We start from the raw sequence: 56,100 nt of genomic DNA, 5'->3' as shown, positions 1-56,100 counted from the left end.
GATGTCCGAGCCCACCCCGCCGGGCGCCAGTGCGGCATCGGCCTGGGCGGCCGTCGGCCGGGCGGCAGGGTCCTTGGCCAGGCAGCTCTCCAGGAAGGCGCGCAACGGAGCGTCGGTGATGCCCTGGAGATCCGGAGCGTCGTGGACGGCGCGGTAGAGCAGGGCGCCACTGTCGCCCAGGCCGAACGGCGGCCGTCCGGTGGCGGCGTACGCGAGGACGCAGCCGAGGGAGAAGACGTCGCTCGCGGGCGTGACCAGCTGTCCGCGGGCCTGCTCGGGCGACAGGAAACCCGGGGAGCCGACCACCAGCCCGGTCGCCGTCAGCGCGGTCGGCTCGCCTACGGCCCGCGCGATACCGAAGTCGATCAGACGTGGTCCGTCCAGGGCGAGCAGGACGTTGCCGGGCTTGACGTCACGGTGGACCAGCCCCGCGCCGTGCACCGCGTGCAGCGCCCGCGCCAGTACGGCGCCCAGGATCCGCACCGCGCCGGGCGGCAGCGCGCCGCAGGTGGCCACCGCTTCGGCGAGCGAGGGCCCGGGGACGAAGGCCGATGCCAGCCAGGGCGCCGGGGCGTCCGGGTCGGCGGCCAGGACACGGGCCACCCAAGGGCCCTGCACCCCTCGCGCGGCGGCCACCTCGCGCGCGAACCGAACCCTGAACTCCGGCTGTTCGGCGTACTCCGGCTGGATCACCTTGAGCGCGGCCAGCTCTCCCGCCGGAGTGCGGGCCAGGTACACCACACCCATCCCGCCCGCTCCGAGCCGCCCGAGCAGCCGGTTTCCGCCCAGGTGCGAGGGGTCGGAGGGCAGCAGTCGCTCCATCACATGCCCTCCGCAATGCCGACGGCGGGGGTGCGCGCGGCGAATCCCGGTACGGTGTGCGCGGCCGATCCCGGAACGGTGTGCGCGGCCGGATCGGCCTTGGAGCCCGTCCCGTCGACAGGCCGCCCGATCTTCGCCTCCGCCCGCAACAGCATCCGCGGCACGGGGCCGTTGACCTCCTCCAGGAGCCCTCGTGCGTCCCAGCCCTCCCCCGCGCAGGCCGACATCGACACCACGACGGGACCGAACGTGGCCTGCTGGTACTGGTACGGGAAAGGCCCGCCGTCGCCAGGGCTCGAGCAACTGCCCATCTCGAACAGGGAGTCCTCCGCGTAGTTGTTGCCGGCCTCGCCCCACACGGAGGCGTTGGAGAACAGATTGGACAGCTTCCTGCCCTCGCTCAGGGTCTGTTCGGAGCAGCTCAGCGCCTCCTCCAGCATTCCGGCCTGCTCCCACGCCGCGTCGGCGGTCTCCGGATGCACGGTGACGGTCACCGACATCCGTACCGCGCCCTTGCCTTGGGCGGCTGGGAGGACGAAGTGCCGGGTGAGGGTGGCCAGTACGCGCTCGGGCAGCGGTTCACGCTGCCACACGCAGCTGTCGTCGAGCACCGACCAGGTCTTCGGATCGCTCTCGTAGGGCGAGTCGCGTCTCGTCTCGACGCCGAACAGTTCGGGACCGGCGATCACCTCGCGGATCAGCTTCCTGGCCGCCTCCTGCGTCCGCGGCATCCTGGCGGGGTCGGCCTCCACGGTCGGCGCGGGAGCGGGCGCCGGGTCGTCCTCGGCACCGCTCGCCCGTGTGGCGGCGGGCTTGCCCGACGCCCTGTCGCCCGAGTCCTTGCCGGTCTGCTCCCTCGTACAACCAGATGTCAGCACGACAGCCGACACCGCAATCCCCACAGCGCACCGAAGTCTCACCGACGCGTGCTTCATCCGTTCCGCCCCCCGCGGTTCGTTCCCCCCTTGCATGGCCGGCCTGGCCGCCGACAGCATGCAACACCGCCCCCAGCATGCACTGTGCTGTTGCACCGTCGTCGCCGGGTCGGAGAAATCCTGGTGCACAGCGCCCCCACGGACACCCGTGCGCGTGACGCGGTCGGCACGGGTGTCCGGGGCGAGAACGGCGGGTACTCCCGCCCCCTCGGCTGTCAGCCCTGGAGCCCCGTCGGCTGTCAGCCCTGGAGCCACCACGGGCTGCTGTAGGCCACGCCCCAGTCGTTGCAGGGGTGGCCGGCGGGGCCCGGCGAGGCGTTGGCCTGGGTGGGGTCGGAGACGCGCAGAACCACCCAGTTGCCGTCAGCGGAGTTCATCGGGACCGTGAACTCGGTGACCCGGCCGGCGGTGGTGGGGATGACGTCGACGACGGTGGGGGCGCTGCTGCCCGGGCGCAGCACCTGGATGTTGAGGGTCTTGCCGATCCACTCGGCGCCCCGGTCCAGGTCGACGGCGAACTTGACGTCCCCGGCGGTCACGGGCACGTCGCCGCCCATCCGTATGCCGTTGGCGGTGGCGTCCAGGCGCAGCCCGGAGACACGGGTGGCGAAGAACCGCCGGGCGCGCATGGCGGCCAGGACGCCGGCCCGGGTGTTCTCGGTGACCCACAGTCCGCTACGGCCCTTGCCCTCGGGGAAGCCCCAGTCGGTGCCGTGCTCGTCGGTGACGCCGGTCAGGCCGGTGCGCCAGTCGGCGTTCAGACAGGCGACGAGCGGGGAGGACGCGCCGGAGGACCAGCCCTCGAAGAGGTAGTCGTCACCGCGGTTGAACATCTCCAGGCTGACCATGCGGTCACGTACGGCGGAGTTGTAGGCGAAGTTGTTGAAGCGACCGCTCTCCCGGCCCGGGTGGTTGAAGCCGGCGATGGCGTCCTTGTCGTCGAGCCAGTTGAAGTACGCGCTCATGCTGGGCGCGAGTGACATGTCGACGTAACTGTCGGAGAACCACACGTTGGAGTGGCCGAGGATCGCGTGGGTCCATTCGAAGCCGCGGATGGCGGTGTAGACCCCGGGGACGTTGGCGGCGTTGGCCAGGTCCGCGGTGCGCTTCCATTCGGAGGAGCTGAGACCGCCGATGGTGAACACGCCGCTGTGGTCGGTGAGTGCGGCGACGTCGAGGCCGGCGCTGCGCATCGAGGCGAAGGCGAGGGCGGGGTCGCCGTCGCCGTCCGACATGGTGGTGTGGTTGTGCAGGTCGGCGTGGACCAGGGTGGTCCCCGAGGTGATCAGCGAGGTGCGTGATGCTCCTCCGGCCGCGAGGGCGGCGACACCGTTCGCCGCGGCGGTGTTGGTGGTGGCGGCCTGCGCGGTGCCGGGTGCGGCGGCCATGAACAGCATGCTGCCCGCCGTCACGCCGAGCACCGAACGCCGACTGGGGCCACCCTCGCCGACCGCGTAGCCCTTGCCCTGAGGGCGGTCGTGGTGATGTCCGTGGTGAGGATCGTGACTGTGGTGGTGTCTGTCGTCTCCCATACGCCCATCCCACCGCTTTGGCAGGAACATGGCCACAATGAGCACGCTCCGAGGCGTGAACGTTTGATGACCTCGCCACGCGTACAGGTCGTTGAGCCCTTCTCTGGCAGCGGCGTCCTGCGCAGGAAAGCGCCCGCCTCGGATTGTCAGTGCCTGTTCATAGGACCCGGCGGGCCGCAGTAGGCGGTGAGGAATGGGACGATCGAGTCTGCAGCATGCATCATCACAGGGAGTCGCGTGCCACCCTTCGTCTATCGGATCACCAAGTACGATCCGGCCGATCGCGACGAGCACGGCCACTACATCGGCGGTGAAGAGCCGACCAGCGACCACGGGGCAGTGGAGTCCGCCTACTTGCAGGCTGTCGCTGCCTTCGCCGCGGCTTCCGACGTCGACCGGCTCGCCATTCGCGAGCCACAGATCGCCAGTTACGTGCATTTCGGCCTGGAGCCGGCCGTCGAAGGCCACGGACTGGCCGGACTCTTCCCATCCGATCTCAGCGGCTTCCACGACGGCGCGGAGGTCTCCCTCAGCGTCGCACTGGAGCTGGTGCGGGCCATGCTCCGCGACAACGGCGCCTGGTGCCGCCTGGAATCCGGAGACGCGTTCGCGGTGCACGTCGGGTGGGACCAGTACGTCTACGTCCGCAGCGACAAGCCCTGCGAAAGTGCCGTCGCACGGACACTGGCACTTGGGCTGTTCCCGGAACGATTGCGGGCCTCAGCCTACGAACCGGACCTGGACGAGCCCGGCGAACAGCGCCCCGCCGACGGGGACTTCTGGGACCGCTTGCGCTGGTCGATCGCGACTCGGGAGGCGGCCCTGTTGGAGGAGGAGTACGTCGACAACGCCTCCCGCTGGCACCGCCTCACCGAGGACACCCTCGACGCCGTGCGCGCCGGGCTCACCCCGCGCGCCAAGCTGGTTGTCTGGCCGGACCTGTTCACCGACGTCCCGACCGTTCTCGCCGCGCTTCCCGAGGAGGGCGTGGTGGAAGTCGTATGGGAGAACGAGAACGGGGCGATCACCAGCACCATCGTCGACGAAACGGAATACCCCGCGCTGACCGCCCACCTCGTGGGCGCCCGGGCCGCTGCCGCCCTGCCCCTGGACGTTGACTCGCGGCACCCGTTGTTCACGGCTGTGCTGCCCGACAGTGACGGCGTTCTGCGGGCGAGGTGGCGGACCGAGCCGACCCCCGGCGACCGGAACTGGGCCTTTCTCAAGACTCTTCACCTCGGTCAGATCGCGACCGGCACGGTCACGGAGGTCGCCCACTTCGGCGTCACCTTCGTGGACATCGGGGGCTTCACCGCAATGATCAACGTTCCGGAGTTGTCCTGGCGGCCAGTCGATCACCCGACCGACGTCGTCACCGTCGGCCAGGAAATCTCGGCCGAGGTCCTCGACGTCGACATGATGAGAGAGCGGGTGTCACTGTCGCTGAAGGCATTGCAGACGGATCCCTTGGCAGAGCTCGTAGAGCAGGTCGGCAGAGTCGTGAGTGGTCTCGTGACCATGCTCGTGCCGTTCGGCGCGTTCGTCCGTATCGAGGACCGGCGCGACGGCTTCCAAGGGCTCGTACCCACCACCGAGTTGCGCGAAGAGCCCTTGGCCCTCCCGGACGACATGGTCCAAGTCGGCGACTCCCTGCTCGTGAAGATCCTCGACGTCGACCTCAACCGCCGACGCATCGCCCTCTCCCATGTGCAGGCCCTCACACAGGAAGGGACAGCATGACCACCGTCAAAGACATCGACGTACGTGGCGCACAGCATTGTGAGACGACCGCTCTCGGCGTGCTGCTGCGGCATCAAGGGCTCGATCTGTCCGAGCCGATGCTCTTCGGCCTCGGCTCGGGCCTGTCCTTCGTCTACTGGGACAGCAAGAGCATGCCCTTCCCCTTCCTTGGTGGACGGGTCAAGCCCTTCGATCTCACCACCAACCTGACCACCAGGCTCGGGCTGGATCTCCTGGTCCAGGAGACCACCTCCCCACGCAAGGCCTGGGCGAATGTGACGGCCCTCATCGACGCGGGCCACCCCGTCGGCCTGCAACTCGACAGCTACTACCTGGACTACTTCGGATCGAAGGTCCATTTCGGCGGCCACGTCGTCGCCATGTACGGCTACGACGACCACCGTGCCTACCTGATGGACACCGACCAGCAAGGCGGAGCCGTCTCCACCAGCCTGACCAGCCTCGCCGAGGCCAGGGCAGCGCGCGGTCCGATGACCGCCAAGCACCGGTCCTTCTCCATCACCGTGCCGGAGAACCTGCCCTCCCCGCAGGACCAGGTCATCCCCGCCATCACCGCCTGCGCCGACGCCTTCCTCAACCCGCCCATCGCCAACCTCGGTTACCGCGGCATCGAGAAGGCAGGCAAGCTCGTACGCACATGGCTCCGGCGGACCGACGACCCGCAGCGCGACCTGCCGCAGGCGGCGCTCCTGATGGAGAGGGCAGGCACCGGCGGGGCCCTGTTCCGCAACCTCTACCGCGACTTCCTCGCCGAGTGCGCCCAACTCCTCGGCAGCAGCCACCTCCACACCGGCCACAGGCTGTACGCCGAGGCAGCCGCCATGTGGACGGAGACGGCGGCACTGATCACAAAGGCCGGCGAGACAGGCGATGAGCAGTACCTCGCACAGGCAGGCACCGCCCTCGCCGATGTGTCACGGATCGAGCGCGAGGCCATGCAGCGGCTCAGCCTCATGGGGCGCGAGTCATGCTGATCCGCTGAGACAGCTCTTCGAAGAACTGTTGGAGGCTGCCCGCCGCGAGGTCGAACTGGCCGGACCGAGAGGCCGTGGTGGACCGCCAGACCCGTCCGGAGCCTGCCAGCGCGAACAGGTGGCCGCCGCCGTCGCTGGCGAAGACCAGGGCGGACTCTTCCCCGTCGATCCGGATCAGCCCGTACTCACGGACGTGGCTGGCGGTTGTCGAGGCAGGATGGACCAAGTGGCCGAAGTGGACGTCTGGCAGGCTGATTTCTTCGACCACCCAGTACAGCGTGGTCAGGTCCGACGGGATCGGCGTCAGTTCCACCAGCGCGTCCGTGGCCCCGTGGCTCTCGTCCGTCGCGAGCGTGACCGCGTTGATCCCTGGCGGGTAGCCGTGCCGTTCTTCGAACGACCCCCTGAGTCCCGACAGTTCAGAGTGCGTGCGCTCGCACCACCCGCGGAGCCATCCGATGTCCAGCCGCCCGTCCGTCACTCCCGGCCCCTTCCGCGCGTACGGACGAACGTACCGGAGCGTTCGCGCACGCGCGGTCGGGGTTGGCACGGGGCCGGGGAGCACGTCAGGAAGCGTAGGTCTCGAACTCGGCTACCTTCGGGGTACCGGTGGCACCGGTGATCTCGAAGGTGATCTTGCTGAGTGAGGTCTGCGGGAAGGTGATGACGCCCGCGCCGCTGCCGGAGGTCAGGACGGCTCCGGTGTCCGCGTTGAGGACGCGCCAGGAGCCGATGACTCCGCTGGCTCCGGATGGCTCACGGATGTTGATTTTGGACACCGTGGTGGCGGAACCCCACTTGATGGAGACGGAACCGGTCGAGCCGCTCGGCGACCAGTACGTGCTCATGCTGCCGTCGCGGACGTTGCCGTAGCTGGTGCCGTCGGCCTTGCTGGAGCCGTCGGAGCCGGCACCGATGCTGAGGTTCGTCCCAGAGGGCTGGGTCGGAGTCGGCGTGGGCGTGGGAGTCGGCGTGGGCGTGGGAGTCGTGGTCGGAGTCGGCGCGGGGGTCTGCGGTGTGCAGTTGCCGTCCGAGACCTGCAGACCGGTACCGGCGCCCGCCGTGCGGCTCACCACGTCGGGTACGCACGAGGCGGCGTCCAGCGCGTACGAGTAGGGGATGCTGACCGTGGTGTTGGACTGCGGGTTCGGGCCTGCGGGGTAGTTGTCCGTCCCGGTGGCGGACCAGGTGACGTTGTCGAAGACGTTGCCGCTGACCTGCCAGTAGCCGCGTTGATCGGTGTAGAAGGTACCGAGGACGTCCTTTGAGTCCTCGAAGTAGTTGTTGTCCACCTTGGCCTTGGCACCGGCGCGGGAGTTGATGCCGGACTCGTTCAGGCTCACGTAGTGGTTGTTGTACATGTGGGCGGTGCCGCCGCGCAGCAGGGGTGCGCGGGAGTCGATGTTCTCGTACCGGTTGTGGTGGAAGGTGACGTAACCGTTGGAGAGATCGCTCTCGCTGGATCCGATCAGGCCGCCGCGGCCGGAGTTGCGCAGGATGCTGTACGAGAGCGTCACGTACTGCGTGTTGTCCTTCATGTCGAAGAGGCCGTCGTAGCCCTCGGACTCCCCGCCCGAGGCCTCCAGGGTCGCGTGGTCGACCCACACGTTGCGGACGTCGCTCTCCATGCCGATCGCGTCGCCGCCGTTGGACGTGGGCGAGCCCGACTTCTTCACGTTCCGGACGGTCACGTTCTGGATGATGATGTTGCTGGACTCCCTTATGTGGATGCCCAGTTGATCGAATACGGCGCCGCTGCCGACGCCGACCAGCGTGACGTTGCTGATCTGCTTGAGTTCGATCACACCGTCGGCCGTGTTGCAGCTCGTGCCCGACACCTTGGCGGTGTTGCCGTGGTTGATGGTGCCCTCGACCTGGATGATGATCGGCGTGCTGCTACTGGCCCGGGCGCACAGGGCCGCGTGGATCTGGGTGCCCGTGGTGGCGCGGACGGTCTGTCCGCCGGCCCCGCCGGTGGTGCCGCCGTTCTGGGTCGCGTAGCCGGTGACCCCGCCGGTCGCCGCCGACGCCTCGGGCATCGACAGGGCCACACCGCCCGCGACCGCCAGGGCCGTCACGACCGACGCGGCGGAGAGCCGCAGTGCGACTGGTCTTCTCATTGCCGTCTCCTGAGTTCGCCGTGGTTCGTGTAAGTGATTCCTTTGGTGCGTGTTTGCTGTGGTGCGTGATGCGGCCATCCCCGGAGGGAAAGCGCTTTCTGGCCGCAGACGATAGGGGCCGCCTAAGGGACTGACAAGACTGGTGACAGAATCTGGTTCACATTCCCGAACAGGCGCCCCGGCGAGGCGCGCGCGGAGGTGGAGGCCCATCGGGCGGAATCCATCACCATTCAGCGGGTCAACCCAGGCCAGGGAGCCAGCGGCTAGAGGTTCGGCACAGCGACTCGATCAGCAAGGTCGTACATGAACATGAACGTGAGCTTGAGCATGAACGCCTCGCCGTGACTGTCAGCGGCCCCTGGGACCCTGCTGCCCGCCCGCACCCCGTCGTGCGTTGTTGTACAGGCGCAGCAAGTGCTTGGCGACCGCGCACGGCACGGTGTCGGCGTAGCACTGTCGGCAGGTGCGCAGGTGGTGCTCGTAGTCGGCGTGGGCTTGCTGGAGGGCATCGCCTTGAGACGGCATCGGGATCCTCGGAATTGCTGACAGAAGGAGAAGAGAAAAGAGGGCGGATGCCGAGGTGATCGCGAGGGACGCTCGCGGGAAGTGCACCCGCGAGAGAAGTGGATCATGTTACTTGTGGTACAGGGAAGTCGAGCTCTGACAGCGGTCCGCCTTGCAATCCGGGCATAGGCTGTTGCTCATGACGCAAGACGATGGGGAGCTGGAGAGTCTCGTCCGCAAGCGCGTCCGCGCCCTGCGGGTGGCCCAGGGCTGGTCACTGGGGGAACTCGCCACCCGCGCGAACATGAGCCAGTCGACACTGAGCCGCATCGAGAACGGCCAGCGGCGCCTCGCCCTGGACCAGCTGGTCGGACTCGCCCGTGCCCTCGACACCACCCTGGACCAGCTCGTGGAGACCGCCTCCGACGATGTCGTCTCCAGCCCGATGATCGACAGCGCGCACGGCCTGATGCGCTGGGCCATGAAGGCCGAACCCGGCATGGCCGTCATGCGTCAGCGCATGACCGCACCGCCGCCGGACAACCCCGCGCGCATGCGGGCCCATCCCGGCCGTGAATGGCTGGTCGTCCTGTCCGGCACCGCGGTCCTCATGCTGGGTCACCGGCGCTTCCGCGTGGAGACCAACCAGGCCGCCGAGTTCCCGACGATGCTGCCCCACGCCATCGGCGCGGAAGGCGGGCCCTGCGAGATCCTGGGCATCTTCGACCGTGACGCCCGCCGCGGCCACCAGCGCGCCGGCCAGGTCGGCCGGGACAGCGAACCGGAGGGCATCTGATCGAGCCCGGTACGGGGGCGGGTTTGCGCGCCGAGCACCTGCAGCGGCCACCTTCTTGCCAAAACTGGGAAGCAGTGTGCCGTAGAAGCATGGCCGCCCTAGCGTGAACCGCATGAACCACGCGCACCCGCACTCCCACACCGCCCACCACACCGGTCACGCCCACCACGCCCGCCCCGGGGCACAGGCCGGGCACCATGCCGATGCCGACGGCCTGGCGGAGATCCTCGACCTGGACGCGCACGTCCTCGCCGACCACACCGCCGCCATCATCCAGTGGCTGCCCCTCGCGTCACCTCCCAGCACGATCGTGGACCTGGGCTGCGGGACAGGGGCGGGCACCTTCGCCCTCCTCGACCGCTTCCCCCAGGCACACGTCACCGCCGTCGACGCCTCGGCCACGCACCTCCAGCGCCTGCGGGACAAGGCGGTCGCCCGCGGTGCGGAAGCACGGGTACGGACCGTGCAGGCGGACCTCGACGCGGACGACTGGCCCGACCTGGGGGCCCCGGACCTGGTGTGGGCGTCGGCCGCGATGCACCACATGGCCCGCCCGGACAGCGCCCTGCGCGCCGTCCACCGTCTCCTCTCCCCCGGCGGGCTCTTCGCCGTGGTGGAACTGTCCGGCCAACCCCGCTTCCTGCCGGCGGCAGCTCCCGAGGAACGCCCGGGCTTGGAGGAGCGCTGCCACGAGGCGGCGGAGCACCTCCACGCCGAACACCTACCGCACCGCGGCGCCGACTGGGGCCCGAAGCTGACCGAGGCCGGGTTCACCGTCGAAGGCGAGCGCACGATCACCGTGAACATCGACGGCTCCGAGCAGCCGGACATCGGCGCCTACGCCCTCGGCGTCCTGCAGCGCGTGCGCCACAGCGTGGCCAACTCCCTCGCACCGCAAGACCTTGCCGCGCTCGACCGGCTGCTCGACATCGACGGTCCCGGGAGCATCCTGCGCCGCGACGATCTCGCCGTACGCACCGAGCGCACCGTCTGGGCCGCGCGCCGCACCGGCTGAGCCTCGCGCCCTGTTCCGGCCCTCAACTCTTCAGGCAACGGTCACCGTTTCGCAGTGGAAGCCCCGACGACGCGATTCCTAAGATCACCGCGTGCGACGGCGACGAGTACTCGTACTTGGCTTGGCCGGCCTGCTGGTGGCGGGCGCGGCCATTGGGATCTACTCCTACGGTTCCTACTTCGGCTGGTGGGCCCGCCCGACCGTCCACGACGCGCCGGAGGCGAAACCGGCGTCCGTGGAGCCGGTCGCGAGGGGGCTGCGGCTTCCCTTCGACCTGGCGTGCCTGCCCGACGGGTCGGCGCTGGTGACCGAGCGGGAGAGCGGCCGCCTGCGGCAGGTCACCCCGGACGGCAAGCTCACCGATGTCCGGACGATCGAGGACATCGCGGAGCCGGTTCGCCAGGCCGGACTGCAGGGGGTGGCGGTCTCTCCCACCTACGAACAGGACCGCTGGGTCTACGTCTACTACACCACCGCCAAGGACAGCCGGGTGAGCCGGCTGCGGCTGGACTCGTCGGCTCCGCCCGAGCCGATCCTGACCGGCATCCCCAGCGGTGAGATCCACAACGGCGGGCGGATCAGGTTCGGCCCGGACGGCATGCTCTACGTGACCACCGGGGAAGCCGACGTCCGTTCCAAGGCCCAGGACCGCGACGACCTCGGCGGCAAGATCCTGCGCGTCACGTCGGAGGGCGAGCCCGCACCGGGCAACCCGATCAAGGGCTCACCGGTGTACAGCTGGGGATGGCGCGACCCGCAGGGGCTCGCCTGGGACGACAAGGGCCGGCTCTACGCCTCCGAGTTCGGCCACCACAACCTCGACGAGCTGAACCAGGTGAAACCCGGCGCCAACTACGGCTGGCCCGAGCTGGAAGGCACCGGCGGGGAGCCCGACTTCACGGACCCGATAGCGACCTGGAAGCCCGAGGACGCCTCACCCAGTGGGATGACGTTCCATGACGGCCGGATCTGGGTCGCCTGCCTGCGCGGGGAGCGGCTGTACCGGATCGCCACCGACGGTTCGAAGCCCGAGCAGTTGCTGACCGGCCAGTACGGCCGGCTGCGGCTCGTCACGGAGGCCCCGGACGGCTCGCTGTGGGTACTGACCAACGGCCGCACCGGCCCCGACTACGACCTGATCCTCCGCGTGATCCCGTGACCTCGCTCCTCCAGCGGGACCCAAACACGTCTCCCGGACATGCCTCCCGGTCAGAAGATCTTCCGGCCGGTGACGCGGAGCCGTAGCGCCTGGCCGCCGCTCTTGAGGAGCATCTTGCGGACCGTCGGGTCGCCGTGCCGGGTGAGCCAGAGCGCGGTCTTGGCGATGACCGGGGGCTTGGGGCTCATGAAGTGCACCGAGCGCTTCTGGAAGCCGAACGGCTTGGGCATGAAGTTGGCGCTCTCGAGGACGTCCCACAGGGTCTCGGCCGCCTCATGGGCGGTGATCTTGCCCGCCTGATGCGCGTCGACCTGCGCGACCATCGTGTCGAACAGGTGCTTGTAGCCCTCGTGGTCAGGCCAGTCGTAACCGAGGTACTGGCCCTTTTCCAGGTCCTTGAAGTGCTGGTCGTCGCCGTCCTTCTGGAACTTCGTCAGGCCGGACCGGGCGCGGAAGGTGCCGAAGTTGTTGCCCCACACCCAGACCCGGAAGACGGCCTTCCAGAACTCGAAGTGGTCGAACGCGGTGTACCCGCTGTTGACGATCTCGTCGTTGAAGTGGAAGCGGGCGCGCTGCCACTCGTCGTAGTCGCTGAAGCGCTCGGCGGAGAAGTCGCCGTCCTGGCACGCCCTGATCAGGCGCCAGGCGAGCCGGTTCACCGCGTCGCCGGTGTTGGCGAGGCCGTAGGAGAACAGCGGGTCGATGAAGCCGGCGGCGTGGCCCAGCAGCGCCCAGCGGTCGCCCACGGTGCGCTTGGTGGAGTACTGCAGCCGGTCGGCGCTGACCCACTCGCGGACCGGGGTGATGCCGGCGTACTGCCGTTCGATGTCCGGGAAGCGGGAGGTGATGGAGGCGAAGTCCTCCTCGATGGAGTGGTGGGGGTTCCTCGGGTAGACCCGCGGGTCGACGGTGAGCCCGATGGAGCACAGCGGGTTCCGGGACAGAGGGGTGTTGTCGAAGCCGATCACCCAGGCCCACCCGCGGCGGAACGTGTGGTGAACGGTGCCCTCGTACCAGGGCACCGGAGGGCGGTGCTCCGGCTTGCGGTCCCACAGGTCGTCGGTGTGGGTGATGCCGTGGACGTGAGTGAACATCGACCGCGACTGGTGCTTGAACACCGGGTCTCGTCGCGCAGTGCGAACTTCTCCGCGATCGGCGAGCGGTGGCCGCTCGCGTCGACGACGTAACGGGCGCGGAATTCCTCGCCCCGCTCGCCGTGCAGGGTGACGCCGGAGTCCTCGAAGTCGATGTCGGCGACCCGGAAGTCCTGCAGCGGGGTGCAGCCGCACTGGACCGCCAGGTGGAAGACGAAGGCGTCGACGTCCTGGCGGTACAGGTGGTGCGCCTCGTGCAGCAGCCCGGGGGTGTGGAACTCGTTGGTCTCGCGCGGGTCTTGTGGCTTGCCCTCCTCGTGGCGCAGGAAGCCGAAGTGCGTCTTCGTGCCGAACGTCGGGCCGATCGTCCTGGCGCAGTCCTTCAGGGTGCACAGCGTCGTCAGTTCGGGCACGTCGTAGCGGGCGGCGATGATCCTCTGGGACACATTGGTGTACGGGATCGTGGCCTCGCCCACGGCGAAGCGCGGGTGTACGCCCGCGTCGATCAGCAGCACCTTGATGCCGTTGCGGGCCAGCGCCGCGCCCAGCATGGAGCCGCCCATGCCGGCGCCGATGACGGCAACGTCGAACCGTGTGGTCTGCGGGCTCATCGGGTGTGTGCTCCTCGGAGTGAGAGGGCCAGGAGGACGGCGGCGCGTGAGGCGGCCGACGGGACCGTGGCGCGCGAGGCGGCCGACGAGAGCGCGACGGGGGTGACGGTCATCAGTGCCTCGGCGCCAGCGGCGAGCGCAGGCCGCGGCCCACGACCGGCCAGGTCGCGACGGTGTGCTTGAGCTTCTCGCCGCGGCCCGACTCGTCGGGGGACACGCGGTTCTTGCCGAGGAAGGAGAGGCCCTCGGCCACGAGCCGGCCGACCGGCTCGGGTGCGTCGTCGCGCGCCCACCGCTTGGTGCCGGCGGTTTTGCGCGGGCCGGCGTCGAACCAGCGGTTCGACGTGTCCGTGAGGCGGAAGGCCGGCGGTACGAAGTCCGCCCTGTGCAGGGCGGCGAGGATGTTGCCCGCCGCGATGTCGCCGGTCTGTCGGCCCTCCCTGACGGACCGCAGCTGATCGCTCACGTAACCGAACAGCTGCCGCACCGGCGGGTGGTCGGGGACCGCTCCGACGGGCGCCCGCCCCTCCAGACGGGCCGGGTCGGCGAGATCGTGCGCGTCCCTCAGGTGCGCGTACGCGCCGCTGATCTCGAACGTGGCGAGGATCTGGCCGAGCGACCAGACCCGCAGCCAGGTGTCCCACAGCCGGAAGTCGGAGAACGACGTGTAGGCGTCGGCGGCCAGATCGTCGTTGCTCCCGAGCAGCCCCAGCTCCAGCTTCTCGACGTCGTGGAAGCGCTCGACCGAGAAGTCGTCGTCCTTCAGCGCCGCCAGCAGCCGCCCCGCCAGCACGTTGATGATCTCGAACGAGTTGCCGAGGTCGCGGGTGAACAGCGGGTCCACGAAGCCCGCGGCGTGCGAGGTGAGGCACCAGCGCTCGCCGACGGTCCTGGACGAGGCGTACTGCTGCCGTCCCGTGCGCGTCCAGGGGCGTACGGCGACGGCGTCCGTGAACTGGCTGCGGATGTCGGGGAAGCGGCTGATGAAGGAGCGGAACTCCTCCTCCGGCGTGCCGTCGAAGTCGGGGTGGACGCGCGGATCGAGGTTGAGCCCCACGCTGACCAGCGGGTTGGTGGTGCGGGCGTGGTTGTTGAACGGGATCACCCACATCCAGCCGCCTTCGAAGACGTGGTGCAGGGTGCCCTCGCTCCACGGTGTGGGGTGGCCGTGGGCGATCCGAGGCAGCAGGTCGTCGTACGCCGTCACGTTCAGCATGTGCGTGGACAGTGAACGCGAGTGGTGCCGCAGGACCGGCGCCTCCTCACGCAGCCCGAGCCGGGACGCCAGCGGGGAGCGCGCGTCGCTCGCGTCCACGACGTAACGGGCCCGGTACGTCGCGCCGCGCTCGTCGGTGAGCGTCGTGCCGTGCGGATCGAAGGCGACGTCCACGATCCTGGTCCGCTGGCGGATCCTCGCGCCGTACTTCACCGCCACGTTGAGCATCCAGGCGTCGATGTCCTGACGGAAGAAGTGGCTGCCCGCGTGGCCGGTCCACGGCCCGGTGAACTGGTGGCATTCCTCGAGACGCTGCCGCTCGCCCTCGCGGTGGTACAGGAACCCGAAGTTCTTCCCCACGCCCGAGGTCGTGGCGATCTTTCCGTGGACGTTCTCGAACGTGGTGAGGTACTTGATCTCCGGCACGTCGTAGCGCTCGCTCACGAGCCGCATCAGCATCGCGGTGTACGGGGTCGTCGACTCCCCGCATGCGAAGCGCGGGTGGCTGCCGGCGTCGACGACGAGGACGCTCGCGCCGCCGCGTGCCAGGACTGCCGCCAGCGCGGTCCCGGAAAGCCCTGAACCCAGGATCGCCACGTCGATGTCGGGCTGCTCGGCCGGCCTTGCGGACTGGGCCACTTCGGCCATGAATGCCTCCGGATCTCGGAACAGCTCTGCCGGACCCGACCGTCCGCAACCGGGCTCGCAAGGACCTCGAAGGTGAGGGGACACGTGCTCCGTCAAGTGACCTTCAGGCTCACGGCGGTCTGTCTCATTCGGTCGGTCCGGCTGCGGGCGCCCGTTGATCGTGAGCGTTCGGGATCTCGTCGTACGGGCCCGCGGGCATGACCCGTTCGCGTGAAAAGGCGGGCCGGCCTCCCAGGACCCGGCATGACGCACACCGCCGCGGGGATCACCCCGTCAGCGGGTGCGCAGCGATCGGCAAGAGGGAGCCTGGGCGTGAGTGATGTCGTGTTCGTCGCGGATTTCGCTTCTGAACTGCAGTGGGTCGCCGGGCGCTCCTGGGCGTACCCGGACGGGGGCCCCACCAACCCGGGCGACGACAAGCTCGACCATCTCACCCAGGATCCCGCCTACAGCCGCGACGGCGCCTTCCGCGCCACCCGCCGGCCCGACGGACTGTGGGACGCCGGTCTGCTCACGACCGAGGAGAGCGAGGAGGGCTTCATGGTCCGCACCGGCGACCGGCTGGAGACCAGAGTGCGGTTGCCGGTCGAGGAGGGTGCCTGGCCGGCGATCTGGACCTGGCGGGACGGCGGCAACGAGGTCGACGTCTTCGAGTACCACCCCGACAACCCGGACCTGCTGGAGTTCACCAACCACGTCCGCCGCAGCAGCAGTTACGTCCGCGACAGCGCCGTCTCCCCCGGAGGCGTGATCACTCTGAGCGTGACGTTCGGCAGGAGGAGTGTCATCTGGCTGCTCAACGGCAATGAGGTCTTCGCCGACGGCCGCGGCGTCGGGCCCGACTGGCACGCCTCCCTCATCGTCAACCTGTCCGTCTGCGCGGGCCGTTACCATCCGAGGCCGGACGACTCCGTGGACGAGTTGTCGTACGGGGTGGAGAGCCTGGTGGTGCGTCGTCGGGCCTGACGACAAGCGCGGCGCAGTGCGCACGCGTGGCGGATCGCGCCCCTACGGCCAGCACCATGAGGACCGCTGTGCAGCCTCCCAGAAGCATGACCGTGGACGGGGAGGTGCGGTCCAGGGCGACTCCCCCGGCGAGTGCGCCGAGCGAGATCGTCGCCTGGAAGGAAGCGGTGAACAGCACCGATGCCGCTTCCGGGGCGTGCGGGGCGGCCTTGGCGAACCAGGTCTGCGACGCGACGGGTACGGCGCCGTACGCGATGCCCCACACGATCAGCAGGATCACCGCGCCGGACTCCCAGCGGCCCGCGAGGGGAAGCAGGAGAGTCGCTACGGCGATCAGGGCGCCCGCGGCTCCGAAGACGGACCGCGGAGACCGGGCCACCCAGGCCCCGCCCAGGAAGTTGCCGAGGATGCCGGCGGCGCCGTAGAGCAGCAGGAAGGTGGTGATCAGACCACCGCCGGCGTGGGTGACCTGTTCCAGGAACGGGGTCACGTAGGTGTAGGTGCCGAAGTGAGCCAGCACGACGAGGAACGTCAGCAGCAGGGCGAAGCGCGTGTTTCCGCTGCGCAGCACGTCGTGGAGCATGCCCAGCCGGGTGGCCTGAACCGGAGGAAGCGGCGGCACGAACCAGAGCAGCATGACCAGGACACCGACCGTCAGAACTCCCATGGCCGTGAATGCCGTTCGCCATCCGGCGAGATCCCCGACGAGGGTGCCCACAGGCACGCCGAGGACGGAACCGAGCGGTACGGCGGAGAAGATCACCGCGGTCGCCCGGCCGACAGCGGGCGGCGGGACCAGCCGTTCGGCCAGCCCGGCTCCGATGGACCAGAAGCCGCCGATCGTGATCCCGACCAGGATCCGGGAGACGAGTACGAGCCAGTAGTGAGGTGCCGCGGCGGCAAGGAAGTTCGCCAGCGCCAGCAGGAGCGTCAGGCCGCACAGCATCAGGCGGCGGTCGAAGCCGGCGGTGGCAGCGGTGACCACTGGAGCGGCGATCGCGGCGAGGAAGCCGGGCATGGTCATCATCAGTCCCGCCATCCCGTCGGAGACGGTGAAGTCGGCTCCGACCGAGGTCAGCAGACCGATCGGCAGGATCTCGGTGGTGACGATGGCGAAGATGCCCAGCATCACGGAGATCACGGCCAACCAGCCCCTCACCGGCGAGCCCACGGGTAAGAGCTGTTCGTTGACTGACGTGGTGGTCGGCATGGGTTCCGTCCTGGGAAGGCAGCACGTTGCGCGATCAGTGCAGCAGGCACCTTCGGACGGTGGCTGGCAGATCCGCGACGTCACCCCCGCGCCTGAGGGGTGACGTCGTTTTCCGGCGCACAGGCGCTGGTCGAAATGCCGGGGGACGAAGACTCCTCGCCGTATCGCGACTCTTGGAACCGCGGCCGGCGGTCACCGACAGCAGATCGCCCACCGGCCGCGGTGATCGCGGACGGTGGGCGAGGGCGCCGTGGGAGTCCCGGCGGCGGTGGGTCAGCGGGTGCTCAGCATGCCTTCGCGCAGGCGCTTCAGCAGGCGGGTGAGGAGTCGCGACACGTGCATCTGGGAGATGCCCAGGCGCTCGGCGATCTGAGCCTGGGTCAGTTCGTCCACGAAGCGCCAGTGGAGGATCTTGCGGTCGCGTTCGTCGAGTTCGGCGATCATCGGTGCGAGAGCGTGCAGGTCCTCGACGAGGCCGAGGGCGGTGTCCTCGGTGCCGATGAAGTCCTGCAGCGCGGTCTCGCCGTCCTCGCTGTTGCCGATCGTGGCGTCCAGGGAGGCGGAGGTGTAGGCGTTGGACGCCAGCCGGGCCTCGACGATCTCGTCCTCGGGCAGGCTCATGAGCTCCGACAGCTCCCGGGTCGTGGGGGTACGGCCCAAGCGGCTGCGCAGTTCGTCGGTCGCGCGGGCCAGTTCCACCCGCGCCTCCTGCAGCCGCCGCGGCACGTGCACGGCCCACGAGGTGTCACGGAAGAACCGCTTGATCTCACCCACGATGTAGGGCACCGCGAAGGAGGTGAACTCGACCTCGCGGGAGATCTCGAACCGGTCGATCGCCTTGATCAGGCCGATCATGCCGACCTGGACGATGTCCTCCATCTCCTGCGGCCCACGACTGCGGAACCGGCCCGCCGCGTAGCGGACCAGGGACATGTTCATCTCGATCAGCGTGTTCCGGGCGTGCTGGAACTCTTCCGTTCCCTCCTCCAGCACCGCCAGTCGGTCGAAGAACAGCCTCGACAGCTCCCGCGCGTCCCGCGGTGCCACCTGTGACGCCTCCACACCCTCCAAGACGTCCGTGGTCCGCTCACCAGCCTGCACGGTCGTCGAAACCATCACACACCCCTCCCATTCGGCACTCCCGGACTGCCGGCCCACGGACCGGCAGTTTCGCGCGTACCCCGGATCGGCTGCCCCACACCATCTTCGCCACCGAATTCACGAATTTCAGTTCTGGCGTTGGCGTCACCACGTGACCAGTCAACCGCGACCGGAGGTGGGGGCGAGTACCGGCTCGGGGTTGGGCGGGGCGCCGGGGGTCTCCACGCTGACGCGGGGCAGCCGGCGGTCGAGCCAGCCGGGCAGCCACCAGGTGGCGTTGGCCATGATCGCCATGACCGCCGGGACGAGCACCATCCGGACGATCGTCGCGTCGAGCACGATCGCCGTCGCCAGCCCGAGGCCCATCATCTTGACCAGGGGTGAGGGGTTGGCGACGAAGCTGAGGAACACCACCGTCATGATGAGCGCGGCGGAGGTGATCACACGGCCCGTGGCCGCGATCCCCCGCGCCACCGACTCGGTGTTGTCTCCCGTGGCGTCGTACTCCTCGCGCACCAGCGACAGCAGGAACACCTCGTAGTCCATGGAGAGTCCGAACAGGACCGCGAAGAAGATCGTCGGCAGGGGTGAGGCGACCAGGAAGGTGCCGTCGAGGTTGAACAGGGCTCCGAGCCAGCCCCACTGGAACACCGCGACCACGACGCCGTACGCGCCGCCGATGGACAGCAGGTTCACCACGGCGGCCTTCAGCGGTATCACGACGGAGCGGAACACCAGCATCAGCAGCAGGAACGACGACAACAGGATCGCGCCGACGAACACCGGCAGGGTGTCGGTGAGTTGCCGGGTGAGGTCGTCGGTCATGGCGGTCGTGCCGGACACGGCGACGTTGTCCGGGACGAGGTCGCGGACGCGCTCCAGCGTCGCGGAGGTCTCGGCGTCCGCGGGTGCGGTGGTGGGGAGGGTCGGCAGCACCACGGTGTCGCCTCCCGTGGACGTCCGGGGCTCGCCGACGCTCGCGATACCGGGGTCGGCGGCGATGCGCTTCGCCAGCGCGGGGATGTCCTCGGCGTCCGCGCCGGGGGTGCGCAGGTCGGCGACGACCAGGAGTGGGGAGTTGACGCCTGGACCGAATCCCTCGGTCAGCAGGTCGTAGGCGCGGCGATGGGTGGTGGTGGTCGCGTCGTTGCCCGCGTCGGGAAAGCCCGTCTCCATCCGCAGCGCGGGCGCCGCCAGTGCCAGGAGCGCTGCCGAGGCGACGATCAGGTACGGCCAGGGCCTGCCGGACACGCGGTGGGCGAAACGCCACCATGCGGTGTCCTCGGCCCTCGCGGCGCGCTTACGGCCGAGGCGTCGCCGCTTGTGAATACGGTCCCCCAGCAAGGACAGCAGGGCCGGCAGGAGGGTGAGCGCGGTCCCGACGGCGAACAGGACGACCAGTGAGGCGCTCAGGCCGATCGAGGTCAGGAAGCCCAGGCCGGTCAGGGCGAGGGCGGCCATCGCCACGATGACGGTGCCACCGGCGAAGAGCACGGCCGCGCCCGCGGATCCCATGGCGGTCGACAGGGCTGTGGGGTTGTCCTGCCCCGCTTCGTGGTTCTCGCGGTAGCGGGCCACGATGAACAAGGCGTAGTCGATACCGACGCCCAGGCCGATCATGGCGCCGATGGTGGGGGCGGCGGTGGAGATCTCCATGGCGTTGGCCAGCAGGCTGATGCTGCCCAGGCCCGCGGCGACGGCCACCAGCGCGAGCACGATCGGGACCAGCGCGGCGACGAGCGTGCCGAACACCACCACCAGGATGATCAGCGCGGCCAGCAGACCGGCCGCCTCCGCACCGGAGGTGGGTGTCTCGGCGTTGATGAAGACGGCGTCGCCGCCGAGCTCGGCGACGACGCCGTCGCGCCGCAACGGTTCGACCGCTTCGGTCAGCGCTTCGATCCGGGCGGGAACGACGTCCATCACGGGCACGTCGAAGGTGACCTCGGCGAAGCCGATCCGCCCGTCGGACGAAATCGTGCCGGCCTGGAAGGGATCGGTCACCGTGGCGACCTGCTCCACCTTGGCCATCTGTGCGACCGCCGAGTCGATGTCAGGGCGGTGGCGTTCGAGTCGCTGCCCCTCCGGTGCGGCGAACACGGCCATGGCGCTCCCCCTGGATGCCTCCGGGAAGCGCTCTTCGAGCAGCTCCATCGCCTCCTCGCTCTGGCTGCCGGGCGCGACCAGGTCGTCGACGAACGAACCGCCGGCCGTCGCGGCGACGGGCAGCAACAGGAGCAGGGCGACCCCCCAGGCGGCGATGGTGGCCCACGGCCGGCGGACACTCGCCCCGCCGATGCGTCGGGTGATTCGGTTCATGGCTGCGTGGGCTCCTGTCAGAGGGCCGCCGCCGAGGTCCGTTGCGCGTCGGCGGCACGAGTCGTGAGCTCATCCATCGTCGGCGCCGGGGCGGCCGCTGTCCCCGGCCGCCGGAGGGGTTCCGCGCTCCCGCCCGAGGCGGGGAAATCGACGTAGCACCTCCCCCTGGAGACGGAGAGGCGGATCCGCCCACCGACGGGTGACGACGTCTTCGGCCCGCACTTACGATGGCGACGCGTGGCCCCTGCTGATCGAGGTCAGCGCACCAACAGCCCTGTGATGGAGCGATGATGAACCGCACGGCACAGCCTGCCGGGACGCCGGTCCGCAGCGTGCCGTCCAAGTTCCACGGCCCCTTCGTCCGTTGGCCGCGAGCCGCGGACGCCACCCTCGCCCTCGTCCTGTTCCTGGCCGTGACGTTCCTGGAGGAAGGTCCGGGAGACAGTCTGGTCTTCCGCCCGCTCCCCGACCTCCCCCCGCCGGTCCTCCTGCTGTTCTCGGCGGCCGGCGCGGCCCTCTACTGGCGCCGGCGCAGACCGACCGCGGTCATGGGCGTGGCCCTCGCGTCCTGGGCCCCCACGCTGGGCAGCAGCTACGCCATGCTCGGCGGCTTCGTGCTCGTCTCGCTCTACAGCGTCGGACGGCATACCGACGACAAGCGGTGGGGCCCCCTCGGCATCGTGGCGGCGGTCGCCGCGAGCACGATCGACGGGCTGCTCCAGTCCCTCCCCTGGGGGGAGATCGGCTTCTGCTACCTGTTCATGGGCGGGGCCTGGTACTTCGGGCGACGCCTGCGGCTGCGTGCCGAGCGCGCCGTCCAGCGCAGTCAGGAACAGGCCGCCGAGGCACAGCGCATCGTCGTCGAGGAGCGCACCCACATCGCCCGCGAACTGCACGACGTGGTCGCTCACCGGGTGAGCATGATGACCGTGCAGGCCGGTGCCGCCCGGATGGTGGCCGCCGAGGATCCGCAGGGTGCCCTGGAGGCGATGACCGCGGTCGAGGAGGCCGGACGCCAGGCCCTGGACGAGCTGCGGCACCTGTTGGGAGTGCTGCGCCCGAAGACCGAGCGGGACGGGCTCGGCCCCCAGCCCGGTCTGCCCGATCTGCCCCGGCTCATCACGCAGGTCCGCGAGGCCGGACTCGACGTCTCGCTCACCGACGGCCTCCACGCTCCCCTCCCGGCCCGCGTCGAGCTCTCGGTGTACCGCATCGTCCAGGAGGCCCTGACCAACGTGCTCAAGCACAGCGGACCGCACACGCACACCGAGGTACGCCTCCGGCACGACCGGACCTGCCCCGGCATCACCGTCGAAGTCCTCGACGACGGCGGGGGCGCAGCCCTCCAGTCCGTCTCCGCTGCCGGCCACGCGGGCACGGGCGGCCACGGGATCGTCGGGATGCGGGAGCGGGCCCTCCTGCTCGGCGGCACCCTCGACGCGGGGCCGCGCCCCGGCGGCGGGTTCCGGCTCACCGCCCATCTGCCCGTCCAGGGCGAGGCCACGTGACCATCCGCGTCGTCGTCGCCGACGACCAGGCGCTGGTCCGCCGCGGCTTCACCATGATCCTCCGGATGAGCGACGCCATCGAGGTCGTCGCCGAGGCGGGCACCGGACTCGAGGCGATCGAGGCGGCCCGCCGAGAGCGCCCGGACGTGGTCCTCATGGACATCCGCATGCCCGAGATGGACGGCCTCGAAGCGACCTCCGTCATCCTGCGGGAGGCCGACTGGCCGGTGCGCGTACTGATCCTGACCACGTTCGACCCGGACGAATACGTCTACGAAGCCCTGCGCGCCGGAGCCAGCGCCTTCGTCCTCAAGGACATTCCGCCGGAACAACTCGCCGTCGCGGTGAGCACTGTGGCCGAGGGAGGCGCCCTGCTCGCCCCGTCGATCACTCGGCGGCTCATCGACCAGTTCGCCGAGCGCCGCGTCGTCAGCTCCGCCGCTTCGGGCCGCGTGGCACGACTGACCGAACGCGAACGCGAGGTCGTCGTCGCCGTGGCCCGGGGCGCGAGCAACTCGGAGATCGCCGAGCAGTTGTTCATCGGTGCCGCGACCGTCAAATCACATGTGTCGAGCGTTCTCGCCAAGCTCGGCCTGCGGGACCGGATCCAGATCGTGATCTTCGCCTACGAGAGCGGCCTCGTCGAAGCCGGCGACCACGACGTCGGTCATTGAAGGGGTCCTTGAGTCCGGGGCTACCCTCCCTACCGAAACGATCAACGGATCGGGCCGGAGGGCGGGGCATGAGCATGGACACGGTGACGGTTTCCCACGCCGAGGGCTGGGACGCCGAAGCCCGTCGCGCGTACCGGCCGTTGACGCGAGCGCAAGCGGTGGAACGGGACACAGCCGGGGACCCCTATGTGGTGTTGCACCAGTTCCCGGTCAGTGGGCCTACGACGAATGCGGGCGACGAACCAACGATGTGGACCTGCGGCTGACAGTGGAAATCCTCCCCGGGGGCACCGGCTCGTTCAACACCCTGGCCGATGTGCCGGCGGAACGGCGCTGGCACCACCGGTCCGCGTTCGGAGTCGGGGCGGCCCCTCTTCCAGCCGGGCAATCCCTTCCCCATGGAGCCCTGGGAGGAGACACGGACAGCCGAACCTCGGCACATCGCCCTGATGCGGATTCCGACAGGGCGCTTGGCCGTGTCGGATCCGCATGACAGCCGCCCCCGTGAACTGGCGGCCGTGGTCGTCGGCGAGGGTGAGTACGGTGGGGACCGGTTTCTACAACGTCAGGCGCTTCTACAAGGCGCGGGATCGCGGCGCGTGCGAATCCCTCGGCGACGGCTACCTTCCGTACCGGGGGCGACGCCACGTGGCCGGTGTGGCTCGGCCGCTCCGCCACCGGCGCACTCGTCTCGGTCGTGGTGGTCACGTCCTACGAGTAGAACCCTTCCCGGAGTACGGCACATCGGACGCAGTACTCCGGGAAAGTGAGTCGATGGCTCAGGGCATCATCTCGTACGACCCCGACAGGGACTCGACGCGCTGCCAGACGCGCTCCGATCGTGCCGCATCGACGACCGGGCGGCGGACCGCGCCGAGTGCCCAGGACTGCTGCTGCTCGGTCGCGGAGTCCTTTCCGTGCAGTTCGATGGCGTGGGCGGAGAAGTCCCGGACGAGGACGGCGAAGAGTTCGTCCAGGACGTCCTCGTCGAGGTCCGTGAGGGCTGCCTGTTCCAGGACCAGCTGACCGTGGACGACGAGCGCGAAGAGCTGCCCGACGGCGAGGAGCAGGTCGAGGTCCCGGCTCTGCTCCTCGTCGGGGGCGGCCGTGCGGACGAACTCGCAGAGCGCGTCGGCCTGTTCGCGGAAGCGGGCGACGTTGGACAGGCGGGCGTAGGCGTCGAAGGCCGGCCGCCAGTCGTGGAAGCGCACCGAGCCGAGGCCGCGGGCCGGACCCTGGCGGAAGAGGAAGTCGTCGTCGGCCGCGTCGAGGCGGGTCGGGACGGGCTCGTAGGCGGCCGGGTCCAGGAGGTGGTTGCGCATGAACTTGAGGATCAGCGCCAGGTTGACGTGGACGGTGCCCTCCAGCTTCGGCAGGCCGCGGATCTCGACGGCGGCCTGGGCGAAGTAGTTGTCCTTCTCGAAGCCCTTGGCGGCGATGACGTCCCACATCAGGTCGATCACCTTCTCGCCCTCGGTGGTCACCTTCATCTTCGTCATCGGGTTGAAGAGGAGGTAGCGGCGGTCGTCGGGGCCCGCGGTGCGGAAGTAGTCGACGGCGCGGTCGCTGAACAGCTTCATGCCGACGAGCCGGACGTAGGCGTCGGTCAGCTCGCGCCGCACGTGCGGGAAGGCGGTGACGGGGCGGCCGTAGAGGATGCGGTTCTGCGCGTGGGTGACGGCCTCGTACATCGCGTGCTCGCAGATGCCGATCGAGGCGGTGCACAGGTTGAACTTGCCGACGTTGACGGTGTTGAGGGCGGCGTCGAAGGCGGCGCGGCCGGTGTGCAGGACGTCCGCCGGGGCCACGGGGTAGTCCTCAAGGCGGAACTCGCTGACGTACTTCGACGAGTCGACGACGTTCTTGACGAGGTGGTAGTTCGGGTGGCGGCTGTCGGCGGCGAAGAAGACGTAGCCGTCGGGGCCTTCGACGTCCGTGCGGCGGCCGAAGACGGAGACGAGGCCGGCCGCGTTGCCGTTGCCGATGTAGTACTTGGAGCCGGTGGCGCGGAAGCCGCCATCACCGTCGGGCTCCAGGAGCATGTCGGTGGAGTAGATGTCGGCGCCGTGGGTCTTCTCGGACAGGCCGAAGGCGAACACCTCGCCCTGGGAGAGCAGTTCGGCGGCGCGGGCGCGGGCGTCGGGGTTGTCGCTCTGCCAGACGGGGCCGAGGCCGAGGATGGTGACCTGCCAGGCGTACCAGTAGTCGAGGCCGTAGAAGCCGAGGATCTCGTTGAGGGCGGCTATGCGGGCGGTGTCCCAGCGCTTGTCGGCCTCGCCGTCCGCGGCGGCGGAGGCGGGGGTGAGGAAGGTCGCGAAGAGCCCTTCCTTGGCGGCGAAGGCGAGGAAGTCGCCGAGCCAGGCGCGGGTGCGGTAGTCCTCGATCAGCCGGCGCTTGCCCCGCTCCTCGAACCAGTCGACGGTGGCGCGCAGCAGCCTGCGGGTCTCCGGGTCGAAGTGCGCGGGGTCGTAGGTCCGCGGGTTGAAGAGCAGCGCGTCGGCCATGGGTGCCGCCTTTCGGCTGGTAGGGGGTGAGGGTGGGTCGGGGCGCGGGTGGGCCCGGGTGCGGGGCACGCGGGGCCGCTCGGCCCGTCAGCGACCGGCGTCGAAGCCGGCGAGTGTGGTGAGGACGTCGTCGAGCCAGGCGAGCATCATCCGCTCGTACGCGATGCCGCCGCGCAGCACCGCGTGCTGGAGTTCGCGTTCGGCGTCGAGCGGACCGCCGTCCGCCGGGGGGTCGCCGAAGTCGCGGGCCTCGCCGGCGAGGTAGTGGGCGAGCCGGTCGGCATGTGCCTGGCGGTGCCGCTCGACCTCGCTGATCAGGGCGGCCGGGTCGTCGAAGGCGGCGCCCCGGACCTTCACCGCGAGGTCGTGCCGGACGCTCTCGGGCTCGGTCGGTTCGTGGAGCCACGCGGAGAGCGCGTCCCGGCCGGGCGGGGCGACGGAGTACTCCTTCTTGTCGGGGCGCCCGTACTGCGGGACGTCCCTCACATCGACCCAGCCGTCGCTCTCCATGCGCTTGAGCACGCGGTAGATCTGCTGGTGGGTGGCGGTCCAGAAGTACCCGATGGACCGCTCGAACCGCCGGGCCAGCTCATAACCGGAGCCCGGCTTCTCCAGCAGGGAAACGAGGATCGCGTGCTCGAGCGCCATGAGGCGATCCTCCTATGCACCTCGTTGCATAGCAACGGCGGCATGGTGAGACACGGCTCACCCGGTGCGGGTCGCGTGGATCACTGCCGATGGCGAAGGGCCACGGGGACGGCTAAGAGGTACGGGCCCGCGAGCAGGAGCCGGGGAACGCCCACCGCTAACGGCATCAGACCCCACACCCAGCGCATCTGGCGCCGAGGGGGCCGGGAGAAGGCGAACGCCAAGATCGCCGCGCCCGCTGTCAGGGCCGCGTAGCCCACGTACCAGCCACGCTCGATGGCGTCGCGCCCCCACAGGCTGACGCCCGCGCTCTGCAGCTCCTCGCCGATCGCCGCCCCAATGTACTGATCGCCCCACGCGGCCGTGACGGACGCCGCCTGGCAGGCCACCAGGAACAGCAGGGAGACGAGCAGGACGGTGGGCAGGCGCTCCTCCACCTCATGCCGAACGCGCCACAGCAGGTACATCAGGAAGACCCCACCGCCGCGCCGACGAGCCACCCCTTCACCCAGACGGTGAAACGGCCGAGATCTCCGCTCGATCATCGGTCGCTGAGATTGTCCGCGGCAGCGCTGCTGTGTGTGTCGTGGAGCAGCACGAGGAGAGCTATGTCGTCGGTGCGCTGACCGCTGGTGTCGGCCTTGGTGAGCAGGGTGTCGATGAGGGCGTCCAGTGCGCGGTCGTCGGTGGCGGCGAGGTGGCGGGCGAGCCGGGTGATGGCGTCCTCGATGTCGGTGCCGGGTGTTTCGACGAGGCCGTCGGTGTAGAGGGCGAGCAGCGCTCCCTCGGGCAGGGGAACCTCCGTCACGGGGAACTCGGCGTCCGGGTCGATGCCCAGGAGCGGTCCGGGCTCCAGGGGGACGGGTCGGCTGTCGCCGTCGGGAAGGCGCAGCAGGGGCGGCGGGTGGCCGGCACTGGCGAGGGTCGCCTGCCCGCGCGCGAAGTCGAGACGGGCGTAGAGGCAGCTGGTGAACAGATCCGGGGCAAGGTCGGTGAGCAGCCGGTTGGTGCGGTGCAGGACCTGGTCAGGAGGGGTACCGAGGGTCGCGTGGGCGTGGACGGCGGTGCGCACCTGGCCCATCAGTGCCGCCGCGGCGGCGTTATGGCCCTGGACGTCGCCGATGACGGCGCCCGCCGCGGTGTCACCGAGGCGGAGCACATCGTAGAAGTCCCCGCCGATCTCCAGGCCACGGGTGGCGGGAAGGTAGCGGGCGGCGACCCGCAGCCCGGTGATGTCCGGCAGGCTGCGCGGGAGCAGGGCCTGCTGGAGGCTGTGGGCGAGGTCGTGCTTGGTGTCGTACAGGCGGGCGCGGTCGAAGGCCTGGGCGATGAGTCCGGCGAGCGAGGTCATGACGGCGCGTTCCTCGGCCGAGAACTCGTGCGGTCCGTCGTAGGACAGGATGCACACGCCGACGGGCCTGCCGGAGATGATCAGGGGCAGGAAAGCCCAGGCCTGTTTTCCGCTGATCAGCGGCGCCTCGGGGTAGTTGCGGCGCATTTCCTCCACGTCCGCGAAGAAGGCGGGGACGCCGCTGGCGAGGACCTGGCCCGCCGGCGTGAAGGAGGTGTCGAGGGCGAGGCCGTCCAGTCGCCCGATGGTGTCGGCGGAGTATCCGCGGTGACCGGTGATGTGCAGCCGGCCGGCGCTCGCGGTGGACAGCACCAGGCCCCGGGCCCCGAACGCGGGCATGATCTGGTCGGCGACCAGATCCACGACGTCCTGGACCCCGACGACCTCGGTCAGCGCGGCGGCCAGGTGTGTCAGCTGGTACAGCTGACCGGCGCGGGCGGGCGTCGCGGTGCGCGCGGACCTGCGCGGCGCCGGTTGGGGCGGCGGATGACCACCTCTGGGGATGACCCGGGCGCTGATCCCGCTGGCGTCCGGATACAGGTGGAATTCCAGCCAGTGGTCGGGCGGGCGGCACGCGGTGAACGACACGGGCTCGCGGCTGATCACCGCGGCTCGGTAGCTGTCCTCGACGGAAGGGTCGTCGAGCCAGCGCAGGGACTCCCAGGGGCGGGTGCCGAGCAGCCGCCCCGCGTCGCAGCCCAGCAGTTCGCAGGCACCGGAGCTGACGTACGTGAACCGCCCGTCCAGGTCCACGGCGCAGCTGCCGCCGGGCAGACGCTCGACGAAGTCGACGGCGGCCGTGGCCTGGTTCACGGAACGGTCGGCGGCACCGGTGGTGACGACGCGCGGCTGTTTCCGGGGGCCCGGCGTACCGCCCCGCTCGGCGACCTCCTCCAGCAGCCGTGCCAGTCGCCGGCAACCGGCGGTGATGTTGCCCCGCTCCCGTTGCGTCATGTACGGCGGTCGCGTGGCCGGCCACATCAGCAGCAGGGAGCCCCACGGGCGCACTCCGGCGACCGGCGCGGCGGCCAGGGCCAGCGGGTAGGGCAGCACGATCGCGGTGCGCGGGTAGGTGCGGGCCATCTCCTCCTGGCCACTCACCCACACCATGCGGTTCTCGCGGACGGCGTCGGCGACGGGCGCCGGAGCGGCGAGCGGAACCCTCGACCACGGTGCGGCGAACTCCAGCGGCGCCCCGCACAGCACGTCCAGGCACAGCAGCTGTCCGTCCGGTGCGAGCAGGTACAGAGCGGCGATGGACGCACCGGTCGAGCGCACTGTCTGCGCGAACACGGCGTCCAGCGCGTCGGCGTCCGGGGCCGCGTCAGCCGTACCGGTCATGCCCTTCACTCCCGTCGGGCCACGGTCCGGGAATGCCACGCATACCCGGGCCCGGCCATATCTGGACGCTACGCCCCTGAGGAACGGTCGGCACATGGTGCCGCCCTGGCCCGCGGACCGACTGATCCCGGTCGGGCTTGCGGCGGGCCTGTCGGGGCACGGGCGATCGGGCAGGAGGCAGCCCTGCCATGGCGGCGGGCACGGTCACTCCGGTGTTCGCGGCAGCGTTACGGGGAAGCTCGCCCCGCCCGCCGGCGCGCTGAAGCTGTTCCGCCGAGCCGGGGCAGCCGCAGCCGCGTGGCTATGGCCGGCGTCAGCCCGGTGCCCACGCCGCACTCTCGACGACGGCGTCGGCGATGACGATGGCGATGGCGATGGCGGCGCTAGGTTGCTGTGGCGTGCTGAGTGCGCGCCTCGACCTTGCCCGGATCCGGGCGGCACGCCAGGTGATCGATCCGCTGTCTCGCGGCACTCCGCTGTGCCGGTGCGAGGCCCTGGAACCGGACCTCGGGTGCGCGGTCAGCGTCAAGCTCGAGACGGCGAACCCGGTCCGAGGTTTCAAGGCCAGCGGCACCGAGGTCGTGGCGAGCCTGCTCGCCGAGCGAGGCCCCCGGGCAGTGGTGTGCGCCAGCGCGGGCAACCTCGGCCAAGCCCTCGCCTGGTCCGCACGGCACCGAGGACTCGACGTGACCGTCATGGCCTCCCGCCATGCCACGGCGGCCGAACTCGACCGCATCCGCGCACTGGGCGTCCGGCTGGAACTGGCGGACACCACCCCGCCGTTCGACGCCGTCCTGATCGCCCTCGGCGGCGGAGCCCTCGCCACCGGCACCGACTCTGCCCACACCATCGCCGACGGGACGGCGGCTCCCTTCCACGCGTCGTGACCAGGTGAATCTGACACCTGGTCGGACAACTCTCGGCATGCGATTCCGCCACTGTGTCATTACCGCTAACTTGCCATAAATCACCATATATTGGACGTGAGATGTCCAGGTGAACTCACAAGATGAAGGGCCGTCCATGGCGTTGAAGCCACGCGCACGTCTGAGAACCAACCTCACCGTAGGCGTCATGGCGACCGCGGCCATCCTCCCGGGCCCGGCACAAGCCCAACCCGTCGAGGCGGCGCCGCTGTTCGAACAGCAGGTTATCTTCAGAGCGCCCGAGGATCCGGGCTACGCGTGTTTCCGGATCCCGGCGATCGTGCGGACGACCCAGGGCACGCTGCTCGCGTTCGCCGAGGGCCGCGTCGACACCTGCGGTGACGCGGGCGACATCGACATCGTGCTGAAGCGCTCGACCGACGGCGGCCGCACCTGGGGACCGCTCCAGGTCGTCAGCGAGGGCCGCGGTGACACGCACGGCAACCCGGCTCCGATCGTCGACCGCAGGACCGGTCGCATCCTCCTCCCCCAGGCCCACAACCCGCCGTCCACGACCGGCGACAGCTGCGACGCCCCCTGCGACCGCAAGCCTCATCTGCAGTACAGCGACGACGACGGCCGCACCTGGTCAGAGCCGCGCGACCTGAGCGCGCAGATCATGCCCCCGCACTGGAACTCCTGGTACGCCACCGGCCCCGTCCACGGCATCCAGCTCAGCCGCGGCAGCCACGCCGGACGGCTGGTCTTCACCGTCAACGCCGAGACATGGAACGGCAGCCGGGTCACGGCCAATCACGCGGCCCTCATGGTCAGCGACGACGGCGGCGACACCTGGCGGCGAGGCGCCACCGACTCCTGGCCCGTCGCCGCCGACGGCACCTTCCGCCAGAAGCCGTCCGAACTCACCCTCACCGAACGCACCGACGGCGCCATTCTGGTCAGCGGCCGCGAGCAGGACGGCACCGACCTCGGCCACCGCACCCAGGCCGTCAGCCAGGACGGCGGCGACAGCTTCACCGGCCGGTTCCAAAGCCTCCCGGACCTGTACACCCCGCAGGTCCAGGGCTCGACGCTGGTGCTGGGCAACCGCATCCTGCTGTCCTGCCCCGGCGATCCGGACCGCCGCCGGACCATGATGATCCGCTCCTCCTACGACGGCGGCGCCACCTGGGAGAGCGTGGACCGCGGCACCGTGGTGAGCCGGGACTGGGCGGGCTACTCCGACCTTGTGCACATCGGTGGCAGCGTGGTGGGGCTGATGTACGAGGCCGGCACCGTCGACGCCCGGGACGAGATCCGCTTCGCCCGCCTCAACGACGAGCGGCTCACAGCGCGCCGCGGCCCCGACCCCACCACTCCCGACGGCGCCGCGTCCGCCCAGCCGGCGAGCGTCCTCGGCGGCGCCTCCACCACGGACGGCGTCTTCGGCGGAGCCCTTGTCTTCGACGGCGCCAACGACGCCGTGCGCCTGCCCTACCGCACCCAACTCCCCCTCGGCACGCAGGACTTCACGGCCTCTCTGTGGTTCCGTTACACCAGGACCACGGGCGAGCAGCCCTTGCTGTGGGTGGGCGGCATCGGTGCCACGCAGCCCCAGTTCTGGCTGCGCGGCGAACCGGCGAACAACCGGCTGCGCGGCCTGATGACGGTGCGCAGCGGCCCGATGTCCCGCTGGTCGACGTCCATCAGCACCACCACCGCCTACAACGACGGGCAATGGCACCACGTCGCGCTGCGCCGCGGTGGCGGACAGCTCACCCTGTTCGTCGACGGCCAACCGATCAGTTGGGCGGACGTGCCCGGATCCGTCAGCGACACCTCGCCGTTCGGCGTCCACATCGGTCAGCGGATGGACGGCCGGGCCTTCTTCTCCGGCAGCATCGACGAGGTCCGCGTCTGGAACCGGGCCCTGACCGCCGACGAACTCACCCGCGTACGCAGGACGAACACCGGCCCGACCTCAGGCACCGTCCTGTGGCTGCCCCTGGACCAGGTGGCTGCCGGCCGCTGACATCCCTGGTGCGTAGTGGCGCAAGTAGTCACGCGCCTGGGGCTCGAGTGCGGAGAGTTCCTTGCCATGGAGGGCATGCCAGAGACGGTTCTCGGTCCAGAACCGACAGGCGAACTCCTCGAACGACGGTGCGCACCAAAGGATCGCGGCCCTTTGCTCCTCCGCATCGTCGAGATCGGCCCCCGTCTCCTCGCCCTCGTGCCGTGCCTCGTACTCGTATGCGTAGTCGAGACAGGAGTGCACCACGGACACCTCACCCGAAGGACGGAGGTAGAGGTACCAGATGACGCAGTCCTGCTGGTCCCGCAGGAAGCGCACGAGGAAGGCACCAGGCTCGACCGGACTGGGCAAGGGCTCCGAGATGTCGGTCCAGCAGCAGGTCACGGAGACCTCGTCCAGCGAGCGGTGCAGCTTCGAGTCGGCGTGGAAGATGACGAAGTCCCGAGGCAGCGTCAAGCCCTTGGCCGCGAGGCTCTCGGCCAGGCGATCGAGCACCGCGACCCGTTCGGGAACAGGTTCACCGGTACCACCGAGCCATTGGAAGGCGCCCGTGAACTCGGTGGAGTCGAGCGGCGGCAGGCTTTCATAGGAGTAGTACTCGTACGTGGAGCGGCAGGGCCGGTACTCACCCAGGTCGGTGGCACACCAAGCAGAGTCGAAACCCAGCGAGGACACGTCAGCCCCTGATGGTTCAGCCATGGGCTCCCCATTGATCACCGTGTGCGGAGTTGTCGGCGTCAGCATCGCACCACCCACTGACACAGCATCGAAGGGAGGCGTCGAGGTGATCGAGCCGGCGGTGCCGTAACGCGTCCGCCGGCGCGGCTCTGACGCAGGTCACGATCCATGGCTTCCTCCCCGCCCACCCTGACCGACAGGCCTGCGCCGGGACCGCGTCACGACATCGTCGGCCTCGGCACCTGAGCACAAGGGCCGGGAACCCGCGGCGCGGGGATCCACGGAGCGGGGCAGCCGCCTCCGGGTCCGTACAATTTGAGGCCGAACGACCGTACGGCGGCCCGCTGCCGTGCGGTCCCGCACCGACCTCGGAGGAGCCGCCGTGCCCGGCCAGCGATCGATCACCGAAGCCGAGAAGCTCGCCTCGGCGAAGCTCGGCGGCGTCCCGATCCGCCGGGAGCAGATGGCGGCCGTGGCGAACATCTACCGGGCCGCCTCCGCGGTGCGCCAGCATCTGGAGAACTCCGTGCTGCGCGGCTCGGACCTGACCTGGACGGCGTTCGTGGTGCTGTGGGTCGTGTGGGTGTGGGGCGAGTCGGAGACCCGGCACGTGGCCGAGGAGGCCGGGATCTCCAAGGGCACGCTGACGGGCGTGGCACGGACGCTGGAGTCACGCGGGCTGCTGCGCCGCGCCGACCACCCCACCGACGGCCGCCTGGTCCTGCTGAGCCTGACGGACAAGGGCGAGGACCTCATGCAGCGGCTCTTCCCCGAGTTCAACGAGGAGGAGGCGTTCGTGACCGCCCGGCTCAGCGACTCCGAGTGCCGGGGGCTCGCGGAGTCGCTGCGCAGCGTGGTGCTCCAGGTCGAGGAGCAGGGCGAGGAGCGCCGTAAGGCCCTGATGGGTGACGCCCGGCCCGCCCCGCGGCGCAGCGGGAGGCGGGCGCGGGGCTGACCGGCCGTCGCCGGGGAGGCACACACCCCTCAAGCACGTCGGCGCGCGGCCTCCACCAGTGCGTCGAACAGCCGCTGTTGTACGGGGTCCTTGTCGGCGGTGTCCTCCGGGTGCCACTGGACGGCGGTGAACCAGCCGCGGGTGCCCGGGAGTTCGAGGGCTTCGACGGTTCCGTCGGCGGCTGTCGCGGTGGGGGTGAGGCCGGTGCCGAGGGTGGCAACCCGCTGGTGGTGGTAGCAGGAGGCGTCGAGCTTCTCCGCGCCGAGGGTCTGTTCCAGGAGGCTGCCCCGGGCGACGCGGACCGGGTGGACGCGGTGGCGGTGATCCAGGTCGGGGCCGCCCATGTCCTGTTCCAGGGTGCCGCTCAGGGCGACGTTGACGACTTGCAGGCCCCGGCAGATCGCGAGCAGCGGCAGGCCCGACTCCAGGGCGGCGCGGGCGACTTGCAGGTCGAAGGTGTCCTGGAGGTCGTCCACGTCGTAGACGCTGCTGTGCGTGTCGGCGGCACCGTAGCGGTGCGGGGCGAGGTCGCCGCCGCCGGGGAGGAGGACGCCGTCGAAGCGGGCGAGGCGGGCGGCGGTACCGGTGTCGGCGGGGTGGATGCTCGCCGGTTCGCCGCCCGCCCGCCACACGGCCTCGATCAGCATGCGGGCGTTGACCTCGGCCGCGAAGCGCAGGGCCGAGGTGGTGGCGGAGAAGCGGGCCGGTACGGCGATCAGGGGGCGGGTCACAGCTGGATCCAGGTCGTCTTGAGTTCGGTGTACTTCTCCAGGGCGTGCGCGGACTTGTCCCGGCCGTTGCCGGACTGCTTCATGCCGCCGAAGGGCACGGTCAGGTCGCCCTCCTCGTAGCAGTTGACCCAGACCGTCCCGGCCTTCAGTGCGCGGGAGACCCGGTGGGCGGTGGAGAGGTCGGCGGTCCACAGGCCGGCGGCGAGGCCGTACTCGGTGGCGTTGGCCAGCCGTACCGCCTCGTCGATGTCGTCGAAGGTGAGCACGGACAGGACCGGTCCGAAGATCTCCTCGCGGGCCAGGCGCATGCCGGGGTCGACGCGGTCGAAGACGGTGGGGCGCAGGTAGGTGCCGCCGGTGTCCGCCAGGGTGGGTTCGCCGCCGGTGCGCAGGCGGGCGCCCTCCTCGCGGCCGGTGGCGATGTGATCGCGTACGCGGTCCAGGTGGGCCTGGCCGACGAGCGCGCCCATCTCGGTCGACGGGTCGAGCGGGTCGCCGACGCGGAGTTCCTCGGCGCGGCGCACGATGGCGTCCGTGACGCGTTCGGCGATCGAGGAGTGGACCAGGAGCCGCGAGGGGGCGGTGCACATCTCGCCCTGGTTGAAGAAGATGCCCCAGGCGGCGGTGGCCGCGGCCCGGTCCAGGTCGGGGGCGTCGGGCAGGATGATGTTGGGCGACTTGCCGCCCAGCTCCAGCCAGACCCGCTTGAGGTTGGAGTCGGCCGCGTAGTGCAGGAAGTGGCGGCCGACGGCGGTGGAGCCGGTGAAGGCGAGGACGTCCACGTCGGGGTGCAGGCCCAGCGCCCGCCCGGCCACCGGACCGTTGCCGTTGATCACGTTGAGGACGCCGGGCGGCAGCCCGGCCTCGGTCGCGATCCGGCCCAGCGTCAGGGCGGACAGGGGCGAGTTCTCCGACGGCTTCAGTACGACCGTGCAGCCGGCGGCCAGCGCCGGGGCGACCTTCCAACTGGCCAGCGTCAGGGGGAAGTTCCAGGGGACGACCGCGCCGACCACTCCGGCCGGTTCACGGGTGACCAGGGCGAGGGCGTCGGGGGCGGTGTGCGGGGCGTCGTCGGTGAGTTTGTCGGCGAGTTGGCCGTACCAGCGGAAGGTGTTGATCGCGGCGCGCAGTTCGATGTCGTGGGCGTCGGTGATCGGTTTGCCCATCTCCAGGGTGACGGTGAGGGCGAGCTTCTCCCGCTGTTCTTCGAGGAGTTCGGCGATGCGCAGCAGGACGCGGCCGCGGTCGGCGGGGGCCAGGCGGGGCCAGGGGCCGGTGTCGAAGGCGCGGCGGGCGGCGGCGACGGCGTGGTCGACCTCGGCCTGCCGCGCGTCGGCGACGTGGGTGAGGATCTGTCCGTCGCGGGGTGAGACGACCTCGAAGGCGGTGCCTGCCCCGGGTTCGTCGATTCCGTCGATGTGGTGCTGGGTGGGCAGGTCGAGTGCCTTGGCCCGGCGCAGCAGGTCGTCGTGGGTGACGTCCAGCATGGGGTTCCTTGTCTGGGGTGGGCGGGGCCCGGGTGCGGCCGGGCCCCGCGGGCGATGCGTCAGGCGGTCCGCGCGTGGACCAGGCGGGCGGCTGCCGCGCCCAGCAGCAGGACCGTCGGGACGGCCGCGACGAGCCAGGTCGCCGTCGTGGCGTCGCCGCCGATGAGCGTGGTGAAGTTCGCCAGCACGAGCCAGATCACCGCGGCGATGCCCAGGGCGCCCAGGGCGGGGGCGATCAGCGTGTTCCACGGCCGGGTGTCGAGGCGTTCGCGCCGGAAGAAGACGATCACGGAGACCGAGGTCAGGAAGTACAGCAGCATGCAGGCCAGGACGCCGACGCCGCTGAACCAGGAGAACAGGGTCAGGACCGGGTCCTTGCCCAGCAGGGCGAACGGCATGACAAGGAGGACGGCGATCGCGGTCTGCACGAGGCCCGCCGTCCAGGGCGCGGAGCGCCGGTTCAGGGTGCGCAGCCGGCCCGGCAGGAGGCCCTCGCGGCTGAGGGAGAACAGGTAGCGGTTGGCGGAGTTGTGGAAGGCGAGGACACCGGCGAACAGGGAGGTGGCCAGCAGGATGGGCAGGACGTCGTTGACCCAGCCGCCGAACTGGTCGGCGATGGGTGCGAAGACGAACAGCGTGGAGTCCCCAGACCCCAGGGCCTCGCCCGCGGCCGCGGTGGCCTTGGAGGCGCCGTAGGAGGAGATCAGCATCCAGGAGACGAAGGCGAAGAAGCCGGTGACGACGGCCACCGAGAGGTAGGTGGCGCGGGGCACGGTCTTGTGGGGTTCGCGGGCCTCCTCGCCGTAGATGGCGGTGGCCTCGAAGCCGAACATCGACGCCACGGCGAACATCAGGGCCACGCCGGGAGCGCCCTGGAGGACGGCGTCCGGCGAGAAGGTGTCGGCGGCGCCGAGGCCTTCGGGGCCGCCGCCGGTGACCAGGGTGACCAGGGCGAAGGCGAGCAGGATGCTGAACTCGGCGAGCACGAACACGGCGAGTACCTTGGCGCCGATCTCGATGCCGGCGGCGCCGAGGACCTGGACGACGGCCATGGTGACCAGGGCCCAGACCCACCAGGCGATGTGGACGTCGGCGTAGTGCTCGACCAGGCCGCTGACGGTGAAGCCGTACAGGCCGTACATCGCGGCCTGGACCGTGCAGTAGGCGAACAGGGCGACCGCGGCGCTGCCGCTGCCGGTGGTCCGGCCGAGACCCTTGCCGATGTAGGTGTAGAAGGCACCGGCGTTCACGACGTGCCGGCCCATCGCCACGAAGCCCACCGAGAACAGCAGGATCACGATGCCGGCGACGGCGTAGGCGGCCGGGGCGCCGGGGCCGTTGCCCACGGCTACGGCGATCGGGACGGCACCGGCGATGCCGGTGAGCGGCGCCTGCGCGGACAGGACGAAGAAGAGGATGCCCAGGACACCCAGGGCGTTGCGTTTGAGGGTGGCCGTGGGGCGGGGGCCCTCTCCGGTCTGCGGGGAGGCGTCGACCGTCTGACTGTCCACTCGGATCACCTGCTGAGGGGAAGGGAGGAGGTTTCGTTTTGAGCCAAACGAGTTGCCTCATGGTGGGCCGGAACTATCCATCTGGCAAGGGGTTGGGTACGGGAATTTACGACCCGGAAACCGCCCCCTCCGGGCATGCGAAGGCCCCCGCCGCGGACGCGACGGGGGCCCGGGCAGGCACCGTCAGTCGCGGCTGCCCAGCGTGCGCAGGAGCGAGCGCAGCTCGGCCAGGGCGGCCTCCGTGTCGGCGCGGTCGCCGATGCCGGTGAGCTGGTGCAGGACCAGGCCGTCCAGCGCGGCGAAGACCAGCCGGTTGAAGGCCGGGCTGGCGTCGTCGGGCAGCATGCGCTCCAGCTCACGCCGGGAGGCGGCGAAGTACTCGTCGTACAGCTCCCGCACCTGCCCCAGCAGCTCGGGGCGGCGGCGGGCCTCCAGGAGCAGCTCGTACTGGTACGCCTGGAGGTCCGCGTCGCTGTCCACCATGTCCGTCAGCCCGGCGACGAAGTCCTCGGGCCGGCCGGTGCCCGGCTCCAGCAGGCTGCTGCTGAGGCTGGAGCGCACGGCGTAGGCGAGGGACTCCTCGATCAGCGCGTCCCGGGACCCGAAGTGGTGCACAACCAGGCCGTGGGTGACGCCGGCCTCCTCGGCGACCGCCCGGTAGGTGAGGTGGCGCAGCCCGCGCCGCCCCACGACCCGGACAGCGGCCTTGAGCAGCGCCTCGCGCCCCTCCCCGTAGCCCAGCCGCTTGCGGGAGCGGGAGCCGGATTCCGGCGCTTCCTCGGCGGTTCCCGGCGCGGTCTCGGCGGATTCGGTCATGGCCGTGACCCTACCGGCCGGGCCGCGCGGCAGGTCACCGCAGCTGTCGGCGGCCATGGGGCTCCCCGTCGCCGGCGGACGCGTCGTGCACCACCTCCCCGTCCAGCACGGTGAGCACCACCGGCAGCTCGGGGAGGTCCTGCGGATCGGCGATGGTCCCTTCGGTGGGCACCGAGCCGTTGACGAGGACCAGGTCGGCGAAGTCGGGCATGGGTCCTCCGGTTGCTGGTGTCCGTCAGTCGCGGCGGGGCGCCCTGATGCCGCGGAACTCCCAGTCGCCGCCGAGCGCGGTGGACAGCACTTCCTCGGACTCGGTGGGCTGCGCGCCGACGTCGGCGCGGATCGGGGCCGGGCCGGTCACGATGCGGTTGGTGAGCCGGCCGAGCCCTTCGACCTCCACCTCGACGACGTCACCGGGCTGGACCGGGCGGGAGTTGGCCGGGGTGCCGGAGAGCAGCACATCGCCGGGGTGGAGCGTGATCGTGCGGGCGATGTCGGCGACGAGGTAGTGCATGTCCCACTTCATCTCGTCGGTCGAACCGTCCTGCACGACCTCGCCGTTGACGTAGGTGCGCAGCCGCTTGCCGTGGAAGTCCCAGTCGGTGACCAGGCCGGGACCGAGCGGGCAGAGGGTGTCCGAGCCCTTGACGCGGAGCATGGAGCCGGCGTCGGTGTCCCGGAAGTCGTGCAGGCCGTAGTCGTTGGCGACGGTGTAGCCCGCGATGTACTCCCCCGCCTCCCGCGGCGAGATGTTCCGCGCGGTGCGGCCTATGACGATGGCGACCTCGCCCTCGTAGTTGAGCCACTTGCAGCCCTCGGGGCGGACGATCGCGCCCTGGTGGGAGTTGAGGGAGGAGGTCGGCTTGTGGAAGTAGGTCGGGGTGTCGGGGAGTCCGATCCCGAACTCGTCCACGCGGCTTCGGTGGTTGAGGTGGACGGCGATCACCTTCGACGGCACGACCGGCGGAAGATGCTGTGCCTCGTCGGTCTTGACGCGGCGGCCGTCACCGGCGACGAGTTCGTCTCCGTCGACGGTGACCTGGACGGCGGCGCCGTCCAGGAGGATGCGGCGGTACTCGGGCATGGGGGCTCCTAGACGCGGGAGTGGGGATTGTGCGGGACGGGCAAGCCGGTGCCGGTCCAGCCGTCGGACGGGCGGTCGAACCACAGGTGGACCTGGCCGGTGCCGATGGAGTTCTCGTACTCGCCGTACTGGCGGGCCTTGGCCACGCAGGCCTGCTCGCCGAGGGCGCCGGCCATCATCAGGTAGTGGAAGAACTTCGCCTCGGGCTTGAACTTCCAGAAGGCGTCCATGGTGTCGAGGACCTTGTCGTGGCGGCCCTCCTTGAACCAGGCGATGCGCTCGTGATCGGCCTCGCGCGCCTGCGGGGTGAAGATGTGCTCCGGGTCGCTGGACTCGTGGTCGCGCAGCTCGCGCAGCGGCCAGAACGTGTGCGAGAGGGCGCCGGAGGCGATCAGCAGCACCCGCCGGCCGGGCGTGGCGGCGATGCCGTCGGCGAGCGCGCGGCCGAGGCGCAGGTGGTCCTCCATGTCGCCGGTCTGGCAGACGCCGATGGTCACCCAGCGCTTGTCCGGCAGACCCGCGCCGAGGAACTTCCAGAGGTTGATGGTGGCGTAGTAGATCGGCAGGTAGTCGTCCTCGATCGCGGTGATCCAGGTGCCGTGCCGGTCGGCGAACCGCTCGATGTTCCGGGCGAGTTCGGGGTCGCCGGGGAAGTCGTACGGCATCCGGCACATCCCGCGCGGCAGTTCCTCGGAGGTGAACAGCCCGGCGCGGCGCGTCTGCGCGGTGACGACGAACTCGACCGTGGTGGCCCAGTGCGAGTCCAGGACGACGACGGTGTCGTAGTCGTCGCGCTCGAAGACGTCCCGGCGCAGCTGCTCCAGGCCGGTGACGAGGGTGATCTCCTTGCCCTCGTTCAGCTCCAGCCGTACGGCCTCCGGGAGCACGATGGTGGGGACGTGGGCGAGCAGGCCCGCCCCGACGATCTCACCCATGGTCGTTCCATCCGTTCGGGGCGGTGACGGTGTTCTTCAGGTCGCAGTAGAAGTCGAAGCTCCAGGTGCCGCCCTCGCGGCCGACGCCGGAGAGCCGGGAGCCGCCGAAGGGGGCCTGGAGGTCGCGTACGAAGAAGCAGTTGACCCAGACGGTTCCGGCCACCAGCTGTGCCGTGACGCGTTCGGCGCGCTCGGGGTCGCCGGTGGCGAGGGTGGCGGCCAGTCCGAAGCGGGTGTCGTTGGCCAGGCGGACCGCTTCTTCCTCGCCCTGGAAGGTCTGCAGGGTCAGGACCGGGCCGAAGACCTCTTCCTGGACGATCTCCGAGTCCTGGGCGACGTCCGTGAGCAGGGTCGGGGCGTAGAACTGGCCGTCGCCCGGCTCACCGCCGATGACCGCGCGGGCCCCGGCGGCGAGGGCCCGCCGCACGAAGCCGTCGATCTTCTCCAGCTGGCGGGGGTGGATGTTGGGGCCGATGTCGGTGGCCTCGTCGCGCGGGTCGCCCTGGGTGAGGCGGCTCGCCCTGTCCACGAAGCGCCGGGTGAACTCCTCCGCGACGGACTCCTCGACGAGGATGCGGGTGGCGGCGAGACAGACCTGCCCGGCGTTGTCGTACTGCTCGACGGCGAGGTCGACGGCGAGGTCGAGGTCGGCGTCGGCGAACACCAACAGGGGGGATTTGCCGCCCAGTTCGAGGCTGAGCGGGGTGAGGTTCGCCGCGGCCGACGCGGCGATCCGGCGGGCGGTGGGCACCGAGCCGGTGAAGCTGATCCGGCGCACGTCCGGATGTGAGGTGAGGGCGTCGCCGATCTCGGCGCCGTAGCCCTGCACGACGTTCAGCACTCCTGCGGGCAGCCCGGCCTCGGCGGCGATGTCGGCGAGGAGCGAGGCGGTCAGCGGGGACCACTCGGCGGGCTTGAGCACGACGGTGTTGCCCGCTGCCAGCGCGGGGGCGATCTTCCAGGTGGCCAGCATCAGGGGGGCGTTCCACGGTGTGATCAGCACGCAGGGGCCGGCCGGGTCCCAGCTGACGTGGTTGGTGTGGCCGCGGGTGTCGAAGTCCGGGTGGTCGAGGTGCAGCAGCCAGTCGGCGAAGAAGCGGAAGTTGTGCGCCACGCGGGGCATCACGCCCCGGCGGTGGGAGCGCAGGAGGGCGCCGTTGTCGGTGGTCTCGACGATGGCGAGGTCTTCGAGCCGCTTCTCCACGCCGTCGGCGATGGCGTGCAGAATGCGGGCGCGTTCGGCGCGGGAGGTGGCGGCCCAGGCGGGGAAGGCGGCCTTGGCGGCGGCCACGGCGGCTTCGGCCTCGGCCGGTCCGCCGCGGGCGATCCCGCCGAGGACGGTGCCGTCGATCGGTGAGGCGTCGGGGAAGGTGTCGGCGGAGGCCACGCGCTCGCCGCCGATCCAGTGACGGGTGTCCACGGCGACCCCGGCGACCTTGAGGGTGTGCATGTCCGGTCTCCAAGTGGTGTCAGGCATAAGGGGATTACTCGGCGCCGGAGGTCCCGGACTCCAGCAGTCGGCCGCCGTCCCAGACGACGCCGACCTGGCGGTAGTACGCGGCGATCGGTTCGCGGATCTCCAGCCGGGCCAGCTCCTCGGTGGGCGCTTCGAACAGCTCCAGCTCGGCGTCACCGGTCCACGGCTGCCCGCCCTCGAAGGAGGCGGCGCCGGACTCGATCAGCTCGTCCAGGGCGAGGCCCTTGCCCGTCTCGATGGACGGCAGCCAGCGGTGGTGCGCCATGGAGTGCCCGTTGACGAAGCCGTTGGTCTCGGAGGGCTCCCGCAGGGTCACCACGGCCTGCGCCAGCCTGCGGTCGGCCGCGGCCAGCGTCGCCCCGAAGCGGGCGCCGGCCTCGATCCGCGGAGCGGGCCCGTAGGGGTGGGGGCGGGTCTGGTGGATCGAACCGAGCTTCTTCGGATACCCCTGGTGCAGCCCTCGCGCGATCGCGAAGTCCTTGTCGACCCAGATGTAGACGCAGCGGGAGTAGGTCTGCCCCCGGTAGGAGCAGCGCACGACCGCGAAGGCCTCCTTGTACTGCGACCGCACGGGATCGAGCAGTTCCTCCCCGGCCGTCGAGCAGGACTGCCAGTCGGCCCAGACCAGGGCGACGGCACCCGGGTCCTCCTCCGCCAGCTCAAGGGGCTCGGGCAGCAGTTCCCGCACCCGTGCGGGGTCGGTGCGGTACTCGACGGTCAGCAGGTCGCCGGAGTAGCGCCAGGGCGGGGAGGGGATCAGGGACGAGGCGCCGCTCGCCGTCTTGGGGTGGAAGTAACCACGGACACCGGTCACTTGGGGGCTCCTTACGCGGTGAGGGCGGGTTGCTTGAGCAGCTCGGCGCGGTAGCGGGCGGCGGCCGCGGCGACGGCCTGGCCGCCGAGCGCGACGACGCCGACGAGCCGGCCGTCGCGGTGGTAGCCGACGAGGACGTCTCCGTCCGGGGCGCCGTCCAGGACCCGCACGTCGTCCTGGCCGAGCGCCGGCGCCCCGAAGGACTGCAGCCGGAACTCGTGCTGATCGCTCCAGAAGGTGGGCAGTGGCGCGAAGGGCGCCAACTCGGGTTCCCTGCCGGAGAGATGGCCGGCCAGGACCCGGGCCGCGTGCTTGGCGGTGTCGGTCGGGATCGACCAGTGCTCCACGCGGCGCGGGACGCCGTCGTAGCGGGCGTTGGGGAAGCGGGCCACGTCCCCGACGGCGACCACCTCGGGCCGCCCGCCGGCCCGCAGCAGCGCGTCCGTGAGGACGCCGTCGGACAGGTCCAGGCCGTTGCCGTCGAGCCACTCGGTGTTGGCGAGGGAGCCGACCGACTCCACCACGACGTCGGCGGGCAGGACGGATCCGTCGCCGAGGACGACGCCCGTGACCCGGTCGTCGCCCTCGAAGCCGGCGACCGCCCGGCCGAGCGCGAAGCGGACGCCGCGCTCCTCGTGCCGTCTGAGCAGCGCGCGGGCCAGCACCTCGCCGAGCGGCCCGGCCATGGGCAGGGGCAGCGGGTCGACGACGGTCACCTCGGCGACGCCGAGGCCCACGGCGGTCGCGGCGACCTCGCAGCCGATGAAGCCGGCGCCGATCACGACGACCCGGGCTCCGGGCCGGGTCAGCGCCGTGCGCAGGTCCTGGGCGTCGTCGAGGGTGCGCACGGTGTGCCGGCCGGCGAGGGGTCCTGGGCAGTTCAGGCGCCGGGGGCGCATGCCGGTGGCGATGACGAGTCCGTCGTAGGAGAGCGCGGAGCCGTCGTCGAGGGTGAGGGTGCGTCGGTCGAGGCTGCTCGCGGTGACGCGGGTGCCGAGTCGCCACTCGACGTCGGTCACGCTCGCGCGGGGGCGGAAGGCCAGCGACGCGAAGGGCGCCTTGCCGGCCAGGACCTCCTTGGACAGCGGCGGCCGGTTGTAGGGCATGTGGGGTTCGGCGCCGACGAGGGTGATCGCCCCGCTCCAGCCCGCGGCGCGCAGCTGCTCGGCGGCGCGCAGGCCGGCCATGGAGGCACCGGCGACGACGACGCGTGCGGACGTCATCGCTCAGCCCTCGATCCGGATGGCCTGGAGCGGGCAGACGTCGGCCGCTTCCTCGACCTCGTCGCGCAGCGCGTCGTCCGGGTCGGAGACGTGGACGAGGTGGCCGTCGTCGTCCATCGAGAAGACGTCGGGGGCGGCGAAGACGCACTGGCCGTGGTCCTGGCACTTGTTCATGTCGACGACGACCTTCATGGCCGGTCCTCCTGAGGGAGCGGGAGCGAAGGGGGAGAAGTGGGGCCCGGCCGCTGATGACCGGGCCCCGGCCAAAGGGGCGCGGTGACCGCACCCCCAACTCGTTTGGCTTCAAACAAGGTAGGCAGGCACCACCCCCTGGTCAATACCTATCCAGATGGATAAATTCTTTGGACCGACCCCTTGCGGTCACCTCGGCCCCTGCCTACCGTTTGGCTTCAAACGTCAGGCCGGGAAGCCGCCTCCCACCCCGCGCCCCGGCCCTGACCTCCTACGCCACCCGCCACCCGGACACCGGTCCGGGGGTGTCCCGCCGTACGCCCGAGGAGACCCCGGTGAGCGCTCAAGACCTGTCAGAAGTCCAACGCCACATGGACCGGCTCGCCGCCGACGGCATCGACGTCGTCCGGGTCACCTATCCCGACCTGATCGGCACCGACCGGGCCCGTGACGTACTGCTCGAGGAACTGCCCCGCGCCGTGGAGCACGGCCTCGCCTTCTGCCGGGCCGTCTACCACACCAGCCCGCAGGGCGACGTCGTCCCCGTCAGCGGCGGCCTGGACGCCGGCCTGCCGGACATCTGCGTCCGGCCCGACCTCACCACCCTGGCCGCCCTGCCCTGGGAGCCGGGCGTCGCCACCTGCCTCGGCGACGTCCTCGACCCGGCCACCGGACAGCCCGCCCCCGAGTCACCGCGCGACCTGCTGCGCGCGGTCCTCGACCGCTGCCAGGACCACGGACTGAGCCCGGTGGTCGGCCCCGAGCTGGAGTACTTCCTGTGCGACCCGGCCCCGGCCGGCGGCTGGCGGCGCTACGGCGGCACGCCGGGCGTCGTCTACACGGCGGGGCTGCGCGCCGACCCCGACAACCATCTGCTGCGCACCCTGCGGCACCTGCGCGGCCTGGACCTCGGGGTGCTCAGCGGGAACCACGAGTTCGACGGCGGGCAGTTCGAGATCAACCTGCTGCACTCCGAGGCCCTGTCCGCCGCCGACCGGGCGTTCCGCTTCAAGGCCGCGATCAAGGAGCTGGCCCGGCGCGAGGGCAGACTCGCCACCTTCATGGCGAAGCCCTTCAACGACGCCGGTGGTTCCGGCTTCCATCTGCACCTGTCCTGCACCGACGCCGAGGGCCGCAACGCCTTTGACGACCCCTCCGGCGCCTACGGCCTGTCGGCCACCGCCCGCCACGCGGTCGCCGGCGTCCTCGCCCACGCACCCGCCCTGGCCGCGCTCCTCAACCCGACCGTCAACTCCTACAAGCGCTTCGGCCCCGACACCCTTGCCCCCTGGCTGGTCGACTGGGGCCTGGACAACCGCAGTGCCATGGTCCGCATCCCGCCCGAGCGCGGCTCCGGCGCCCGCCTCGAACTCCGCCTCGGCGACGCCAGCGCCAACCCCTACCTGGCCGTCGCCGCCACCACCGCCGCCGCACTCCTCGGCGTACTCGCCGCCGAGGAACCCCCCGCCCCGCTGGAGGGCTACGGCTACGACATCACCAAGGCCGCCGCGCTGCCCACGGACCTGTCCGCCGCGCTCGACGCTCTTGAGGCCGACACCGACCTCACGCAGCTGCTCGGCAAGGACTTCACCACCTCCTACCTCACCTACAAGCGCAACGAGGTCGAACGCTTCCAACGGCACGTCACCGACTGGGAGTTCACCGAGTACGCCTACCACCTGTGAAGGACCCTTCGATGACGACAGCCACCACCCCCGAGCCGACCGCCGCGCAGCCCATGCCCCTCGCCGACGTCGACCTCGCGAACCTCGACAACTTCACCGACGGCATCACCCCCTGGCGGATGTTCCACACCCTGCGCCACGAGGACCCGGTGCACTGGCAGCCCGAGGAGGCCCCCAACTCCGGTTTCTGGGCGGTGACCCGGCACGCGGACATCGCACGCGTCGACCGGGACGCGGAGACCTTCACCTCCACCAGGTTCGTCAACCTCGAAGAGGTCGACGAGGACCAGATCAAGAAACGCGCCTCCATTCTGGAACTGGACGGCGTCCGCCACCGCGCCCTGCGCAGCGTCATCCAGCGCCAGTTCGGCGCCTCCGTCATCAACAGCTACACCGACTTCCTGCGCGGCCTGACCGCCAAGACCCTGGACGCGGCCCTGGCCAAGGGCACCTTCGACTTCGTCAAGGAGGTCTCGGCCGACTTCCCCATCAACGTGCTGGCCCGCCTCCTCGACGTACCCCCGGAGGACAACCAGCAGCTCATCGACTGGGGCAACCGCATCATCGGCAACACCGACCCCGACTACGCCGACGTACTCCTGCACAGCGAGGAGAGCGAGAAGTACCGCGACCTGCCCTTCCGCTCCCCCGCCTCGCTCGAAGTCTTCGAGTACGGCCGGGAACTGGCCCGGCAGCGGCGCGGCGGCGACGGCGGCGACCTGGTGTCACGGCTGGTCAACACGACCCCGCGCGACGGCGTCCCGCTCTCCCCGCAGGACTTCGACAACTACTTCCTGCTGCTGGTCGTGGCCGGCAACGAGACCACCCGGCACACCATCACCCACTCCATGCTCGCCCTGCTGCAGCACCCCGAGCAGCTGGCCAGGCTCAAGGACGACCCCTCCCTGATCCCCACGGCGGTCGAGGAGTTCCTGCGCTGGGCCTCCCCCGTCTACCACTTCCGCCGCACGGCGACCCGGGACGTCGAACTCGGCGGCAAGCGGATCAAGGAGGGCGACAAGGTCGTCATGTGGTACGCCTCCGGCAACCGCGACGAGGAAGTCTTCGGCAATCCCTACGACTTCGACGTGGCCCGGCAGAACAACGACCACGTCACCTTCGGCAAGGGCAGCCCGCACCTGTGCCTGGGCAACCTGCTCGCCCGCACCGAGATCCGCATCATGTTCGAGGAGCTCATCCCCCGCCTCGCCGACATCCGACTGGCCGGCGACGTACCCAGGGTGCGCTCGAACTTCGTCAACGGCATCAAGAAGCTGCCGGTGTCGGTGACCCTGGCGTGACGGGCGTACGGGCCGCCGCCCGAGCGGCAAACTCGGTCGACAGGCGGCGCCGCGAGGCACTGTGATGGCTCCAGGTGCCCGCCGCACGGAGCGCGGGCCGACCACAGGAGCACCCTTGCCGACCGAGTCCACCGCGGACACCCGACCCCACATCGACGAGGCGCTGACCAGACGCCTGGTCGACACCCAGTTCCCGCAGTGGCGGCACCTGCCCCTGAAGCTCCTCGACCCGGCCGGATCCGACCATGTGATCTACCGGCTGGGCGAGGAGCTGTCCGTCCGGCTGCCCCGTCACGCCGGAGCCATCGGGCAGGCCAGGAAGGAATTCCAGTGGCTGCCCCGGCTCGCCCCGCACCTCCCCCTCGCCATCCCGGTACCGGTGGGGGTGGGCGAGCCGGACTTCGGTTACCCGTGGCCGTGGGCGGTATCCCGCTGGCTGGACGGCGAGGTGGCGACCGTCGAGACGCTGGAGCACTCCACCAGGGCGGCCACGGAGTTGGCCGAGTTCCTGACCGCCCTGCAGCAATCCACACCTTCAGAGATCCCCGACGCGAACAGCCACGAGGGCCTCACCGGTAGTCCGCTGTCCGATCGCGACCACGCGACCCGGGCCGCCATCACCGAGGTCGACGGCGTATTCGATGCCGCGGCGATGACCGAACTCTGGGAGGCCGCACTGAGCGCCCCCGACTGGGGACGCTCCCCGGTCTGGTTCCACGGCGACTTCCACACGGGCAACCTGCTGACCGTCGACGGCCGCATCAGCGCCGTCATCGACTTCGGGGGACTCGGCATGGGCGACCCGGCCTGCGACCTGATGATCGCCTACACCCTCCTGTCGGCCGAGAGCCGAGCCGTCTTCCGTGAAACTCTCGGTGTGGACGACGCCACGTGGCTGCGGGGGCGCGGCTGGGCGCTGGCCACCGGACTGAACGCGTACACCTACTACGCCGCCGTCAGCCCGCGCGTCGCCGCGCAGACCACCCGGCAGATCAACCAGGCCCTGATCGGCTGACGGTCTCTCACGCTGCGAGGTCGAGGCAGCGTCACTGTGAGGTCATGGCATCGTCGTACACGCCCTGGAACGCGCCGACCACGAGGACCACGACCCCCGCCAGGACGGCCAGACCGAAGAGCAGGACGCCCAGGGCGAACACCGTGTCCCAAAGCTTGCGGCCCCAGGAGTGGCAGACGACGGCGCGGGCCGGATTCGCTGGGTGGTAGGAGATCGGCGCGGTCGCGGCGCTGCCCTTCACGTACATACGACGGACCGCACCACCCGTGCACGGATTCGCCCGATCGCCGCGAACGGGATCCGCACTTCCTCGGCCCTCCCCCTCAGCACCAGTACATCGCCGTCACACCGGAGCACAGCGCCTCGGAGACCACGCAGGACGGGAAGGGGAGAAGAGGTCGACATGGGCATGATCGTAGGAGTTGGCGTGAAGTCGGCCCACGGCGGGGTCAGGGCCACGGTCGAGGGAAGAGGACGGAGCGATGGCGACGTACGACCAGCTGACCGAGTGGGCTGGTCTCAGGCATGTCACCCGAGCCGAACAGGACGTTGTGGTCGGCTGGCGGATCCCGGCCAAGATAAAGGCACTCCTCGTCGAGGTGGGCATTCCGGCAGCCCAGCGCCTCATTGAACGAGTCGTGATACAGAGCGAGCCCGAGCCGGCCCTGCACACGTGCCGGGGCTCGCTCTACCGCCTCTGCGGTCTACTTCGTCATGCCGGACGGGGAGGCATGGTTCGCCAACTCGGGTGTCGGCGTGTGGCTCAACGTCCTTCATTGTTACGGCAGTCGCGTCACGGTCTCAGAGCTGCTCAGCGAGCCGGACGGCCCCGAAGGGCACCTCTCCGAAGGGGAAGAAGAGCAGGCCTTCGCCGAGCTGAACCGGCTGGCCGAGGAGCTGAAGGAGATCGACCCGGCGGCGTTCGGCGGCTACGAGGGGTTCCTCTGGACAGGGCACCTGGACCGCTGGCTCTACTGACCTCGGACGGCGGCGCGGAGGTCCGCTCCGAGAGGCCAACGGGGTGTTCTCCCGGCAGTGTCAGGCGGTTGGCTCGGAGCCGCTCGGCCATGCTGGAGCACGCCCCCTCCCCTCTCGTGACAAGGAGCACTCCATGGTCATGGACACGGTCGGACGATTCCTGACAGCCCTGGACCCGGAGCAGCGCGAGGCCATCGGTGCCAAGTCGCGCCAGGAGCAGGACCGCCTCGCGGCGGCCTGGGAACGGGAGCTGGAGGCGGACGACGAACTCGACACCCTCGACGAGCTGTCACCGCCCGCGGCGGAGGCCGAGGCGGCGCGGCGCGTCCTGGAACGCGAGAGCGAGTAGCAACGCCTGGCACGGCATCGCCTCATGTGAGTGCCGCCAAGGTTCGCTCTGCGGGGTCAGCGCGGGGTGACCGTCACCGTCACCTCGGCGCCCCGGCGTGCGTGGACGCGGGCAATGGCCGAGCGGTCGGCCGGCAGGACCGGGGTGGATGTGGTCGCGGGGCCGGTGACCGAGATCCGCCAGCCGCCCGGCCGGGACGGTACGCGGATCTCCGTGGCGCCGTGGCCGGCGCGGTAGGCGAGGCGGTAGGTGCCGGTCTCGGGGGTGTGGTGCTCGGCGATGACCGTTCCGGCGACGGCTTCGGCGTACGGAGCGGCCGTCCGGTCCTTGTTCGGCCGTAGCGCGCCTGTGTCGTCCAAGGCGCAGTAGCCGCCGCCGTAGCACCAGACATAGCCCGCCCAGCCGGAGGTGTAGCGGCCCAGGGAGACGAGCGCGTCGCGATAGAAGCGGCCCATGTTGGGGAGCCCGTTGTTGAGGGGGCCCCACTCCCCCACCAGCACCGGCACGCCGTACTGCCGGGGGTAGACGGTCACGGCCGCCTCGTAGGCCTCGATCCAGCCCGCGGCCGGGTCGTAGTCGGACCCGGCCTCCATCGCCGTGTTGTAGAAGTGCGGGGCGTACACCGTCTTCGGGTCGTCGATGCGGCCCAGCGCCGTCGGCAGCCCCTCGCCCACGATCGGGGTGGGTTCGAAGAAGATCCAGGCGTCCCGGTCGACCGAACGGACGGCGTCGGCCAGCCGGTTGTACATCGGGGTCAGCTGCTCGGCCTCGATCCGGGCCGCCGCGCTGGGCAGGTCCTCACCGGGGCACAGCTCGCCCATCGGCTCGTTGATCAGGTCGTAGCCGAGCACGGCCGGATGGTGGGCGAACCGCCCCGCCAGGACCCGCCACATGTCGGCCTGAGCGCGCCGCAGGTCGTCGTCCTCGTACAGGTGCGTGAACGCCCGCTGCACGGCGGGCTCGAAGTACTGCGAGAACCAGTCCTCGGGGTGCGGGGTGAACGGCAGCCCGTCCGTCCTGGTCGCCCACGTGGGGATGCCGCGGTGGCCGAAGGCAGGCCCGAACACGTCCTGGTGGGCGTCGATCAGGACCCGCACCCGGTACTTGTGGGCCCAGTCCAGGACACGGTCGATCCGGCGCAGATACCTCTCGCTGTACTTGCCGCGCTCGGGCTCGAGGTCGTCCCAGAACACCAGCAGCCGGGCGAAGTTGAAGCCGTTGGCGTGCAGGTCCCTGAAATGGCGCTCGGTGATGGCGGACAGCGCCTGCTCGCCGCGGTGCGTCTTGTCCTCGACGTTCCAGCCGCGCAGGGTCAGCGTCCGGCCACGGTCGTCCGTGATCCGGGGGATGTCCGCGACGTGCGGTGCGTCGACGTTCCCTCCGCTCTCCCTGGTGCCCGCTTGGGCCTGCGTCCCCGCTCCCAGCAGGACGGCGCAGACGAGCGCGGCGAACAGGCGTCGGTGCATGGGCGGGCCTCCGGCGGCTCGACAGCGTGGGCGCCGCACATCACACCAGCAGAACTGACGGTCCATCAAGAGTCGTGACACAAGGGGCTCGTGTTCAGCGCTTGCCGACTCCCATGTGCCGCCTGCCGCCACCGCCAGACCTCGTGCCGCACGCCCAGGCATGGGAACACCTCGATGGGGCATTCGGAAAAAGCACTCGACAGTAAGGAATCTGCGGTCCATCAGGTCCGCACGATCGACAACCGGGAGTGTTTCATGGCGAGTTACGGCAAATCCAGTGCCGCGTACCCCAGGTCGCGCACCAACGGCCTGGCTATAGCCAGCCTGTGCTGCGGTATCGTCGGGCTGTTCTTCCTGAACATCATTCTGGGCCCCTTGGCCATCATTTTCGGGGCCGTCGCACGTCGGCAGGCTGCGGTCAAGAACGGTGCGGGCATGGCGAAAGCCGGCATCATCCTCGGCATCATCGACGTCGTTCTGTGGATCGTGCTGCTGATCGTCGCCGCCAGCAACGGCGGATTCAGCTGGTACGTGGGCGGCTGATGCCCCCATCGTCCCGCGGCAAGGCGGCCACGGCCCGCGACATCGCGGGCCAGGCCGTCGCCCGCACCCCCTGTTCAGGGAGAAGGCTCCCTACGCCGTCGCACGGCGAACGCTCAGTCGACACAGAATTCGTTGCCCTCGATATCCTGCATCGCGATGCAGGACTCGTTCTCTTCGTCGGCGGGCAGCACTTGCACGAGCACCGCGCCGAGCGCGATCAGTCGTTCGCTTTCGGCCTTGAGCGTGGCCAGGCGTTCTTCTCCCACGAGTCCGGTGCCGACCCGCACGTCGAGATGCACCCGATTCTTGACGGCCTTTCCCTCGGGAACGCGCTGAAAGTACAGGCGCGGGCCCACACCTGAGGGATCAACGCAGGCGAACCACGAATCCTGTTCCTCGGGCGGTTGCGCGCCCTTGTATTCGTCCCAGGTGGCAAACCCCTGCGGGGGTGGCGGTACGACGTACCCCAACACCTCGCACCAGAAACGAGCTACACGTTCAGGTTCCGCGCAGTCGAAGGTGACCTGGAATTTCCTGATCGATGACATCGGACCACCGTAGCAGCGGAGGCCGTTGCTGATCATTTCCATTTTGCCGCGACGCACCTATGCCCCGGCAGGGCTCAGGCCGGCGCCGGCAAGTCCATCGGCGCGAGCTCGGTCGGGTCGATCACGATCCTGATGCCGGTGATACGGGTGATACGGGCTTCGGTGACAGTGAACGCGACGAGCGAGAGCGGGGTGCCGTCCAAGCGCCAGGACATGATCCCTGGGAGGCCGTCGACGAGGACCTTCGTCGAAACGGCACCGCCGACAAGTCGTGCAGGACGAACGCCAGCCGTTCGCTCGGCCCGAGCGACTCCAGAACGACGAGCAGCGCGCGCCCGACCGAGTCGGCGAGCACCGCGTCGTCCTCGGGAACCCCTGGCCGAGGCCGCCACCCGATATCCAGGACGGCGCGATCATCCTGGAGATCGCGATGACCAACTTCTTCAACCGGATCGACCGCGCGGTCCGGGAGCAGGCCGGCAAGGCCCGGTGAACCGGGGCCCTTGGTAGGGTGCGCCGATGCCTTCGATCAAGCAGTTCCAGATCACCTTCGACTGCGCGGAACCCGAGCGTCTCGCTCGCTTCTGGTGCGAGGTGCTGGGATACGTCGTACCGCCACCCCCGCAGGGGTTTGCCACGTGGGACGAATTCAAGGGCTCCCTGCCAGCGGAGGAGCAGGACGCATGGTTCGCCTGCGTTGATCCCTCAGGCGTGGGCCCTCGGCTGTACTTTCAGCGTGTCCCCGAGGGAAAGGCCGCCAAGAATCGGCTCCATCTTGACGTGCGGGTCGGCACCGGACTCGTAGGAGAAGAACGGCTCGCCGCCCTCGAGGCCGAGTGCGCACGACTGATTCCGCTCGGCGCGGTGCACGTCCAGACGCTGTATGACGGCAATGACGCGTGCATCCCGATGCTGGACATCGAGGGCAACGAGTTCTGTATCGACTGAGCGGCGCGAGGTGTCTCGAGGTGTCTCGGGACGACGAGGCAGGGGAAACCATGGGACTGATCTACAGCTACGACCTGTATCTGCGCCCGCAGAATGTCGCCAAGGCGTTGGTCAATCTGTCCGAGCTGGCGCCCCCGGCCCGTGCCGTACCGCCGCTTGAGGTCACCCTGCCCGGCCGTGAGCGGCTTCGCCTGCCGTTTACGTCCCACTTCAAGAGCGAGCCGGTCGACTGCTCCACAAGCGGCAGACTCGAACTCGACCTGTCCCTCATGTTCGACGTCGATGAGGCACTGCGCGAGTACGCGCAGACGGGCGGCCCTGCGCCGACGGCCGACGGCCGTCTCCAAATCGGCTACATCTACGCCACGATCAGGTTCGAGTCCTCCCTGCATCCTGACTTCGCGTCGGTGGAATGCTGGGCCGCGACGTCGGGGATGAGCCGCTTGTTCGCTCAATCGGGCAGCGTGCGAAAGGTGTTCACCGACCTCACCGCCGACAGCGGTGGAGTGTGCTGCCTGTTCGACACCGGCGACGGTGCCCCCGAGCAAGTGGTCTGGCTCAGGGGTGATTCCGTCCAGGAGACGCTCTCTGGTCCCCGTTTCCCGGATCGGCAGGCGCTTGTGGCGGCTTGGTCCGACCCGGAGCAGTGAGCACCCGCTCTACCTCGTCGCGGAACACCACTGGCCATCCGGGCTGACGCGGTGCCCGTCAGGCCATGCCGAACCGCTCCGAGTGCACCTGCCGCGCGGGCACTTGCAGGTCCCGCAGCGCGGAGAGCACGGCGGTGGTCATGGCCGGCGGACCGCACACGTACACGTCTCGTTCGGTGATGTCGGGGACCAGCTGATGCAGGGCGCCGGGGCCGAGCGGCGGGACGCCCGCCTCGCCGGTCCTGCCGGTGAGCAGGTGCAGCCGTCCGCCCTGCTGCGCGACCAGGTGGCGCACCTCGTTCAGCAGCACCGCGTCGCCCTCGCTCCGCACCCGGTACAGCACGACGATGTCACCGCTCCCCTGCTCCTCCAGCAGGGCCCGCACGGGCGTGATCCCCACACCGCCGGCGATCAGCAGGGCGCCGGGCCTCGACCGGTGCAACGACGTGAACGCCCCGTACGGCCCTTCGACGAAGGCGCGGCTGCCGGCCGGGACGTTCCGCAGGCCGGCACTGGTACCGCCCACCGCCTTGGCCGTCACACGCAGCCCTTGTCCGCCCGGCGCCGCCGACAGGGAGAAGGGGTTGGCGGTCCACCAGTTGTTGTGCCCGGGAAACCGCCAGATGCAGAACTGTCCGGCCCGGGCGGGGAACTTGTCCAGGTGCCGTCCGCTCACGTACACCGAGACCGCGTTCAGCGACTCCGGCACCACGGCGACGACACGGAACCGGTGGTAGGCGTTGCGCCACAGCGGCACGACGATCCGCCCGGTCAGCAGCGCGCCGAACGCGAACAGCCACAGGAACCACCAGTAGGCCGTGGCGAACGCGGAGGACGTGAACGTCGTCGTCTCCTGCAACTGATGGACGAAGGCCAGCCCCAGCGCCACGTACAGCAGCAGGTGCAGACCGTGCCACACCTCGTACCGCAGCCGCCGCCGCACGGCCCGGGTGGAAACCACTCCGATCACGACGATGACGGCCGCGGCGAGCATGCCCAGCAGAGAGGCCGGAACGCCGCTCAGCGCGACGAACGTCTTCCCCATGGAGGTGTCGTCGAGCGTCGCGAAGCCCAGCACCACCAGCGTGGCGTGGGTCAATACCGTCCACAGCAGAGTGAATCCGACCCAGCGATGCCACACCGTGAGCCGGTCCATGCCGATACGCCGGTCCAGCCACGGCAGCCGGGCCACCAGCAGCAGTTGGAACATGATCAGCAGGGCCGCGTGCAGCCCGAACCACTTCGCCACCGTGAGCACGTCGTTCTTGCCCTCGCCGGCGCTGAGGAACAGCGCCTCGACGACCGCCAGGTTGACGATGACGAAGGCCCACATCACCCGGCGCGCCGCGTCCACAGGCAGCACCGCCCCCACCCGCACCGTGTCACTCGCCGCCATCATGGCCGCCCCCCTCCCCCGAGGCCGCACGACTCACGGCCCGTGTGCACAAACCCCATGAAGACCAAGGAATCCGGCAAAACGCGAACCTCGATCGCGTAAGGATACGGCTCGCGACCCCAATCTGTTCAGGCCGTGAGCGTCCTTCTGACGCCCATTCGTGGCGTCGGCGGCCGAACAGGCTCGCAAGGAGCCTCCCTGCGCCGGTGAGTGTCTGACAGATGGCCGGCCTTCAACCGGTTGCGTCGGCGACCGGCGTCAGGGGCACACGACTCCACAACCACTCAGCTCTCCCGCTCGCTCTGCCTTCTGAAACGCCAGGCGATCAGCCCGGATTCTCCTCCGGCAGCGAAGACACCGCACAGGGCCGCAGCACCATGATCGAGTCCTCCAAGGCCGCCACCATGGCGAAGGGGAACCGGTCGACCTCGAGACACAGGGCGACGTCATCGGGGTGGACGCCTTGGCGTACCCCCTGCGCCAGTTCGGCGGCGGCGCGTGACGTGGCTGCGCGGTGGAGGAACTCAGCCGCGTCCGTTCCGGCGTCGGTGGCTCTCCGCGCGATGTACTGCGCGCACGCCAGATCCTCCTCGGCCTGCCCGCCCTCGCCGGTGACCACGAACGTCACCTTGTCGCTCTCGCGCATCCGCAGGAGCCGAGCCGTGGCCTCCGCCACCACGAAGCCGGCGCACAGCACGAGTGACGCCTCCTTGACGGCGAGGGCGCCGACCGTCCCTGCCGTGGTCTTCTGCACGACGGTCCGGCCGTGGAGGTCAGCGGTCCGCAGCAGGCCCGGCGAGTTGACGAGGTCGAACCCCGGCGCGGGCGGACCGTCCTTCAACGCCACCCATTGCGGGTGACGACCCTTCAGCGCCAGCGCGTCGTCCAGCGACTCGGCAAGAACGATCCTCTCCGCTCCCTGGCCGAAGGCCCAGGCAGCCACCGTGAAAGCACGCATGACGTCTACGACGACGGCCACGGACGGGACTGCGACCAGATCAGCGATGCCGAGGAAACGAGCGTCCATTCCGAGCATGATCGCGCACTCCTCGTCCGAAGCGCGCGGGCAGTGGCGCGCATCACACCGGCAGGCCTAGCGGGCCTCAGGCCGTACGCAGGGCCTCAGCCGCGCCCGCCGCCTGGGCGGCGACGCCGAGCAGGCTGGAGGTGATGAACGAGCCGCCGCCGGTCAGGTCGCCGACCACCTGCACGCGCGGGTCGGCGGGGGTCAGGCCGCCGGACGGGTGGAGTGTGGCCAACCCGGAGGTGACCAGGGACTGCACCAGGGGGTGGGCGGTGGCGGGGACCGCCCGCGGGGGCGGGTTCACGGCGTTGACGACGTACTCCGCGGTGCGTTCGCCGTCGTCGCACCGCACCCTGAACCGCCCGTTGACCGGCTCGATCCCGCGGACGCCGGCCGTGACTGCGAGCTGGCCTGAGTCCAACAGCCGTATCAGGACGGAGGCGTTCACCGGCACCATCGGCGACGCCACGCTGACGGCCGTACGCCCATGCCGCCGCAGCCGGGCACGTTCGGGCTCGGTCAGCAGCCGCCACGCGTACGGCCCGACGCTGTGCGCGGTCTGCTGCAGCACGCGGCGCCCGACCCGA

General features: G+C 70.3%; 52 protein-coding genes and 2 pseudogenes (2 of these 54 running past the window's edge). 19 read left to right on the top strand and 35 right to left on the bottom strand.

From position 1 onward, the window contains the following. The 3 genes from AC068Z_RS06805 to AC068Z_RS06795 form a co-directional block, all read right to left on the bottom strand. Window positions 1–822 carry the beginning of a bifunctional serine/threonine-protein kinase/ABC transporter substrate-binding protein gene (locus AC068Z_RS06805; RefSeq protein ID WP_478552993.1) on the bottom strand. 1,341 nt of this gene lie to the left of the window's left edge, so 822 of the gene's 2,163 nt are visible here — the first part of the coding sequence; its start codon is at window positions 820–822; the stop codon falls past the left edge of the window. Then, the gene (locus AC068Z_RS06800) at window positions 822–1,712 is read right to left on the bottom strand and encodes a hypothetical protein (protein WP_478552991.1); all 891 of its coding nucleotides are present in this window, start codon (window positions 1,710–1,712) and stop codon (window positions 822–824) included. The genes AC068Z_RS06805 and AC068Z_RS06800 overlap by 1 nt, the downstream gene beginning before the upstream one ends. Window positions 1,713–1,996: 284 nt before the next feature. Further along, window positions 1,997–3,289: a CehA/McbA family metallohydrolase gene (locus AC068Z_RS06795; RefSeq protein ID WP_478552989.1), complete on the bottom strand. Its 1,293-nt coding sequence runs from the start codon at window positions 3,287–3,289 to the stop codon at window positions 1,997–1,999. Window positions 3,290–3,526: 237 nt separating this feature from the next. Between AC068Z_RS06795 and AC068Z_RS06790 the strand changes: the two genes are divergently transcribed. Next, window positions 3,527–5,029, top strand: coding sequence for a S1 RNA-binding domain-containing protein (locus AC068Z_RS06790; protein WP_478552987.1), 1,503 nt, complete (start codon window positions 3,527–3,529; stop codon window positions 5,027–5,029). After that, window positions 5,026–6,024, top strand: a complete 999-nt coding sequence (locus AC068Z_RS06785) for a BtrH N-terminal domain-containing protein (protein WP_478552985.1) — start codon at window positions 5,026–5,028, stop codon at window positions 6,022–6,024. The genes AC068Z_RS06790 and AC068Z_RS06785 overlap by 4 nt, the downstream gene beginning before the upstream one ends. Here the strand turns inward: AC068Z_RS06785 and AC068Z_RS06780 are convergent. The 3 genes from AC068Z_RS06780 to AC068Z_RS06770 form a co-directional block, all read right to left on the bottom strand. After that, a complete protein-coding gene (locus AC068Z_RS06780; RefSeq protein ID WP_478552983.1) occupies window positions 6,002–6,505 on the bottom strand; it encodes a hypothetical protein in 504 nt (167 codons plus the stop codon). The genes AC068Z_RS06785 and AC068Z_RS06780 overlap by 23 nt on opposite strands. 85 nt (window positions 6,506–6,590) lie before the next feature. Next, window positions 6,591–8,144: a pectate lyase family protein gene (locus AC068Z_RS06775; RefSeq protein ID WP_478552981.1), complete on the bottom strand. Its 1,554-nt coding sequence runs from the start codon at window positions 8,142–8,144 to the stop codon at window positions 6,591–6,593. Between the two features lie 348 nt (window positions 8,145–8,492). Continuing rightward, on the bottom strand, window positions 8,493–8,669 hold the full coding sequence (locus AC068Z_RS06770) for a hypothetical protein (protein ID WP_478552979.1): 177 nt from the start codon (window positions 8,667–8,669) through the stop codon (window positions 8,493–8,495). A gap of 178 nt (window positions 8,670–8,847) precedes the next feature. On the opposite strand from AC068Z_RS06770, the gene AC068Z_RS06765 reads away from it, so the two are divergent. From AC068Z_RS06765 to AC068Z_RS06755, 3 genes are all read left to right on the top strand, one after another. After that, window positions 8,848–9,444: a helix-turn-helix domain-containing protein gene (locus tag AC068Z_RS06765; RefSeq protein WP_478552977.1), complete on the top strand. Its 597-nt coding sequence runs from the start codon at window positions 8,848–8,850 to the stop codon at window positions 9,442–9,444. Between the two features lie 112 nt (window positions 9,445–9,556). Then, window positions 9,557–10,459: a class I SAM-dependent methyltransferase gene (locus AC068Z_RS06760; protein WP_478552975.1), complete on the top strand. Its 903-nt coding sequence runs from the start codon at window positions 9,557–9,559 to the stop codon at window positions 10,457–10,459. Window positions 10,460–10,550: 91 nt separating this feature from the next. Further along, window positions 10,551–11,618, top strand: coding sequence for a PQQ-dependent sugar dehydrogenase (locus AC068Z_RS06755; RefSeq protein ID WP_478552973.1), 1,068 nt, complete (start codon window positions 10,551–10,553; stop codon window positions 11,616–11,618). Window positions 11,619–12,582: 964 nt separating this feature from the next. On the opposite strand, the gene AC068Z_RS06750 is transcribed toward AC068Z_RS06755, so the two are convergent. Then, a complete protein-coding gene (locus tag AC068Z_RS06750) occupies window positions 12,583–13,323 on the bottom strand; it encodes an NAD(P)/FAD-dependent oxidoreductase (protein ID WP_478552972.1) in 741 nt (246 codons plus the stop codon). A gap of 112 nt (window positions 13,324–13,435) precedes the next feature. After that, entirely contained in the window at window positions 13,436–15,187 is a 1,752-nt protein-coding gene (locus AC068Z_RS06745; RefSeq protein ID WP_478552970.1) for an NAD(P)/FAD-dependent oxidoreductase, read from the bottom strand. A gap of 312 nt (window positions 15,188–15,499) precedes the next feature. Here AC068Z_RS06745 and AC068Z_RS06740 point away from each other — a divergent pair, with 312 nt between their 5' ends. After that, window positions 15,500–16,153 carry a LamG domain-containing protein gene (locus AC068Z_RS06740; protein WP_478552969.1) on the top strand — a complete coding sequence of 218 codons (654 nt, stop codon included), beginning with the start codon at window positions 15,500–15,502 and terminating at the stop codon, window positions 16,151–16,153. Here the strand turns inward: AC068Z_RS06740 and AC068Z_RS06735 are convergent. The 3 genes from AC068Z_RS06735 to AC068Z_RS06725 all read right to left on the bottom strand — a co-directional run bounded on the left by AC068Z_RS06735 (window position 16,050) and on the right by AC068Z_RS06725 (window position 20,783). Beyond that, window positions 16,050–17,363 (bottom strand): MFS transporter, encoded by a 1,314-nt coding sequence (locus tag AC068Z_RS06735; RefSeq protein ID WP_478552967.1) that lies wholly within the window; start codon window positions 17,361–17,363, stop codon window positions 16,050–16,052. The genes AC068Z_RS06740 and AC068Z_RS06735 overlap by 104 nt on opposite strands. 273 nt (window positions 17,364–17,636) lie before the next feature. Next, window positions 17,637–18,479, bottom strand: coding sequence for a SigB/SigF/SigG family RNA polymerase sigma factor (locus AC068Z_RS06730; protein ID WP_478552966.1), 843 nt, complete (start codon window positions 18,477–18,479; stop codon window positions 17,637–17,639). 144 nt (window positions 18,480–18,623) lie between these two features. Beyond that, window positions 18,624–20,783, bottom strand: a complete 2,160-nt coding sequence (locus tag AC068Z_RS06725) for an MMPL family transporter (RefSeq protein WP_478552964.1) — start codon at window positions 20,781–20,783, stop codon at window positions 18,624–18,626. A gap of 290 nt (window positions 20,784–21,073) precedes the next feature. On the opposite strand from AC068Z_RS06725, the gene AC068Z_RS06720 reads away from it, so the two are divergent. Together AC068Z_RS06720 and AC068Z_RS06715 are read left to right on the top strand one after the other, a co-directional pair. Continuing rightward, the gene (locus AC068Z_RS06720) at window positions 21,074–22,291 is read left to right on the top strand and encodes a sensor histidine kinase (RefSeq protein ID WP_478552963.1); all 1,218 of its coding nucleotides are present in this window, start codon (window positions 21,074–21,076) and stop codon (window positions 22,289–22,291) included. Continuing rightward, entirely contained in the window at window positions 22,288–22,965 is a 678-nt protein-coding gene (locus AC068Z_RS06715) for a response regulator (RefSeq protein WP_478552962.1), read from the top strand. Before AC068Z_RS06720 ends, AC068Z_RS06715 begins: the two co-directional genes overlap by 4 nt. 779 nt (window positions 22,966–23,744) lie before the next feature. Here the strand turns inward: AC068Z_RS06715 and AC068Z_RS06710 are convergent. The 4 genes from AC068Z_RS06710 to AC068Z_RS06695 form a co-directional block, all read right to left on the bottom strand. Beyond that, a complete protein-coding gene (locus AC068Z_RS06710) occupies window positions 23,745–25,469 on the bottom strand; it encodes an acyl-CoA dehydrogenase family protein (RefSeq protein ID WP_478552961.1) in 1,725 nt (574 codons plus the stop codon). A gap of 87 nt (window positions 25,470–25,556) precedes the next feature. Continuing rightward, a complete protein-coding gene (locus AC068Z_RS06705; protein WP_478552959.1) occupies window positions 25,557–26,117 on the bottom strand; it encodes a PadR family transcriptional regulator in 561 nt (186 codons plus the stop codon). Window positions 26,118–26,197: 80 nt separating this feature from the next. Further along, window positions 26,198–26,617 carry a hypothetical protein gene (locus tag AC068Z_RS06700; protein WP_478552957.1) on the bottom strand — a complete coding sequence of 140 codons (420 nt, stop codon included), beginning with the start codon at window positions 26,615–26,617 and terminating at the stop codon, window positions 26,198–26,200. A 41-nt stretch (window positions 26,618–26,658) separates the two neighbouring features. After that, window positions 26,659–28,809 carry a SpoIIE family protein phosphatase gene (locus tag AC068Z_RS06695; RefSeq protein WP_478552955.1) on the bottom strand — a complete coding sequence of 717 codons (2,151 nt, stop codon included), beginning with the start codon at window positions 28,807–28,809 and terminating at the stop codon, window positions 26,659–26,661. Between the two features lie 374 nt (window positions 28,810–29,183). Here AC068Z_RS06695 and AC068Z_RS06690 point away from each other — a divergent pair. Then, window positions 29,184–29,639 (top strand): annotated as a pseudogene (locus AC068Z_RS06690) (pyridoxal-phosphate dependent enzyme); the annotation flags it as partial. Window positions 29,640–29,883: 244 nt separating this feature from the next. Next, window positions 29,884–31,707, top strand: coding sequence for an exo-alpha-sialidase (locus tag AC068Z_RS06685; RefSeq protein ID WP_478552953.1), 1,824 nt, complete (start codon window positions 29,884–29,886; stop codon window positions 31,705–31,707). Here the strand turns inward: AC068Z_RS06685 and AC068Z_RS06680 are convergent. Continuing rightward, window positions 31,657–32,382 carry a hypothetical protein gene (locus AC068Z_RS06680; protein ID WP_478552952.1) on the bottom strand — a complete coding sequence of 242 codons (726 nt, stop codon included), beginning with the start codon at window positions 32,380–32,382 and terminating at the stop codon, window positions 31,657–31,659. The genes AC068Z_RS06685 and AC068Z_RS06680 overlap by 51 nt on opposite strands. A 385-nt stretch (window positions 32,383–32,767) precedes the next feature. Between AC068Z_RS06680 and AC068Z_RS06675 the strand changes: the two genes are divergently transcribed. Further along, on the top strand, window positions 32,768–33,340 hold the full coding sequence (locus AC068Z_RS06675; protein ID WP_478552950.1) for a MarR family winged helix-turn-helix transcriptional regulator: 573 nt from the start codon (window positions 32,768–32,770) through the stop codon (window positions 33,338–33,340). Between the two features lie 29 nt (window positions 33,341–33,369). Here AC068Z_RS06675 and AC068Z_RS06670 read toward each other — a convergent pair whose 3' ends face one another. The 11 genes from AC068Z_RS06670 to AC068Z_RS06620 form a co-directional block, all read right to left on the bottom strand. After that, window positions 33,370–34,071 (bottom strand): gamma-glutamyl-gamma-aminobutyrate hydrolase family protein, encoded by a 702-nt coding sequence (locus tag AC068Z_RS06670; RefSeq protein ID WP_478552948.1) that lies wholly within the window; start codon window positions 34,069–34,071, stop codon window positions 33,370–33,372. Then, complete coding sequence (locus AC068Z_RS06665) at window positions 34,068–35,558, bottom strand: aldehyde dehydrogenase (protein WP_478552946.1); 1,491 nt, start codon at window positions 35,556–35,558, stop codon at window positions 34,068–34,070. The genes AC068Z_RS06670 and AC068Z_RS06665 overlap by 4 nt, the downstream gene beginning before the upstream one ends. 59 nt (window positions 35,559–35,617) lie before the next feature. After that, complete coding sequence (locus tag AC068Z_RS06660) at window positions 35,618–37,069, bottom strand: APC family permease (RefSeq protein WP_478552944.1); 1,452 nt, start codon at window positions 37,067–37,069, stop codon at window positions 35,618–35,620. Between the two features lie 183 nt (window positions 37,070–37,252). Then, window positions 37,253–37,885: a TetR/AcrR family transcriptional regulator gene (locus AC068Z_RS06655; protein ID WP_478552942.1), complete on the bottom strand. Its 633-nt coding sequence runs from the start codon at window positions 37,883–37,885 to the stop codon at window positions 37,253–37,255. A gap of 34 nt (window positions 37,886–37,919) precedes the next feature. After that, complete coding sequence (locus tag AC068Z_RS06650; protein ID WP_478552940.1) at window positions 37,920–38,096, bottom strand: hypothetical protein; 177 nt, start codon at window positions 38,094–38,096, stop codon at window positions 37,920–37,922. Between the two features lie 24 nt (window positions 38,097–38,120). Beyond that, on the bottom strand, window positions 38,121–38,969 hold the full coding sequence (locus AC068Z_RS06645) for a fumarylacetoacetate hydrolase family protein (protein ID WP_478552938.1): 849 nt from the start codon (window positions 38,967–38,969) through the stop codon (window positions 38,121–38,123). An 8-nt stretch (window positions 38,970–38,977) separates the two neighbouring features. Further along, the gene (locus AC068Z_RS06640; RefSeq protein WP_478552936.1) at window positions 38,978–39,904 is read right to left on the bottom strand and encodes a 3,4-dihydroxyphenylacetate 2,3-dioxygenase; all 927 of its coding nucleotides are present in this window, start codon (window positions 39,902–39,904) and stop codon (window positions 38,978–38,980) included. After that, entirely contained in the window at window positions 39,897–41,354 is a 1,458-nt protein-coding gene (locus AC068Z_RS06635) for an aldehyde dehydrogenase (RefSeq protein WP_478552934.1), read from the bottom strand. Before AC068Z_RS06635 ends, AC068Z_RS06640 begins: the two co-directional genes overlap by 8 nt. Window positions 41,355–41,388: 34 nt before the next feature. Further along, on the bottom strand, window positions 41,389–42,195 hold the full coding sequence (locus AC068Z_RS06630) for an acetoacetate decarboxylase family protein (RefSeq protein ID WP_478552932.1): 807 nt from the start codon (window positions 42,193–42,195) through the stop codon (window positions 41,389–41,391). An 11-nt stretch (window positions 42,196–42,206) separates the two neighbouring features. After that, the gene (locus AC068Z_RS06625; RefSeq protein WP_478552930.1) at window positions 42,207–43,418 is read right to left on the bottom strand and encodes an NAD(P)/FAD-dependent oxidoreductase; all 1,212 of its coding nucleotides are present in this window, start codon (window positions 43,416–43,418) and stop codon (window positions 42,207–42,209) included. 3 nt (window positions 43,419–43,421) lie between these two features. Beyond that, entirely contained in the window at window positions 43,422–43,610 is a 189-nt protein-coding gene (locus AC068Z_RS06620; RefSeq protein WP_126898499.1) for a ferredoxin, read from the bottom strand. Between the two features lie 335 nt (window positions 43,611–43,945). Between AC068Z_RS06620 and AC068Z_RS06615 the strand changes: the two genes are divergently transcribed. The 3 genes from AC068Z_RS06615 (at window position 43,946) to AC068Z_RS06605 (ending at window position 47,611) form a co-directional block, all read left to right on the top strand. After that, window positions 43,946–45,295 carry a glutamine synthetase family protein gene (locus AC068Z_RS06615; protein ID WP_478552927.1) on the top strand — a complete coding sequence of 450 codons (1,350 nt, stop codon included), beginning with the start codon at window positions 43,946–43,948 and terminating at the stop codon, window positions 45,293–45,295. A gap of 11 nt (window positions 45,296–45,306) precedes the next feature. Beyond that, the gene (locus AC068Z_RS06610) at window positions 45,307–46,596 is read left to right on the top strand and encodes a cytochrome P450 (protein WP_478552925.1); all 1,290 of its coding nucleotides are present in this window, start codon (window positions 45,307–45,309) and stop codon (window positions 46,594–46,596) included. 115 nt (window positions 46,597–46,711) lie between these two features. After that, complete coding sequence (locus tag AC068Z_RS06605; RefSeq protein ID WP_478552923.1) at window positions 46,712–47,611, top strand: aminoglycoside phosphotransferase family protein; 900 nt, start codon at window positions 46,712–46,714, stop codon at window positions 47,609–47,611. Between the two features lie 31 nt (window positions 47,612–47,642). On the opposite strand, the gene AC068Z_RS06600 is transcribed toward AC068Z_RS06605, so the two are convergent. After that, window positions 47,643–47,858 (bottom strand): hypothetical protein, encoded by a 216-nt coding sequence (locus AC068Z_RS06600; RefSeq protein WP_478552921.1) that lies wholly within the window; start codon window positions 47,856–47,858, stop codon window positions 47,643–47,645. 467 nt (window positions 47,859–48,325) lie between these two features. Here AC068Z_RS06600 and AC068Z_RS06595 point away from each other — a divergent pair, with 467 nt between their 5' ends. Both AC068Z_RS06595 and AC068Z_RS06590 read left to right on the top strand, forming a co-directional pair. Then, a complete protein-coding gene (locus AC068Z_RS06595; RefSeq protein WP_478552920.1) occupies window positions 48,326–48,589 on the top strand; it encodes an SUKH-4 family immunity protein in 264 nt (87 codons plus the stop codon). Between the two features lie 133 nt (window positions 48,590–48,722). After that, window positions 48,723–48,938, top strand: coding sequence for a hypothetical protein (locus AC068Z_RS06590; RefSeq protein ID WP_478552918.1), 216 nt, complete (start codon window positions 48,723–48,725; stop codon window positions 48,936–48,938). Window positions 48,939–48,994: 56 nt separating this feature from the next. Here AC068Z_RS06590 and AC068Z_RS06585 read toward each other — a convergent pair whose 3' ends face one another. Then, the gene (locus tag AC068Z_RS06585; RefSeq protein ID WP_478552916.1) at window positions 48,995–50,404 is read right to left on the bottom strand and encodes a cellulase family glycosylhydrolase; all 1,410 of its coding nucleotides are present in this window, start codon (window positions 50,402–50,404) and stop codon (window positions 48,995–48,997) included. Window positions 50,405–50,659: 255 nt separating this feature from the next. Here AC068Z_RS06585 and AC068Z_RS06580 point away from each other — a divergent pair, with 255 nt between their 5' ends. Further along, window positions 50,660–50,947, top strand: coding sequence for a DUF4190 domain-containing protein (locus AC068Z_RS06580; RefSeq protein WP_478553748.1), 288 nt, complete (start codon window positions 50,660–50,662; stop codon window positions 50,945–50,947). 113 nt (window positions 50,948–51,060) lie between these two features. On the opposite strand, the gene AC068Z_RS06575 is transcribed toward AC068Z_RS06580, so the two are convergent. The 3 genes and pseudogenes from AC068Z_RS06575 to AC068Z_RS06565 form a co-directional block, all read right to left on the bottom strand. Beyond that, window positions 51,061–51,495, bottom strand: coding sequence for a VOC family protein (locus tag AC068Z_RS06575; RefSeq protein ID WP_478552914.1), 435 nt, complete (start codon window positions 51,493–51,495; stop codon window positions 51,061–51,063). A gap of 74 nt (window positions 51,496–51,569) precedes the next feature. Next, a complete protein-coding gene (locus AC068Z_RS06570; protein WP_478552912.1) occupies window positions 51,570–51,698 on the bottom strand; it encodes a hypothetical protein in 129 nt (42 codons plus the stop codon). 47 nt (window positions 51,699–51,745) lie between these two features. After that, a pseudogene (locus tag AC068Z_RS06565) lies at window positions 51,746–51,868 on the bottom strand (RNA polymerase subunit sigma-70); the annotation flags it as partial. A gap of 146 nt (window positions 51,869–52,014) precedes the next feature. Here AC068Z_RS06565 and AC068Z_RS06560 point away from each other — a divergent pair. Together AC068Z_RS06560 and AC068Z_RS06555 are read left to right on the top strand one after the other, a co-directional pair. Then, window positions 52,015–52,443: a VOC family protein gene (locus AC068Z_RS06560; protein ID WP_478552911.1), complete on the top strand. Its 429-nt coding sequence runs from the start codon at window positions 52,015–52,017 to the stop codon at window positions 52,441–52,443. Window positions 52,444–52,493: 50 nt separating this feature from the next. Then, the gene (locus AC068Z_RS06555) at window positions 52,494–53,093 is read left to right on the top strand and encodes a hypothetical protein (RefSeq protein WP_478552910.1); all 600 of its coding nucleotides are present in this window, start codon (window positions 52,494–52,496) and stop codon (window positions 53,091–53,093) included. 58 nt (window positions 53,094–53,151) lie between these two features. On the opposite strand, the gene AC068Z_RS06550 is transcribed toward AC068Z_RS06555, so the two are convergent. The 3 genes from AC068Z_RS06550 to AC068Z_RS06540 form a co-directional block, all read right to left on the bottom strand. After that, window positions 53,152–54,492, bottom strand: a complete 1,341-nt coding sequence (locus AC068Z_RS06550; RefSeq protein WP_478552908.1) for a ferredoxin reductase family protein — start codon at window positions 54,490–54,492, stop codon at window positions 53,152–53,154. A 322-nt stretch (window positions 54,493–54,814) separates the two neighbouring features. Continuing rightward, complete coding sequence (locus tag AC068Z_RS06545; RefSeq protein ID WP_478552906.1) at window positions 54,815–55,516, bottom strand: 2-phosphosulfolactate phosphatase; 702 nt, start codon at window positions 55,514–55,516, stop codon at window positions 54,815–54,817. Between the two features lie 76 nt (window positions 55,517–55,592). Further along, window positions 55,593–56,100, bottom strand: partial view of an FAD/NAD(P)-binding protein gene (locus AC068Z_RS06540; RefSeq protein WP_478552905.1) — the end only. It continues 923 nt past the right edge of the window; 508 of the gene's 1,431 nt are visible here — the last part of the coding sequence; its start codon lies beyond the right edge, outside the window; its stop codon occupies window positions 55,593–55,595.

It is taken from the genome of Streptomyces sp. NPDC043726 (assembly GCF_056436565.1).
This window is presented reverse-complemented; position numbering and strand designations above follow the sequence as displayed.

What these genes read in the sequence shown, in the direction of transcription:
- AC068Z_RS06705 (WP_478552959.1), bottom strand. Translation starts at nt 26,117, where the DNA reads ATGGCGCTCGAGCACGCGATCCTCGTTTCCCTGCTGGAGAAGCCGGGC.
- AC068Z_RS06545 (WP_478552906.1), bottom strand. Translation starts at nt 55,516, where the DNA reads ATGGACGCTCGTTTCCTCGGCATCGCTGATCTGGTCGCAGTCCCGTCC.
- AC068Z_RS06765 (WP_478552977.1), top strand. Translation starts at nt 8,848, where the DNA reads ATGACGCAAGACGATGGGGAGCTGGAGAGTCTCGTCCGCAAGCGCGTC.
- AC068Z_RS06635 (WP_478552934.1), bottom strand. Translation starts at nt 41,354, where the DNA reads ATGCACACCCTCAAGGTCGCCGGGGTCGCCGTGGACACCCGTCACTGG.
- AC068Z_RS06785 (WP_478552985.1), top strand. Translation starts at nt 5,026, where the DNA reads ATGACCACCGTCAAAGACATCGACGTACGTGGCGCACAGCATTGTGAG.
- AC068Z_RS06640 (WP_478552936.1), bottom strand. Translation starts at nt 39,904, where the DNA reads ATGGGTGAGATCGTCGGGGCGGGCCTGCTCGCCCACGTCCCCACCATC.
- AC068Z_RS06575 (WP_478552914.1), bottom strand. Translation starts at nt 51,495, where the DNA reads ATGTCATCGATCAGGAAATTCCAGGTCACCTTCGACTGCGCGGAACCT.
- AC068Z_RS06585 (WP_478552916.1), bottom strand. Translation starts at nt 50,404, where the DNA reads ATGCACCGACGCCTGTTCGCCGCGCTCGTCTGCGCCGTCCTGCTGGGA.
- AC068Z_RS06560 (WP_478552911.1), top strand. Translation starts at nt 52,015, where the DNA reads ATGCCTTCGATCAAGCAGTTCCAGATCACCTTCGACTGCGCGGAACCC.
- AC068Z_RS06685 (WP_478552953.1), top strand. Translation starts at nt 29,884, where the DNA reads ATGGCGACCGCGGCCATCCTCCCGGGCCCGGCACAAGCCCAACCCGTC.
- AC068Z_RS06590 (WP_478552918.1), top strand. Translation starts at nt 48,723, where the DNA reads ATGGTCATGGACACGGTCGGACGATTCCTGACAGCCCTGGACCCGGAG.
- AC068Z_RS06795 (WP_478552989.1), bottom strand. Translation starts at nt 3,289, where the DNA reads ATGGGAGACGACAGACACCACCACAGTCACGATCCTCACCACGGACAT.
- AC068Z_RS06610 (WP_478552925.1), top strand. Translation starts at nt 45,307, where the DNA reads ATGACGACAGCCACCACCCCCGAGCCGACCGCCGCGCAGCCCATGCCC.
- AC068Z_RS06695 (WP_478552955.1), bottom strand. Translation starts at nt 28,809, where the DNA reads ATGACCGGTACGGCTGACGCGGCCCCGGACGCCGACGCGCTGGACGCC.
- AC068Z_RS06650 (WP_478552940.1), bottom strand. Translation starts at nt 38,096, where the DNA reads ATGCCCGACTTCGCCGACCTGGTCCTCGTCAACGGCTCGGTGCCCACC.
- AC068Z_RS06595 (WP_478552920.1), top strand. Translation starts at nt 48,326, where the DNA reads ATGCCGGACGGGGAGGCATGGTTCGCCAACTCGGGTGTCGGCGTGTGG.
- AC068Z_RS06580 (WP_478553748.1), top strand. Translation starts at nt 50,660, where the DNA reads ATGGCGAGTTACGGCAAATCCAGTGCCGCGTACCCCAGGTCGCGCACC.
- AC068Z_RS06625 (WP_478552930.1), bottom strand. Translation starts at nt 43,418, where the DNA reads ATGACGTCCGCACGCGTCGTCGTCGCCGGTGCCTCCATGGCCGGCCTG.
- AC068Z_RS06760 (WP_478552975.1), top strand. Translation starts at nt 9,557, where the DNA reads ATGAACCACGCGCACCCGCACTCCCACACCGCCCACCACACCGGTCAC.
- AC068Z_RS06770 (WP_478552979.1), bottom strand. Translation starts at nt 8,669, where the DNA reads ATGCCGTCTCAAGGCGATGCCCTCCAGCAAGCCCACGCCGACTACGAG.
- AC068Z_RS06550 (WP_478552908.1), bottom strand. Translation starts at nt 54,492, where the DNA reads ATGATGGCGGCGAGTGACACGGTGCGGGTGGGGGCGGTGCTGCCTGTG.
- AC068Z_RS06735 (WP_478552967.1), bottom strand. Translation starts at nt 17,363, where the DNA reads ATGCCGACCACCACGTCAGTCAACGAACAGCTCTTACCCGTGGGCTCG.
- AC068Z_RS06655 (WP_478552942.1), bottom strand. Translation starts at nt 37,885, where the DNA reads ATGACCGAATCCGCCGAGACCGCGCCGGGAACCGCCGAGGAAGCGCCG.
- AC068Z_RS06665 (WP_478552946.1), bottom strand. Translation starts at nt 35,558, where the DNA reads ATGCTGGACGTCACCCACGACGACCTGCTGCGCCGGGCCAAGGCACTC.
- AC068Z_RS06730 (WP_478552966.1), bottom strand. Translation starts at nt 18,479, where the DNA reads ATGGTTTCGACGACCGTGCAGGCTGGTGAGCGGACCACGGACGTCTTG.
- AC068Z_RS06645 (WP_478552938.1), bottom strand. Translation starts at nt 38,969, where the DNA reads ATGCCCGAGTACCGCCGCATCCTCCTGGACGGCGCCGCCGTCCAGGTC.
- AC068Z_RS06600 (WP_478552921.1), bottom strand. Translation starts at nt 47,858, where the DNA reads ATGTACGTGAAGGGCAGCGCCGCGACCGCGCCGATCTCCTACCACCCA.
- AC068Z_RS06725 (WP_478552964.1), bottom strand. Translation starts at nt 20,783, where the DNA reads ATGAACCGAATCACCCGACGCATCGGCGGGGCGAGTGTCCGCCGGCCG.
- AC068Z_RS06745 (WP_478552970.1), bottom strand. Translation starts at nt 15,187, where the DNA reads ATGGCCGAAGTGGCCCAGTCCGCAAGGCCGGCCGAGCAGCCCGACATC.
- AC068Z_RS06775 (WP_478552981.1), bottom strand. Translation starts at nt 8,144, where the DNA reads ATGAGAAGACCAGTCGCACTGCGGCTCTCCGCCGCGTCGGTCGTGACG.
- AC068Z_RS06720 (WP_478552963.1), top strand. Translation starts at nt 21,074, where the DNA reads ATGAACCGCACGGCACAGCCTGCCGGGACGCCGGTCCGCAGCGTGCCG.
- AC068Z_RS06750 (WP_478552972.1), bottom strand. Translation starts at nt 13,323, where the DNA reads ATGAGCCCGCAGACCACACGGTTCGACGTTGCCGTCATCGGCGCCGGC.
- AC068Z_RS06555 (WP_478552910.1), top strand. Translation starts at nt 52,494, where the DNA reads ATGGGACTGATCTACAGCTACGACCTGTATCTGCGCCCGCAGAATGTC.
- AC068Z_RS06710 (WP_478552961.1), bottom strand. Translation starts at nt 25,469, where the DNA reads ATGGCCGACGCGCTGCTCTTCAACCCGCGGACCTACGACCCCGCGCAC.
- AC068Z_RS06620 (WP_126898499.1), bottom strand. Translation starts at nt 43,610, where the DNA reads ATGAAGGTCGTCGTCGACATGAACAAGTGCCAGGACCACGGCCAGTGC.